This is a genomic window from Aequorivita sp. KMM 9714 (assembly GCF_011065475.1).
Classification (GTDB): domain Bacteria; phylum Bacteroidota; class Bacteroidia; order Flavobacteriales; family Flavobacteriaceae; genus Aequorivita; species Aequorivita sinensis.
Genome location: NZ_JAAGRO010000002.1, coordinates 57672 through 115342, shown reverse-complemented (window position 1 = coordinate 115342; position 57671 = coordinate 57672). Strand labels below are relative to the sequence as shown.

The 57671-nt window shown below is 33.8% G+C and carries 45 protein-coding genes and 3 tRNA genes (2 of these 48 cut by a window edge); 31 read left to right on the top strand and 17 right to left on the bottom strand.

Annotated elements, in window-relative coordinates; all coding sequences use genetic code 11:
- The 15 genes from ilvD to G3A46_RS06645 all read left to right on the top strand — a co-directional run.
- Positions 1-1343, top strand: partial view of a dihydroxy-acid dehydratase gene (gene ilvD, locus G3A46_RS06715; RefSeq protein WP_165147902.1) — the 3' portion only. The gene continues 334 nt to the left of window position 1, outside the view; the window shows 1343 of its 1677 coding nt (coding positions 335-1677); the start codon falls outside the window, past its left edge; it ends in the stop codon at positions 1341-1343.
- Positions 1344-1360: 17 nt separating this feature from the next.
- Positions 1361-3055 carry a biosynthetic-type acetolactate synthase large subunit gene (gene ilvB / locus G3A46_RS06710; RefSeq protein ID WP_165147900.1) on the top strand — a complete coding sequence of 565 codons (1695 nt, stop codon included), beginning with the start codon at positions 1361-1363 and terminating at the stop codon, positions 3053-3055.
- A gap of 6 nt (positions 3056-3061) precedes the next feature.
- Positions 3062-3595: an acetolactate synthase small subunit gene (ilvN, locus tag G3A46_RS06705; RefSeq protein ID WP_165147897.1), complete on the top strand. Its 534-nt coding sequence runs from the start codon at positions 3062-3064 to the stop codon at positions 3593-3595.
- Positions 3596-3680: 85 nt separating this feature from the next.
- Positions 3681-4724: a ketol-acid reductoisomerase gene (ilvC, locus tag G3A46_RS06700; protein ID WP_165147894.1), complete on the top strand. Its 1044-nt coding sequence runs from the start codon at positions 3681-3683 to the stop codon at positions 4722-4724.
- Entirely contained in the window at positions 4724-5968 is a 1245-nt protein-coding gene (ilvA, locus tag G3A46_RS06695) for a threonine ammonia-lyase IlvA (protein WP_165147891.1), read from the top strand. The genes ilvC and ilvA overlap by 1 nt, the downstream gene beginning before the upstream one ends.
- A 142-nt stretch (positions 5969-6110) precedes the next feature.
- The gene (locus G3A46_RS06690) at positions 6111-7028 is read left to right on the top strand and encodes a T9SS type A sorting domain-containing protein (protein WP_165147889.1); all 918 of its coding nucleotides are present in this window, start codon (positions 6111-6113) and stop codon (positions 7026-7028) included.
- 256 nt (positions 7029-7284) lie between these two features.
- The gene (locus G3A46_RS06685; protein ID WP_241836874.1) at positions 7285-7956 is read left to right on the top strand and encodes a class I SAM-dependent methyltransferase; all 672 of its coding nucleotides are present in this window, start codon (positions 7285-7287) and stop codon (positions 7954-7956) included.
- A 136-nt stretch (positions 7957-8092) separates the two neighbouring features.
- Positions 8093-8389, top strand: coding sequence for a cupin domain-containing protein (locus tag G3A46_RS06680; RefSeq protein WP_165147887.1), 297 nt, complete (start codon positions 8093-8095; stop codon positions 8387-8389).
- Positions 8390-8500: 111 nt separating this feature from the next.
- Positions 8501-8971 (top strand): tRNA (cytidine(34)-2'-O)-methyltransferase, encoded by a 471-nt coding sequence (locus G3A46_RS06675; RefSeq protein WP_165147885.1) that lies wholly within the window; start codon positions 8501-8503, stop codon positions 8969-8971.
- 190 nt (positions 8972-9161) lie between these two features.
- Entirely contained in the window at positions 9162-9791 is a 630-nt protein-coding gene (locus G3A46_RS06670) for a protein-tyrosine-phosphatase (protein WP_165147882.1), read from the top strand.
- 4 nt (positions 9792-9795) lie between these two features.
- Positions 9796-10836: an ACR3 family arsenite efflux transporter gene (gene arsB, locus G3A46_RS06665; protein WP_165147879.1), complete on the top strand. Its 1041-nt coding sequence runs from the start codon at positions 9796-9798 to the stop codon at positions 10834-10836.
- A gap of 80 nt (positions 10837-10916) precedes the next feature.
- Positions 10917-11372: a GNAT family N-acetyltransferase gene (locus G3A46_RS06660; RefSeq protein WP_165147876.1), complete on the top strand. Its 456-nt coding sequence runs from the start codon at positions 10917-10919 to the stop codon at positions 11370-11372.
- A gap of 85 nt (positions 11373-11457) precedes the next feature.
- Positions 11458-12804: a DEAD/DEAH box helicase gene (locus tag G3A46_RS06655; RefSeq protein WP_165147873.1), complete on the top strand. Its 1347-nt coding sequence runs from the start codon at positions 11458-11460 to the stop codon at positions 12802-12804.
- Positions 12804-14117 (top strand): DEAD/DEAH box helicase, encoded by a 1314-nt coding sequence (locus tag G3A46_RS06650; protein ID WP_165147871.1) that lies wholly within the window; start codon positions 12804-12806, stop codon positions 14115-14117. The genes G3A46_RS06655 and G3A46_RS06650 overlap by 1 nt, the downstream gene beginning before the upstream one ends.
- A 119-nt stretch (positions 14118-14236) precedes the next feature.
- On the top strand, positions 14237-14686 hold the full coding sequence (locus G3A46_RS06645; RefSeq protein WP_165147869.1) for a KTSC domain-containing protein: 450 nt from the start codon (positions 14237-14239) through the stop codon (positions 14684-14686).
- An 88-nt stretch (positions 14687-14774) separates the two neighbouring features.
- Here G3A46_RS06645 and G3A46_RS06640 read toward each other — a convergent pair whose 3' ends face one another.
- On the bottom strand, positions 14775-15179 hold the full coding sequence (locus G3A46_RS06640; RefSeq protein WP_165147867.1) for a glyoxalase: 405 nt from the start codon (positions 15177-15179) through the stop codon (positions 14775-14777).
- Positions 15180-15368: 189 nt separating this feature from the next.
- On the opposite strand from G3A46_RS06640, the gene G3A46_RS06635 reads away from it, so the two are divergent.
- The gene (locus tag G3A46_RS06635) at positions 15369-16904 is read left to right on the top strand and encodes an NAD(P)H-hydrate dehydratase (RefSeq protein WP_165147865.1); all 1536 of its coding nucleotides are present in this window, start codon (positions 15369-15371) and stop codon (positions 16902-16904) included.
- A 79-nt stretch (positions 16905-16983) separates the two neighbouring features.
- On the opposite strand, the gene G3A46_RS06630 is transcribed toward G3A46_RS06635, so the two are convergent.
- Complete coding sequence (locus G3A46_RS06630; protein WP_165147863.1) at positions 16984-18351, bottom strand: TlpA disulfide reductase family protein; 1368 nt, start codon at positions 18349-18351, stop codon at positions 16984-16986.
- 106 nt (positions 18352-18457) lie between these two features.
- Here G3A46_RS06630 and hutH point away from each other — a divergent pair, with 106 nt between their 5' ends.
- Positions 18458-19969 (top strand): histidine ammonia-lyase, encoded by a 1512-nt coding sequence (gene hutH / locus G3A46_RS06625; protein WP_165148898.1) that lies wholly within the window; start codon positions 18458-18460, stop codon positions 19967-19969.
- Positions 19970-20001: 32 nt separating this feature from the next.
- Positions 20002-20886, top strand: coding sequence for a T9SS type A sorting domain-containing protein (locus G3A46_RS06620; protein WP_165147861.1), 885 nt, complete (start codon positions 20002-20004; stop codon positions 20884-20886).
- Positions 20887-20968: 82 nt separating this feature from the next.
- Here the strand turns inward: G3A46_RS06620 and G3A46_RS06615 are convergent, their stop codons facing one another.
- On the bottom strand, positions 20969-23521 hold the full coding sequence (locus G3A46_RS06615) for an ATP-dependent Clp protease ATP-binding subunit (RefSeq protein WP_165147859.1): 2553 nt from the start codon (positions 23519-23521) through the stop codon (positions 20969-20971).
- A 255-nt stretch (positions 23522-23776) separates the two neighbouring features.
- Here G3A46_RS06615 and gyrA point away from each other — a divergent pair, with 255 nt between their 5' ends.
- Positions 23777-26302, top strand: a complete 2526-nt coding sequence (gyrA, locus tag G3A46_RS06610) for a DNA gyrase subunit A (protein WP_165147857.1) — start codon at positions 23777-23779, stop codon at positions 26300-26302.
- Positions 26303-26312: 10 nt separating this feature from the next.
- Complete coding sequence (locus G3A46_RS06605; RefSeq protein WP_165147855.1) at positions 26313-27569, top strand: tetratricopeptide repeat protein; 1257 nt, start codon at positions 26313-26315, stop codon at positions 27567-27569.
- Between the two features lie 129 nt (positions 27570-27698).
- Here the strand turns inward: G3A46_RS06605 and G3A46_RS06600 are convergent, their stop codons facing one another.
- Positions 27699-28448, bottom strand: a complete 750-nt coding sequence (locus tag G3A46_RS06600; RefSeq protein WP_165147853.1) for a C40 family peptidase — start codon at positions 28446-28448, stop codon at positions 27699-27701.
- 24 nt (positions 28449-28472) lie between these two features.
- Entirely contained in the window at positions 28473-29651 is a 1179-nt protein-coding gene (locus tag G3A46_RS06595) for an acetyl-CoA C-acyltransferase (protein ID WP_165147850.1), read from the bottom strand.
- Between the two features lie 130 nt (positions 29652-29781).
- Here G3A46_RS06595 and G3A46_RS06590 point away from each other — a divergent pair, with 130 nt between their 5' ends.
- A complete protein-coding gene (locus G3A46_RS06590; protein ID WP_165147847.1) occupies positions 29782-31827 on the top strand; it encodes an HDIG domain-containing metalloprotein in 2046 nt (681 codons plus the stop codon).
- 195 nt (positions 31828-32022) lie between these two features.
- Here the strand turns inward: G3A46_RS06590 and G3A46_RS06585 are convergent.
- From G3A46_RS06585 to tsaD, 8 genes are all read right to left on the bottom strand, one after another.
- Positions 32023-32096, bottom strand: a tRNA-Arg gene (locus G3A46_RS06585).
- Between the two features lie 46 nt (positions 32097-32142).
- Positions 32143-32217, bottom strand: a tRNA-Pro gene (locus G3A46_RS06580).
- 84 nt (positions 32218-32301) lie between these two features.
- A tRNA-Ser gene (locus tag G3A46_RS06575) sits at positions 32302-32385 on the bottom strand.
- 138 nt (positions 32386-32523) lie between these two features.
- A complete protein-coding gene (locus G3A46_RS06570; RefSeq protein ID WP_165147844.1) occupies positions 32524-33705 on the bottom strand; it encodes a class I SAM-dependent methyltransferase in 1182 nt (393 codons plus the stop codon).
- Positions 33706-34803, bottom strand: coding sequence for an AI-2E family transporter (locus G3A46_RS06565; RefSeq protein WP_241836866.1), 1098 nt, complete (start codon positions 34801-34803; stop codon positions 33706-33708).
- A 125-nt stretch (positions 34804-34928) separates the two neighbouring features.
- Positions 34929-35573, bottom strand: coding sequence for a DUF4159 domain-containing protein (locus tag G3A46_RS06560; protein WP_165148892.1), 645 nt, complete (start codon positions 35571-35573; stop codon positions 34929-34931).
- Between the two features lie 297 nt (positions 35574-35870).
- Positions 35871-36587 (bottom strand): 16S rRNA (uracil(1498)-N(3))-methyltransferase, encoded by a 717-nt coding sequence (locus G3A46_RS06555; RefSeq protein WP_165147841.1) that lies wholly within the window; start codon positions 36585-36587, stop codon positions 35871-35873.
- Between the two features lie 69 nt (positions 36588-36656).
- A complete protein-coding gene (gene tsaD, locus G3A46_RS06550; protein ID WP_139854688.1) occupies positions 36657-37679 on the bottom strand; it encodes a tRNA (adenosine(37)-N6)-threonylcarbamoyltransferase complex transferase subunit TsaD in 1023 nt (340 codons plus the stop codon).
- A 105-nt stretch (positions 37680-37784) separates the two neighbouring features.
- Here tsaD and G3A46_RS14595 point away from each other — a divergent pair, with 105 nt between their 5' ends.
- Positions 37785-42170: a translocation/assembly module TamB domain-containing protein gene (locus G3A46_RS14595; protein WP_241836865.1), complete on the top strand. Its 4386-nt coding sequence runs from the start codon at positions 37785-37787 to the stop codon at positions 42168-42170.
- 63 nt (positions 42171-42233) lie between these two features.
- Here G3A46_RS14595 and G3A46_RS06540 read toward each other — a convergent pair whose 3' ends face one another.
- Together G3A46_RS06540 and G3A46_RS06535 are read right to left on the bottom strand one after the other, a co-directional pair.
- On the bottom strand, positions 42234-42614 hold the full coding sequence (locus G3A46_RS06540) for a RidA family protein (RefSeq protein WP_165147838.1): 381 nt from the start codon (positions 42612-42614) through the stop codon (positions 42234-42236).
- A 100-nt stretch (positions 42615-42714) separates the two neighbouring features.
- The gene (locus G3A46_RS06535) at positions 42715-45477 is read right to left on the bottom strand and encodes a putative LPS assembly protein LptD (protein WP_165147836.1); all 2763 of its coding nucleotides are present in this window, start codon (positions 45475-45477) and stop codon (positions 42715-42717) included.
- Between the two features lie 206 nt (positions 45478-45683).
- Here G3A46_RS06535 and G3A46_RS06530 point away from each other — a divergent pair, with 206 nt between their 5' ends.
- From G3A46_RS06530 to bshA, 8 genes are all read left to right on the top strand, one after another.
- Positions 45684-46814 carry an N-acetylmuramoyl-L-alanine amidase gene (locus G3A46_RS06530; protein ID WP_165147834.1) on the top strand — a complete coding sequence of 377 codons (1131 nt, stop codon included), beginning with the start codon at positions 45684-45686 and terminating at the stop codon, positions 46812-46814.
- Positions 46815-46868: 54 nt separating this feature from the next.
- A complete protein-coding gene (locus tag G3A46_RS06525; protein WP_165147799.1) occupies positions 46869-47816 on the top strand; it encodes an MlaD family protein in 948 nt (315 codons plus the stop codon).
- A gap of 2 nt (positions 47817-47818) precedes the next feature.
- Positions 47819-49123, top strand: coding sequence for a (Fe-S)-binding protein (locus G3A46_RS06520; protein ID WP_165147796.1), 1305 nt, complete (start codon positions 47819-47821; stop codon positions 49121-49123).
- A 12-nt stretch (positions 49124-49135) separates the two neighbouring features.
- Positions 49136-49570, top strand: a complete 435-nt coding sequence (locus G3A46_RS06515; RefSeq protein WP_139854681.1) for a phosphoheptose isomerase — start codon at positions 49136-49138, stop codon at positions 49568-49570.
- Between the two features lie 77 nt (positions 49571-49647).
- Entirely contained in the window at positions 49648-50439 is a 792-nt protein-coding gene (locus G3A46_RS06510; protein ID WP_165147793.1) for a (Fe-S)-binding protein, read from the top strand.
- A 116-nt stretch (positions 50440-50555) separates the two neighbouring features.
- The gene (locus G3A46_RS06505; RefSeq protein WP_165147790.1) at positions 50556-51041 is read left to right on the top strand and encodes an ABC transporter ATPase; all 486 of its coding nucleotides are present in this window, start codon (positions 50556-50558) and stop codon (positions 51039-51041) included.
- Between the two features lie 15 nt (positions 51042-51056).
- Entirely contained in the window at positions 51057-53975 is a 2919-nt protein-coding gene (locus G3A46_RS06500) for a glycoside hydrolase family 3 N-terminal domain-containing protein (RefSeq protein WP_165147787.1), read from the top strand.
- 53 nt (positions 53976-54028) lie between these two features.
- Positions 54029-55165 (top strand): N-acetyl-alpha-D-glucosaminyl L-malate synthase BshA, encoded by a 1137-nt coding sequence (gene bshA, locus G3A46_RS06495; protein ID WP_165147784.1) that lies wholly within the window; start codon positions 54029-54031, stop codon positions 55163-55165.
- A 3-nt stretch (positions 55166-55168) separates the two neighbouring features.
- Here bshA and G3A46_RS06490 read toward each other — a convergent pair whose 3' ends face one another.
- Together G3A46_RS06490 and G3A46_RS06485 are read right to left on the bottom strand one after the other, a co-directional pair.
- A complete protein-coding gene (locus G3A46_RS06490) occupies positions 55169-56623 on the bottom strand; it encodes a membrane dipeptidase (protein ID WP_165147781.1) in 1455 nt (484 codons plus the stop codon).
- A 129-nt stretch (positions 56624-56752) separates the two neighbouring features.
- The gene (locus G3A46_RS06485) at positions 56753-57247 is read right to left on the bottom strand and encodes a hypothetical protein (protein ID WP_165147778.1); all 495 of its coding nucleotides are present in this window, start codon (positions 57245-57247) and stop codon (positions 56753-56755) included.
- A gap of 130 nt (positions 57248-57377) precedes the next feature.
- On the opposite strand from G3A46_RS06485, the gene G3A46_RS06480 reads away from it, so the two are divergent.
- On the top strand, positions 57378-57671 hold the 5' end (the start) of the coding sequence (locus tag G3A46_RS06480; protein ID WP_165147775.1) for an FAD-binding and (Fe-S)-binding domain-containing protein. The gene runs 2625 nt beyond the window's last position; 294 of the gene's 2919 nt are visible here — the first part of the coding sequence; the start codon lies at positions 57378-57380; its stop codon lies off the right edge, out of view.

The window sequence follows — 57671 nt, the reverse complement described above, 5'->3', positions numbered from 1 at the left end:
CACAATGGTACGACGCAGTCTTAGCTGTTGTAGGTTGTGATAAAAATATGCCAGGTTCTGTTATGGCAATGGGAAGGTTGAATCGTCCATCTATAATGATTTATGGCGGAAGTATTCATTCAGGGAAATGGAAGGGCGAAACTTTAAATATAGTTTCAGCATTTGAAGCATTAGGAAAGAAATTCAATAATACCATAACTCCAGAAGACTTTAAAGGTGTAATACAAAATGCATGTCCAGGAGCTGGTGCATGTGGCGGGATGTACACTGCCAATACTATGGCGTCGGCTATCGAAGCTTTGGGAATGAGTTTGCCCTATAGTTCATCAAACCCTGCTTTAAGTGAAGAAAAAAACCAAGAGTGCTTAGATGCGGGAAAAGCAATTAGAATTTTACTAGAAAAGGACATAAAACCAAAGGACATAATGACCAAAAAAGCATTCGAAAATGCAATAACAATGGTTACTGTGCTCGGCGGATCTACCAATGCAGTTCTTCATTTGATAGCTATGGCACATTCAGTAGATATCGAACTAACCTTAAATGATTTTCAGAGAATAAGTGATAAAGTTCCAGTTTTAGCTGATTTAAAACCAAGTGGGAAATATTTAATGGAGGATTTACACGCTGTAGGTGGTGTACCAGCAGTAATGAAGTACTTACTCAACAATAATTTACTACACGGCGATTGCTTGACGGTTACAGGAAAAACAGTTGCTGAAAACCTAGCAGATATTTCAGATTTAACTTCAGGTCAGGATGTTTTTCATTCTTTAACTAATCCATTAAAACCTACGGGACACTTACAAATTCTTTTTGGAAATCTCGCTTCAAAAGGATCAGTGGCAAAAATCAGTGGGAATGAAGGGGATTATTTTGAAGGTACAGCCAAAGTTTATGACGATGAATATGCAGCTATTACAGGTATAAAAACGGGAGAAGTAAAAACTGGCAATGTAGTAGTAATCCGTTTTTGCGGACCAAAAGGTGGTCCTGGTATGCCCGAGATGTTAAAACCAACTTCCGCTATTATGGGTGCAGGATTAGGAAAAGATGTGGCATTAATTACCGATGGAAGATTTTCAGGGGGCACACATGGATTTGTAGTTGGCCATATAACCCCTGAAGCCTATGACGGAGGAACTATTGCTTTGGTTAAGAATGGAGACACTATCACTATTGATACAAAAAATAATACCCTTCATTTAAAAGTAAGTGAAGAGGAGTTATCCAAACGAAAGGAAGAATGGAAACGTCCAAACCTCAAAGCAACTAAAGGAGTTTTATACAAATATGCCAAATGTGTTTCATGTGCTTCAACAGGATGTGTAACGGATAAATAATTACTAAAAAAAGGAAAATGAACTTAACAAAATTAACAGGTGCGCAGGCTGTAGTAGAATCGTTATTAGCCGAGCAAGTTGATACAATTTTCGGTTATCCAGGAGGAGCCATAATGCCGATATATGATGCTTTGTATGATTATGAAAGTACAGTGAATCATATTTTGGTGCGTCACGAACAAGGCGCGATTCATGCAGCACAAGGATACGCGAGAACCTCAGGGAAAACAGGTGTGGTTTTCGCAACTTCTGGACCTGGAGCGACCAATTTAATCACAGGTTTAGCCGATGCAATGATAGACTCAACTCCTTTGGTTTGTATTACAGGACAAGTGGCTTCACATCTTTTGGGAACGGATGCTTTTCAAGAAACTGATGTAGTGGGTATTTCTATGCCAATAACCAAATGGAATTGCCAAGTAAATAAAGCCGAAGACATTCCTGCGGCAATTGCCAAAGCATTTTATATCGCTCAATCTGGCCGTCCTGGTCCTGTATTAATAGATATAACCAAGGATGCGCAGTTTAGCGAAACAGACTTCGATTATAAAAAATGCACAAATATCCGTAGTTATTATCCAAGACCTAAGTTAAATAAGTCGGTTGTTGAAGAAGCCGCAAAACTAATAAATGAAGCCAAAAAACCTTATTTACTTATTGGTCAAGGGATAATGCTTTCTAATGCAGAAGAAGAGTTGCTGGAGTTTGCTGAAAAGTCTGGAATCCCAGTGGCATCCACACTTTTGGGGCTAGGAGCATTTCCTAATAACCACCCCCAATACGTTGGATTTTTAGGAATGCACGGAGATTACGCTCCTAATATTAAAACAAATGAATGCGATGTGCTAGTTGCTATCGGAATGCGTTTCGACGACAGAGTTACTGGTGATGTTTCAAGGTATGCCAAGCAAGCAAAAGTAGTTCATGTAGACATCGATGCTGCCGAATTAAACAAAATAATTAAAGCGGATGTGGCTGTACATTCCGATGCAAAAGAAGCCTTAAGAATTTTAACTGATTTAGTTGACGCAAAGCAACATACCTTTTGGTTACAAGAGTTTAGAGATGCTAAAAAAATAGAAGTTGAAACTCTTCAGGAAAGTGCTAAAGAACTTCATTCAGAAGAATTGAAAATGGATGAAGTGGTTAAAATGCTTTCTGAACTAACCAACGGAGAAGCAGTAGTAGTTACCGATGTCGGGCAACATCAAATGATGACGGCTAGGTATTACCAATACAACAAAACTAAAAGCAACGTAACATCTGGTGGATTAGGGACTATGGGCTTTGCACTTCCCGCGGCTATAGGAGCAAAATTCGGCGCGCCGGATAAACCTGTGGTAGCGATTATCGGGGATGGTGGCTTTCAAATGACGTTGCAAGAATTAGGTACCATTATGCAAAGTGATGTCAATCTAAAAGTCATCATTTTAAACAATCGTTTCTTAGGAATGGTGCGTCAATGGCAACAGATGTTTTTTGAAAAACGCTATTCATTCACAAATATGGTAAGTCCGGACTTTGTAGCACTTTCTCAGGCTTATAGTATTGCAGCGAGTAAAGTTGAAGCCAGAGAGGATTTAAAAAATGGATTATTAAAAATGCTGAATCACAACGGATCTTACTTATTGGAAGTAATGGTCGCAAAGGAAGAAAATGTCTTCCCAATGATGACCACTGGTGCCTCAGTTTCAGAAGTGCGATTAAACTAAAAAGAAATGGAAAAAACATATACAGTATCAGTATTTACAGAGAATAGTATCGGGATGATGAATCGCGTCACGATAATCTTTACGCGTAGACATTTAAACATCGATAGTATAACAGCTTCAGAATCGGAGGTGAAAGGAGTGTTTAGATATACCATAGTTTTAAGAACAACTAGAGAGCAGGTAGATAAAGTTATCGGGCAGCTGGAAAAATTAATCGATGTGTTTAAAGCCTTTGTACACGAAGATTCGGAAGTAGTACATCAAGAAATTGCCTTGTACAAAATTAAAACAGCAAGCTTAACCAATGGTGATGTTGAAAAAGTAATCCGAGAACATCATGCTAGAATACTAACCGTTGATCCACAATTTATGGTTATCGAAAAAACTGGGCACGTAGCAGAAACTCAATTGCTATTCGAAAACCTGAAACCTTATGGAGTACTTGAGTTTGCACGCTCTGGAAGAGTGGCGGTTACTAAACCGATGAAAGAGTTTAGTACATATCTAAAAGAATTAGAAGAATCAAATCACAAATTATAAACAGATTAATAGATGTCTGGTCGAGCCTTTAAACCGCGCTCGAGGAGACACAAATAACAAATAACGAATAACAAATACAGAAAAAATGGCAACAATAAATTTTGGAGGAGTACAAGAAAACGTAGTAAAAAGGGATGAGTTTCCACTTAATAAAGCACAAGAAATATTAAAAAACGAAACGGTAGCGGTAATTGGTTATGGGGTACAAGGTCCAGGACAAGCACTAAATTTAAAAGACAATGGCGTAAATGTAATTGTAGGTCAACGTAAAGGTACTGGAAGTTGGAAAAAAGCATTAGCAGATGGCTGGGAAGAAGGAAAAACATTATTTGAAGTAGAAGAAGCTTGTGAAAAGGCAACTGTTGTAATGAATTTACTTTCTGATGCTGGACAAATTCAAGCTTGGGAAGGGATGAAAAAACACTTAACTAAAGGGAAAGCGTTATATTTTTCTCACGGATTTGGTGTAACATTTCACGAGAAAACGGGCATAGTATCACCGAAAGATGTGGATGTAGTTTTAGTCGCACCAAAAGGTTCTGGAACCTCACTTAGAAGTTTGTTTTTAAACGGGCAGGGCTTAAACTCTAGTTATGCGGTATTTCAAGATGCAACAGGAAACGCGAAGGAGCGAGCTTTAGCTTTAGGAATTGCAATTGGTTCTGGGTATTTATTTGAAACAACTTTTCAGAAAGAAGTTTATAGCGACCTAACTGGAGAGCGCGGAGTTCTTATGGGAGCTGTTGCTGGAATTTTTGAAGCACAATATAATGTTCTTCGCCAGCGCGGACATTCCCCTAGTGAAGCTTTTAATGAAACAGTAGAAGAATTCACTCAAAGTTTAATGCCCCTAATCGCTGATAACGGAATGGATTGGATGTTCGCAAATTGCTCAACTACCGCGCAACGCGGGGCTTTAGATTGGAAAGGAAAATTCCGTGATGCTACAGAACCAGTTTTAAATGAATTATATGATAGTGTTGTTTCAGGTAAAGAAGCTGAGATAGTTATTGAAGCCAATAGCAAACCTGATTATCGTACAAAATTGGAAGAAGAATTAAACGTGATGAAAAACAGCGAGTTGTGGCAAACCGGATTAGAAGTAAGAAAATTAAGACCAAAACAATAATGGAACTATTAGAAAAAATATACGAAGCTAGAGAACGTATAAAAAACGTTGCGGTTCACACCCCATTAATGAAAAATGAAAACTTGAGCGAGGAATTTTCCGCTCAGGTTTTCTTAAAACGAGAAGATTTGCAACCCGTGCGCTCGTATAAATTGAGAGGTGCATACAACAAAATAGTTTCGTTAGCAGAAAATGAAAAGTCAAAAGGAGTAGTTTGTGCAAGTGCTGGAAACCATGCACAGGGAGTTGCTTATGCTTGTAATAAATTAAATATAAGCGCGACGATTTTTATGCCCGTAACAACGCCACTTCAAAAAACTAAACAAGTAAAACTCTTTGGAAAAGATAAAGTTACCATAGTATTAAAAGGCGACACTTTTGATGAATCATTTGAGGAAGCTAGTCGTTTTTGTGATAAAAATGGTGCGATTTTTATTCATCCATTCGATGATGAAAAAGTAATGGCAGGGCAGGGGACTATTGGTTTAGAATTATTAGATGACTCAGAAAATGCTATAGATTATTTATTTCTACCAATTGGTGGAGGAGGACTAGCTGCTGGTGTAAGCACAGTTTTTAAAAAGTTGAGTCCGCAAACAAAAATTATAGGAGTAGAACCTGCTGGAGCTCCTTCTATGAAAAATTCTATTGAAAAAAACACGAATACAACCCTAGAAGAAATAGATAAATTTGTTGATGGGGCTTCGGTTAAACGTGTAGGCGATAAAACTTTTGAAATTTGCAAAGACACTTTAAACGATATTATCCTTGTTCCTGAAGGGAAAATTTGCACAACTATATTACGACTGTACAATGAAGAGGCTATAATCGTAGAACCTGCTGGTGCATTAACTATTTCTGCTCTTGATTTTTATAAAGATAAAATTAAAGGGAAAAATGTAGTTTGTGTGATAAGCGGTAGCAATAACGACATTACAAGAACCGAAGAAATAAAGGAGCGTTCACTATTATATGAAGGCTTAAAGCATTATTTCCTATTACAATTTCCACAACGCCCAGGAGCTTTAAGAGAATTTATGAATCATATTTTAGGCCCTAATGATGATATAGCCTATTTTCAATATTCGAAAAAAAACAATAAGGAAACTGGACCAGTGGTAGTAGGAATTGAATTGCAAAATAAGAAAGATTTATTACGCATTGAAGAAAAACTAAATTCTAAAAAATATACCTATCAATATCTAAATGGAAATAAAGACTTATTTACACATCTTATTATCTAAATCAAACTTTTAATCTAGTAACATAAAACTTTAATAATACGAACTTATTTGAATACTGTTAAATGGTAAAATAACCCTTCTAACAATTTTAAGAGCAAATTGAAAAATATTAAGTTTGTTACCTAAATCAAAAAAAAATATTATGAAAAAAATTTACACTTTATTAGTATTAGTATCTATTCTCAACGTCTCGTTAATTAACGCTCAGCAGTACATTTCTTTTGAAGCTGAAGAGGGTTATACTTTAGGTAATATTGACGGACAGCAAGGATGGACAACTACAGGACTTGGAAATGGTGAAAGAACCGAACTACAGGTAATTACAGATGAATTGGCGAAAATTGGAGAAAGATCTTTAAAGATTAATCACGATCCGCAAGCAGCAGCTCAACCTCTACCTATTATGGGAGCTTTTCGCACTTTAGATACACCTTTAGATAGAACAAATTTTTCTATGAGCTATAGCATAAATGTAGCAAATCCTCCGGGTGCAAACTCATCTGTTTTTGCATTAGAATGTGGTAGTATTGTTGACGAAAAATTAGTTTTAGAAATTTATTTCTTTTACGACGGAAGAATCCTAGTACTAGAGAATGCAGGAAATGAATTCATCGTTACAGAAATTGGAAACTGGCAAGAAGATACTTGGTATGATATTGCAATTTCTGGAGAGGGAGAAGTAGTATCTTACTACTTGAATGGAGAGCTTAAACACGAAGGTGCATTATTGTACAATATTGATGATTTAAGATTTGCACACGACAATTTTTCAGGTAGTGCATTTTTCGACGATATTTCAATAAACTATTCCCCTCTTGGTGTACAAGATGTGAGTGCTACTTCATGGAGCATTTATCCTAATCCAGTGGAAAGTGTTTTAAACTTGAGTGGATTAGAGGTAGCAAATAGCCTTACAATTTTTGATATTTCAGGAAAAAAACTAGAGCAATTCAATGAATTCACAAACCAAATTGATGTAAATCATTTACAAAATGGAATTTATTTATTGCAGTTAGACACTCAGAATGGTCCTGTAACAAAAAAGTTTATTAAAAAATAATTACTCTGATTAAATTTTAAATAGCGAGACTATATAAGTATCGACTTTAATTTCAGAATTAGGACCGCTATAAGCGCCATCAATAAAAATTAAATGCAATGTAAGTTAACATTGATAATTTTGTTGATGGCGTTTCTTTTTATCGTGTAGGCTAAACTTTTTTAAATTTTTATATAGAAACTACGAACTGCTTACAAATCAAATTTTATAGATTAAATTGGAGTTTGAAAAAGTAATATGTTGAATTAACTTATCTATTTTGAAGAAAGAAAATAAGAAAATAAAAAAGCCATGGCCCACCAAAGCAGCGATGACGCAGGTATATGAAAAGAAGCTTTGGGGAGATAATGACACTGATTTTTATTCAGGTGAAGGTTCACATCACCCAGATTTAGTAAATCCATATATTGATGTGGTAACTTCTTTTCTAAATACTTTTGAAGCACCTATCACAGTTTGTGATTTAGGTTGCGGTGATTTTAATATAGGGAAAGAATTATATAAACACACTGAAAAATATATAGGAGTAGATATTGTTGAAGCGTTAATTCAACGTAACAAATCACTTTTTAAAGCAGAAAACTTAGAATTTTATTGCTTAGATGTTGCCGTTGATAATTTACCTTTAGGTGATTGTGTGTTGCTTAGGCAAGTACTTCAGCATTTATCGAATTCCGAAGTACAACAAATAGTAAGTAAGCTAGGCGCTTATCAATATGTTATTTTAACAGAACATCTACCCGATGGAGAATTCATTCCTAACAAAGATATAATATCAGGACAGGGAATTAGGCTAAAAAAACAGAGTGGGATTAACTTATTACTGCCTCCATTTAACATGAAAGTAATGGATGAAAAGCAATTATTAGCTATTCAATTAAAGGACAGTCCAGGGGTTATTGTTACAACTCTTTATAAGTTATTTTAAGTTGTAATAATTGATACGTGCTTATACCATTTTATTTGATTGTTGTACAATACTTTTCAGATACAAGAAATTTTAGCTGAAGCAGTTTCAATTAATTATCTTTAAGGAATATTATTTCTTTAAAATTCAAGGCGTTATGTCGAATGTAAGTAATCCATTAGTAAAATTAGTTGAAGAAGGTGAAAAATTTATAATTAAGCAGATGTCTGCAAAGGGTGGGCAACTATTACCTAAACATCAAGCAACAGACGAATCGGTTGTGGTGGTAAGAAAAGGGGAGTGTATCATTAATTTTTCAGAAAAGGAACATTATTTAAAACAGGGTGATAGTTTAATCATACCGCAAAACGTTTGGCATCAAATTAAAGTTATTCAAGACTTTCAAGCACTTCATATTATGCCTAAAAATATTCAATTCGAATTCACAAAATAATCCTGATACAATAGAAATTTGTGTAGGTAGATAAAAATAGTTTCTTCAAATAATTATAAATCGTCTAGTAAACCTATTTTTACACTTTAATTATCTAAAGTAACTTAAAAAATGGGATTTAACATTGTTTTATTTGAACCTGAAATACCTACAAATACTGGTAATATTGGACGATTGAGCTTGGGTTCTGGGTCAAATTTACATTTAGTAAAACCATTTGGATTTGAAATAGACGATAAGCGTTTAAAAAGAGCTGGACTTGATTATTGGAAGCATATCACCGTTCATATTTATGAAAGTATCGATGACTTTTATTCAAAAAATAAGGGTAAAAACTTTGTTTATTTTTCTAGTCACGGAACAAAAGACTACTGCGAGATTGATTTTAAAGATGATATGTTCTTGATTTTTGGAAAAGAATCAACAGGTTTACCTGAAAGGGTTATTTCAGAAAATCAGGATTTACTTTATAATATACCAATTTACAGCCCACATATTCGAAGTTTAAATCTTGCTAATGCAGTGGGAATAGTCGTTTATGAGGGGATAAGAAATCTTAAAGCCAAAAACATAACGCTCTAAAACTTAAGAAGAAATCTTTCTTCAACCTCATTCAGGCTACATTACATTCAAATAAAATTCACTAAACTTTAAAAATTTCTTTTCTCACTTATTTATTAATCGTAATATTGCGATGTAAAAGTAAATAGAAAAACGAGCTACTACTTAGGTAAAGTAAATTCTGTTTTAAACTATTACCTTAATTCAAAAAATGATAAGCAAATCGGTGTTATTTTCAGAAATTGCAAAAACAATTAGCTCTTTAAATACAGCTAATATCAGTGAAGAGCGAAAAATAAGTTTACAACCTTTAGTTGATTATATTCAATTAAAAGTTTCAAATAATGAAAGTATCCGTCTTAATTTTATCTGCACCCATAATTCACGCAGAAGCCATTTTGCTCAAATTTGGGCGCAAGCAATTGCGTGTTATTTTAACGTAAATAAATTGTTCAGTTACTCAGCGGGAACTGAAGCCACAGCACTTTTCCCTAAGGTAGTAGAAACATTAAAAACTTCAGGTTTTCAAGTTCGTGTAATATCAGAAGGCGAGAATCCTATTTATGGTATTAAGTACGGAGATAATCATCATCCAATAATAGGTTTTTCGAAAACATTGGAAGATGATTTCAATCCGAAATCTAAATTTGCAGCAATTATGACTTGCGACTCTGCTAACGAAGCTTGTCCGTTTGTGTCAGGTGCAGAAACTCGAATCCCAGTTACTTTTGAGGACCCTAAAGCGTATGATAACACCCCACTAGCAACTGAGAAATACAGAGAAAGGAGTTTGCAAATTGCGACTGAATTATTCTACATTTTCACTCAAATAAAATTATAAAGGAATGGCATCAAAAAAAATGAGTTTTTTAGACAGAAACCTAACGCTGTGGATATTCGTAGCTATGGCATTTGGTGTTGGATTGGGTTACTTTTTCCCATCATTTCCAGATATTATTAATTCATTTAGTAGTGGAACCACTAATATTCCTATTGCCATAGGTTTAATATTGATGATGTATCCACCTTTAGCAAAAGTGAACTACGCATTGCTCCCGAAGGTATTTAAGGACACTAAAATTCTGTCTATATCTTTATTTCTGAATTGGATTATCGCTCCCGTTCTGATGTTCTTTCTTGCCATTACTTTTTTAAGAGATTATCCCGAATATATGGTAGGAGTTATTTTGATTGGTTTGGCTCGCTGTATTGCAATGGTTTTAGTTTGGAATGATCTTGCAGAAGGTAGTAGTGAATATGGAGCAGGATTAGTCGCTTTAAACAGTATTTTTCAAGTGTTTGCTTATAGTTTTTACGCTTGGATATTTATAACTATTCTACCTCCATATTTTGGATTTGAAGGCGCAATCGTAGATATTTCAATAGCAACAATAGCCGAAAGTGTAGCAATTTATCTTGGAATTCCATTTGTTTTAGGGATTTTAAGCCGACTTATCTTGGTAAAAGCAAAAGGTGAAGAATGGTATTCAAAAAAATATATACCCACAATTTCACCAATTACACTAATTGCTTTATTATTTACAATTGTAGTTATGTTCTCATTAAAAGGTGAATTAATTGTAGAAATACCGATGGATGTACTTATTATAGCTGTTCCCTTATTATTGTATTTTTCATTAATGTTTATCATTTCATTTTTCTTTGCTAGAGCATTAGGAGCAAGTTATGACAAGACTGCTTCAGTAGCTTTTACTGCAGCTGGAAATAATTTTGAATTGGCTATTGCAGTTGCCATAGCGGTTTTCGGTTTGAATTCAGGACAAGCTTTTGCAGGGGTTATTGGCCCCTTAGTAGAAGTACCTGTATTAATATTATTAGTTCGTGTCTCATTCTGGTTACGCGATAAGTATTTTAAAAAGGATTGAGAGTAGATTCTGAAGTCTCTTTTACAGTACGTTTCAAAAAATTGAAGCATTTAGATGTTAGAATTTAACTAACTTTATAAATGATAAAGAGATTAAATAACAATAATTTAGAGGTAGCTGGTCTAATTCAAAATATTTTTCACCACTCTTATGCCGTTGAGGCAGAACTTATAAAAGTAAATGATTTTCCTCCTTTAAAACGAACTTTAGGAAGTTATCAAAACAGTGAGAATTTATTTTTCGGGTACTTTAAAAATGAAAAGTTAGCTGGAGTTATTGAATTAGAACTTTTAGAAAACTTTATTGACATCAATAGCTTAGTGGTTCATCCAAATTTTTTTAGACTAGGGATTGCCGGAGCGTTATTGGATTTTGTACTTGATAATTATAAATTCTATTCATTTAAAGTAGAAACAGCTGCTAAAAACAAACCTGCAGTAGAACTCTATTATAAATTTGGGTTTAACCCAATTAACTATTTTGAGACTGACTGTGGAATAAAGAAAGTTGCGTTTGAAAGGTTCTCTGTAAAATAGAGTAATTCACTATTAAACTGTTAACTTACTGCAAGAATTACCTCTTACCAAGAAAACCCTAAGTATCTTTGCCGAAAATAATTATATGCCCAATACATTTTCCGATTTAGGAATAAATTCTACACTACAACAAAGTCTAGCCGAATTAAATATTACTGTACCAACAGATATTCAACAAAAAACAATCCCATTAATCTTGAGTCAAGATAAAGACGTTGTTGCACTAGCAAAAACGGGGACTGGAAAAACTGCTGCATTTGGTTTACCTCTTTTGCAACTTATAGATTTCAAAAAAAATAATATTCAAGTAGCCATTCTTGCACCTACACGAGAACTAGGTCAACAAATACACACTAATTTAGTTTCTTTTAGCCCGCATAGCCCTGAAATTAGTATTGCCTCAGTATGTGGTGGTATTCCTATAAAACCTCAGATAGAGCGTTTAAAAAACCCAACCCATATTGTAGTTGCCACTCCAGGACGTTTGGTAGACTTAATAAATAGAAAAGCCATTGATCTAAAAAATACTTCGTATTTAGTTTTAGATGAAGCGGATGAGATGGTAAGTGCACTTAAAACCGATTTGGATTTAATCATTCAGGAAATTCCAAAGAATAGAAGAACGTTATTGTTTACTGCTACTATGCCTGGAACTATAAAACAGTTAGTTCAAAACTATATGAACAAAAACGTAGTTCATATTGAGGCGGATATGGAAACCGTGGGACATCAAGGTATAGAGCATCAGTTTTTAGTAGTAGAACCTATAGAAAAGCTTGATATTCTGCTCCACTTTTTAAGCTCGAAAGAAGGAGAACGAGGAATTATATTTTGTAAAACTAAAGCTGCTGTAAATAAACTAGCAAAGAATTTAGCTATAAATAAATTTTCGTCAGGAGCTATACACGGAAGTCTTTCACAACCTATTCGCGATCGAGTAATGGGGCAGTTTAGAGAAGGTCATATCGATATACTTGTTGCAACAGATCTTGCGGCAAGAGGACTTGATGTAAAAGAAATTAGTTACGTTGTAAATTATCACTTACCCGATACTTATGAAACTTACGTTCACAGAAGTGGTAGAACAGCTAGAGCGGGAGCAAAGGGGCTTTCAGTTACTATTTTACAACAAGAAGAAGTGTTTGAAATTCCTGAGTTTGAAGAAGAATTAGGAATTGTTTTTAACGAAATGAAAAAGCCTGACGCCCAAAGCACTGAAGAAAACAACACTTTACTATGGGCTAAGAAAATTTTTAAAACAAAACCAAATCGAACAATATCACCTGAGTTTAGAGAGAAAATAGGCACTGTATTTCATCATTTGACCAAAGAGGAATTAATTGATAAAATTCTTGCTCATCAACTAGCTCAAACTACTATTACAGCTCCAAAGGAAGAAGCACCAACAAAGAAAAAGAAGAAAAAGAAATAATGGCAAACGAGATAAAAGACCAACAGGATATTCTGGCAAAGCTGAACATTTCAGCTTTAAATCCTATGCAGGAGAAAGCTATTGAAACAATAAATAACAATTCAAATACAATACTCTTATCCCCAACGGGTACAGGGAAAACATTGGCTTTCTTATTGCCTATTTTAGATAGTTTAAATGTAGATAATCCAGAAGTTCAAGCATTAATTGTGGTTCCTACAAGAGAATTGGCTATTCAAATTGAGCAGGTAGTCAGAAATATGGGTTCAGGCTTTAAAGTAAATGCAGTTTACGGAGGCAGGTCGAAGAGTAAAGATAAAATAGAACTCAAACATACCCCTGCAATATTAATTGGTACACCTGGTAGAATTTTAGATCATTTTGACGATGATCGCTTTTCTAAAGCAAGTATAAATACTTTAGTTTTAGATGAGTACGACAAGTCTCTTGAGATAGGATTTGAAAGTGAAATGAGTGAAATTTTAAGTGAATTAAACAATGTAAGTAAACGTATTCTAACATCTGCAACACAAGGAGTTGGAGTTCCAAAGTTTGTGAATTTAACCAATCCAATTGTTTTGGATTTTTTAACTGAAACTTCAGATCCAAAGCTGTCGATTAAAACAGTGGTTTCTGAGGAAAAAAATAAGCTTCAAACCTTATTGAATCTTGTAAAGTATTTGGGGAATCAGCCAGGAATTATCTTTTGCAACTTTCGCGAAAGTATCGATATGGTTAGTGATTTTCTTAATGATAATAGGGTAAGCCATACTTGTTTTTCAGGGGGAATGGAACAAAAGGATAGAGAAAGAGCACTTATAAAATTTAGAAATGGAACTAGTCAGATACTGGTATCTACCGATCTTGCTGCTAGAGGAATTGACATTCCAGAGTTAAAATACATTATACATTATGAGCTTCCGCATTCCGCTGTTGAGTTTACGCACAGAAACGGTAGAACGGCTAGAGTTAATGAGAAGGGAACAGCTTATGTGCTAAAATGGAAAAATCAGCTTTTACCTGATTTTATTGAAAAAACAGATCCAATAGAAATCCCTAGAGTTACCTCACAAGTTCAACAGCAACTGGAAACGCTTTTTATTTCAGGAGGAAGAAAAGACAAAATATCTAAAGGCGATATTGCGGGCCTATTTATAAAGCAAGGAAATATAAGTCAAGAACAGTTGGGGAATATTGAATTAAAACAAGACTGTGCCTTTGTAGCTGTGCCCTTAGAGCTAGCGGATGATTTAGTTAATAAATTAAACAACAGCCGACTTAAAAAGAAAAAAGTAAGAATTTATATCCTTTAGTTTATAGGTTTTAACCTTAGACTTTTCATCTCAATTATAGATTTATAAAATGAAGTTTTATAAAATGCTAATTATAAGATATTAAGACGTACTTTCGCGGCCGCAAAAATAGCGAGCATATGAAACGCATAAACGAATACAAAAAACTCTTTGGAGTTGAAAAAGAGATAGAATTAAAGGCTTTAAAAACTAGTTACCGCAATCTAGTAAAAGAGTGGCACCCAGATAAATTTCAAGAAGGTGATCCACTACGTGAAGAAGCAGAGTTAAATTCCCGTAAAATTATCGACGGGTATCATTTTTTAGTAAGTATAGCACCAGAAACTAAAGCTGCAAACCTAGAAGAATTTACCGAAACAGTTACAAATGCTGGAATCGCTGATTTTCAACACAAAGGAATGCTTTTAGAAATTACTTACTTAGATGGTAGTACTTATGAATTCTTTGGAGTTACTAGATCAATCTATATAAAAATGGTAAATAGCGACAAATTAAACCGTTTTGCTAAGCGAACAATTTATCCAAACTATTTATATAGAAAATCGAAACGAATGATGGAGCATGCTTAATTATTAGGCAGCACAAAGTTGTATAAAATATTATTCAAAGCGCTTCAAATCAAAATGAAGCGCTTTTTTATTATACTAGATTAATTATTTAAGCATATTCAAATTCTAATAATTGAATATTGCTTTTTATCCTTTCCTTCACAATATCCATCATTCGCTTATTCAAAGCGGATGAATTTTGAATATATTTTTGATATTCATCTAAGGTAAATTGTCCGATAATAATTCCTTTTAGAGAGTTTCGAAACTTAATATCCTTATTGATGGACTTATCAATGTATTCTAGTTTTTTTTCGACGTTGAGATCATAAAATACATTTTTATGCTTGGTAACATAATTGCGAAATACAGCTAGTAACAAATCGCCTTGTAGTTTGATAATTGGTCTAATTGTTTTGTTTTGAAAACATTCATCATCAGACATTTGAGAGTTGACTTTAGCTGAAGAAATTTCTGGACGCATTAAAAGCAGTAAACTATCACGAGTTTCCATAATGTGTTTTTCTTAAAGTTATAAAATAACAAGTCTATACTGATGCATTTCTCAATTAGTTATAAACGTTCTTTCAACAATAGAAATAATGATATTATATTTGAAGAAAACTTGACCTCCTCTGGTTTTGGGTATTATATTTAAGGCATAGAAGTACCTATAAACTAAAGATGAAAACTATAATATTATATGAAAATATTCTCCGCAGAACATTTATACGAAGCAGATAAAATTACTTTAGAACAACAACAAATTACCACCGAAGAATTAATGGAGCGCGCAGGCGCTCAAATTTTTAATTGGTTACACGAACGTTTAAATGGTGCTTCTGTACCAATACGTATTTTTTGTGGAATTGGTAACAATGGTGGGGATGGCTTGGTTTTAGGTAGATTATTGATTGAATCTGGCTATAATGTTATAGTGTATGTGGTTAATTGTAGCGATAAACGTTCTAAAAGCTTTCTTTACAATTATGATTTAATTAAAAATGTAACCAAGGATTGGCCAATTTTAATGAAGGGTGAAAATGATTTTCCAGAAATTGATCCTGAGGATATAATAGTAGATGCTATTTTCGGAATTGGTCTAAACCGTTGTCCAGATGGATGGGTAAAGAAATTAATTCAATATTTAAATTCTAGTCCTGCTTTTAAATTAGCTATTGATATCCCAAGTGGTCTTTTTCCTAATGCAGCTCTAAAGGATGAAGATGCTGTTTTAAGAGCAAACCATACGCTAACATTTCAAACTCCAAAGCTTGCTTTCTTTTTACCTGAAACAGCTCAATTTGCTCCTAGTTTTGACATATTAGATATTGGATTAGATAGAGAGTTTCTTGTAAATACGAAGCCATTAGCACAAATAATTTCTAAGCCTGAAGCACAAAACTTATACAAACATCGTGAACGATTTGCACATAAAGGAACTTATGGTCACGCGTTGATCGTTGCTGGAAGTTACGGCAAAATTGGAGCTGCTGCTATTTCAACAGCTGCAACATTTAGAATTGGAGCCGGTATGGTTACTACTTTTATTCCTAAATGTGGATATTCTATTCTACAAACTACAGTGCCTGAAGCAATGGTTGCTACAGATATAGAAGAAGAATTTATAAGTAAAATTAATGTTAACTTTAAACCTTCTGCGATTGGAGTTGGAATGGGAATCGGGAAAAATGATAAAACAGTTGAAGCATTAAAAAGCTTATTTAAAAATTATAAATCGCCAATGGTGATAGATGCTGATGCTATAAATTTAATTTCCGAAAATAAAGAGTTGCTTAAACTGCTTCCTAAAAATTCAATTTTAACGCCACACCCTGGTGAATTACAAAGGCTTGTTGGTAAGTGGAAAGATGATTACGATAAAATAGAGAAAGTAAAAAAGTTCTCAATTAAACACGAGGTTTTAGTTGTAATAAAAGGAGCTTATTCAATTACAATTTTTGGTGATACTCTTTATTTAAATAGCTCAGGGAATCCTGGTATGGCTACAGCAGGTAGTGGAGATGCGCTTAGCGGAGTTATTACAGGATTATTATCTCAGGGTTATGATCCATTAACATCATGTGTGTTTGGTGTGTATATGCACGGTTTTGCTGGAGATTTAGCTGTAAATCAAATGGGATATGAAGCTGTTATGGCAAATGATATAATTAATAATATAGGTGAAGCTTATATGATGCTATTTGCAAAAGACCAAACTGAAGGGGAAAACAACTAATAAAAAAAACCACGAATATAAGATTCAGATATAATTAGAATCTTGTATTCGTGGTCTAATAAAACTAGATAAATTCTTTTTAGATTAACTCATCAAACATTTTTCTTAATTCAGGGTCTGAAGGTCTAGGCGCATCAGCTGAAATAATATTTCCTTCGGTATCTATCAGAATAAATCTAGGAATTCCAAGAATAGCGTAATCCACAACAAATTTAGATTTCCAATTGTTATCTGCCATTAGTTGAATACCTACTAATTCTTTCTCAGTAACCATATTTTTCCACTTATCGTAGTCTTTTGGTTCATCAATAGAAATACTCACAAATTGAATGTTTTTACCTTTATAGTCATTCTCAACTTCTTTTAGAGAAGGGATTTCACGTAAACAAGGTCCGCACCAAGTTGCCCAAACATCCACATAAACATATTTACCTCTTAAATCTTCTAAAGATGTAGTGCCTCCTTTATGGTTTTCATAGTTGAAAGTAGGAGAGGGGTTACCCTTAGTAATTACTTTTAATTTGTTGTATTGCTCAGTAAGCTTAGTTAAATTTTCAGGATTTGGATTACTGTTCTTGTAAATATTATAAGCTTCTTCTAGGCTTTCATCAGCTTTAAGACCAAACTGTAAATAAGAACTCATCATTCTGTCCTTAGCATATCCGTTTGGAAGAGCTTCGTTTATTTTGTTTAAGAAAAGAATAGTTTCGTTCGCATCTGTATTTTGTGAAGCTTCTTCTGAAACTAATCTGTTGTAATGTACTTGTAGCAAGTTTTGATAAGCTGCAGAATTTCTAAAAGCTAATGTGTCTTTAAAGTTTATGTCTTTAAGTTCATTGTAGAATTCTTTTGAAACTTCAAATTCTTTATTTCCAGAGAAATGACGATGCCCACTTTTATAATTTTCTATCATAATAGCTCGCGCATATTTGTCTTCTTCAGCTAAGCTTTTCTTAAAGTTATCATTAGCAATTTTACTCTCGTTGAAAAGAGAATCTAAACTTTTCTGGTTTTCATCTATTTGTTTTAAAAATTCATTTTCATCCTTAGAGAATAACTCTTTTAAATCTACATTTTGCTCATTCCAAAGATATTTTGCAGCCAAGAAATTATTAATATCAGCTAAATCTCCAGTGTATTTTAAGCTTTCATCAAATTCTTCTGCATTTAAAGTTACCGATAGGTTTTTGCCTTTTTCTAAATATATTTCAGTGCGTTCGCGACCAACATAAAGTTCATAAAACCCATCTTTTTTGATGTTTAAAGTATCTACAAAACTCCCTGTTTCAGAGATTGGCACTCTTGATTCAAATCCATTACCACGAACAAATGCTGTTTCACCAGTGTTATTTGTAACGGTACCATTAATAACGGTATAAGTAGGTTTTTCTTCAGTATTACAAGAAATGATGAAAAGCGCTATAACAATCCAACTTAATTTTTTCATTTTTAATATTTTAAATTTAGGACTTACAAAATTAGGGTTTTTGAAAGATAGAAAAGGTGGTAAGGCGAGCAAAAATCAGTATTTTTGTGAAAACAAAACAATTATAATGCAAGACACACATTACATCAGCTCTGAAATCCTTGACTTAGAATTAATTAAGGATATAATAGATAATCATAAAAAGCTTGACCTTTCTGAAGAAGCCCAACTTAATATTAATAAATCCCGTGAATATTTAGTAAATAAAATAAAGGATAACGAGACTCCTGTTTACGGTATAAATACTGGTTTTGGATCATTGTGTAATGTGAAAATTACCTCTGATAACCTTTCAAAATTACAAGAAAACCTTGTAATGAGTCACGCATGTGGTACAGGGGAATTTGTTCCAAAACCTATAATTAAACTTATGCTTTTGTTGAAAATACAATCCTTAAGTTATGGTTATAGTGGGGTTCAGTTAGAAACCGTTAAGAGATTAATCGACTTTTATAATAACGATATTTTACCTGTAATTTATAATCAAGGAAGTTTAGGAGCTTCAGGAGATTTAGCGCCATTAGCACATCTATCTCTTCCTTTATTAGGGAAAGGAGAAGTTTATTATGGAGGAGAGCGTTTGGCTTCTGAAAAGATTTTGAAAAAATTTAATTGGGAACCTATAAAGTTACAAGCTAAAGAAGGTTTAGCATTATTAAATGGAACTCAATTTATGAGTGCTTATGGGGTGTATTGTTTACTTAAAAGTTACAAATTATCCTATTTAGCCGATTTAATTAGTGCTATTTCTATAGATGCGTTTGATTGTAATATGAGTCCATATAATGCTCTTGTGCATTTGGTAAGGCCACATAGAGGGCAAGTAAAAACTGCGGAACAAATTTTAGACTTTTTAGAAGGTAGTGAAATAGGAGTATCTGAAAAGAAAAACGTTCAAGATCCATATTCTTTCCGTTGTATCCCTCAAGTACACGGAGCGACTAAAGACACAATTCATTTCGTAAACAAAACTTTTAAAACTGAAATAAACTCAGTTACCGACAATCCAAACATTTTTGTAAAAGACGATTTAATTATTTCTGGCGGTAACTTTCACGGTCAGCCATTAGCATTAGCACTAGATTATTTAGCAATTGCAATGTCTGAACTAGGGAATATTTCTGAAAGAAGAACCTATCAATTGGTTTCGGGACTAAGAGATTTACCAGCTTTCTTAGTTAATAACCCAGGATTAAACAGTGGGTTTATGATTCCTCAATATACTGCTGCAAGTATAGTAAGCCAAAATAAACAATTGGCAACTCCAGCTTCAGTAGATTCTATTGTTTCATCTAATGGTCAAGAAGATCACGTAAGTATGGGGGCTAATGGAGCAACTAAATGTTTACGTGTAATTGAAAACATAGAAACCATTTTAGCCATTGAATTGATGAACGCTTCTCAAGCTTTGAAGTTTAGAGAACCAAAATCTTCATCACCATTTATTGAATCATTCTTAAAGCCATACCGTTCTATTGTACCTTTTATTGAGAACGATAGAATTATGGCAGACGATATTCATGCAACGATTGCATTCATTCAATCTTTAGATGTAGATTCTGAAATAATATTTGATTAATATAACGTAAGCATATAACCAAATACTGAATTATGAAAAGTAAATTATCAATTCTTGTTTTTTTAATTTTAAATACTTCTGTATTTGCCCAGAGTTATAAGCCTTTGTTAGATAATATTAATGAATGGCATTTTACAACTTGCTTTTCTGGATGCTTAACAGATGCTTATTATACTGATGGTGATACTATTGTGAATGGTAAGAATTATAAGATTTTGGATGGCTACCATTATATATCTCGTACATTCTTACTTCGTGAAGATGTAGCAACTCAAAAAGTATATTTAAAGTTTGCAACCCCTGAACCTAGTGATGAGTATTTGTTATATGATTTTTCATTGAATGAAGGAGATGTTTTTGATATGAAAAACCCTGTCACTCCTTTTCCACGAGATGGAGGTCTTTTTGTAGTAGATTCTATTATAGCTAGACCTTTACAAGATGGAAATAATTATAAACATTATTATTTTTCACCTGCGCCGGGGAATACTACTAGCACCAATAATGCTGTATGGGTTGAAGGTGTAGGGTCTTTATCATTAATAAATGCTCCCGGAGGTAAACCAAATATCAATGAAGTAGGGGAGCTTAGTTGTTTTTTTAAAGATACAGAAGTTTTTTATGCTAATTTAGACTCTATTCAAGACTGTATTCCAATTCATCTAGGTGTGACAAAAAACTATTTGGAAGAAGTAATTGTTACAAAACAATTAAACAGTAATACTTGCATCTTAAGTAACACACAGAATGTGAAAAGTGTAAAGGTTTTTGATTTATCAGGCAAGCTATTGAGTAAAATCAATAATAACGGAAATGGCTCAATTACTGTAGATTTATCAGCTTACCAAAACGGTTTATATGTTCTTCTAGCGAATGGATTAGGAGATACTAAGAAGTCTTTCAAAGTACTAAAGTAAGTAGTAAAAATTGAATTTATTGCATAAAAAAACTCTTCGTTGATTCATCAGCGAAGAGTTTTTAATTTAAAGCTATCTTATTTTACGACTCGGTCGTATTCTTTTGCTTATTAATTTTAATGGTAAGCTCATCTTTACTTTCGTCAAGATCCATAATTATAGAATCGCCTTCATCTAAATTGCTGTTGATGATTTCTTCAGCAAGGGCATCTTCTATATACTTTTGAATCGCTCTGTTTAAAGGACGTGCTCCATATTGTTTGTCAAAACCTTTGTCAGCAATATAATCCTTGGCTTTTTCAGTTAATTTCAGGTCGTAACCTAAATCTGAAATACGTAGGAATAATTTATTCAATTCAATATCAATAATTTTATGAATATCCTCTCTTTCAAGAGCGTTAAACACCATAACATCATCAATACGGTTTAAGAATTCTGGCGCAAAAGTTTTCTTTAAAGCGTTTTCAATAACACTCTTAGTATGTGCTTCTTCTTGACTCTTCTTTGCAGAAGTACCAAAACCAACACCTTGACCGAAATCTTTAATCTGACGGGCACCAATATTAGAAGTCATAATGATAATAGTGTTTCTAAAATCAATTTTTCTACCAAGGCTGTCTGTCAAATATCCATCATCTAAAACTTGTAGAAGCATATTGAATACATCTGGATGCGCTTTTTCAATTTCATCTAAAAGCACAACAGCATAAGGTTTTCTTCTAATCTTCTCAGTAAGCTGACCACCTTCTTCGTAACCAACGTATCCTGGAGGTGCTCCAACTAAACGAGAAATAGCGAATTTCTCCATATACTCACTCATATCAATACGAATCAAAGCATTATCTGAATCGAATAACTCTCGTGCTAATACTTTTGCAAGTTGTGTTTTACCAACTCCCGTTTGACCTAAGAAAATAAATGACCCAATAGGTTTGTTTGGATCTTTTAATCCTGCTCGGTTTCTTTGAATTGCTTTCACAACTTTAGAAACAGCTTCGTCTTGACCAATAACTTTACCCTTAATTCTATCAGGTAGAGCGGCTAATTTGGTTGTTTCAGTCTGTGCAATTCTATTTACTGGTACACCAGTCATCATAGAAACTACTTCAGCAACATTGTCTTCAGAAACAGTTTCTCTGTGAAGTTTTGAATCTTCTTCCCACTTTTCTTGTTCTGTAGCGAGTTCTTTTTCAAGATTTTTCTCGTCATCTCGAAGTTTCGCCGCTTCTTCGTATTTCTGTTTTTTAACTACAGTGTTTTTAAGTTCGCGAACTTCTTCTAGTTGCTTTTCAAGTTCTAAAATTCTATCTGGAACGTGAATATTAGTAATATGAACACGTGACCCAGCCTCATCTAAAGCATCAATAGCTTTGTCTGGAAGGAAACGCTCCGTCATATACCTATTAGTAAGCTTTACACACGCTTCAATAGCATCTTGAGTATAGGTTACATTGTGATGCGACTCGTATTTATCTTTAATATTTTCGAGAATTTCGATTGTTTCTTCAACAGTAGTTGGTTCAACCAATACTTTTTGAAAACGTCTTTCTAAAGCCCCATCTTTTTCGATATACTGTCTGTATTCATCTAATGTAGTAGCTCCAATGCATTGTATTTCTCCACGAGCTAATGCTGGTTTAAACATATTTGAAGCATCTAACGAACCTGTTGCTCCACCTGCACCCACAATAGTGTGAATCTCATCGATGAATAGAATAATGTCGTCATTCTTTTCAAGTTCGTTCATTACAGCTTTCATTCGCTCTTCAAACTGTCCGCGGTATTTGGTTCCAGCAACAAGACTAGCCAAATCTAAAGTAACAACTCTTTTATCGTAAAGAATTCTTGATACTTTTCTTTGTATAATTCTAAGTGCTAAACCTTCAGCAATAGCAGATTTACCAACACCTGGTTCACCAATAAGTAAAGGGTTGTTTTTCTTTCTTCTACTCAATATTTGTGAAACGCGTTGAATTTCATCCTCACGGCCTACAACAGGGTCGAGTTTTCCTTCTTCCGCCATTGCGGTTAGGTCTCTACCAAAGTTGTCTAATACTGGAGTTTTCGATTTTTTATTCGATTTAGCCGAAGAACCTGTAAATAAATTCTCCTTGCCACCATCCTGTGCTGAATCATTATCGTCATTTGGAAATGCATCGGCACTTGGTGTGTCTATATATTCGTCATCATTTGTAATCATAAGTTTAAATTGATTTTTTACCCCGTCATAATCAACTTTCATTTTGTTTAATAATTTGGTTGTAGGGTCGTTCTCATTCCTAAGAATACAAAGTAACAAATGTGCAGTATTTATAGAATTGCTTTGAAAAAGCTTAGCTTCTAAAAATGTTGTCTTCAATGCTCTTTCCGCTTGGCGGGTAAGATGAAGGTTCTTTTTGTCGTTAGTATTTGTAATTACGCCCGGGTTTGCTGGGCTTAATATCTCTACTTTTCTTCTTAAGTGGTTAAGATCTACGGTAAGTGCATTAAGTATAGTTACCGCCTTACCATTACCATCTCTTAAAAGGCCAAGCATTAAATGCTCTGTGCCAATAAAATCGTGGCCTAAACGTAAGGCTTCTTCCTTGCTGTATGCAATTACATCTTTAACTCTAGGTGAAAAATTATCATCCATATTTTAAATCCTCTCTTCTTTTAGGTACTAAATTAACCAAATTAAGGCAAATACCGTTCCTCTTTAATATCGTTTTAGTAAAAGGACAAAATATAAAGGGAATTTCAAAAGATAATTCACGATACTTATTAACGATTAATAGGCGTAAATTTGTTAATAAATTCGTGAATAAACCATATCAAAAACCCCTGTTAAACCTACGAAAATGCGTATCTTGCTCCATTAGTTTAATAACGATAATTAATTCTATTTTTTATGACGGAAGGTGAGAAAGTGATCCCTATAAACATTGAAGATGAAATGAAATCTGCCTACATCGATTATTCGATGTCGGTCATAGTGTCACGTGCACTGCCAGATGTTCGTGATGGAATGAAGCCTGTACACAGAAGGGTTTTATTTGGAATGCACGAATTAGGTATTAGAGCAACAGGGGCTCACAAAAAATCTGCGAGAATTGTAGGAGAGGTACTAGGTAAATATCACCCACACGGTGATACCTCTGTATATGATGCAATGGTGCGTATGGCTCAAGAATGGAGTTTACGCTATTTATTGGTAGACGGTCAAGGTAACTTCGGATCTGTAGATGGTGATAGTCCAGCTGCAATGCGTTATACAGAAGCAAGAATGCAGAAGATTTCTGAAGATATGCTTGCTGATATCGATAAAGAAACTGTTGATCATCAATTAAACTTTGACGATACATTAAAAGAACCTACTGTTTTACCTACACGAGTTCCTGGTCTATTAATTAATGGTGCCTCTGGAATTGCTGTGGGTATGGCTACAAATATGCCTCCACATAACTTAACTGAAGTTGTAGATGGAACCATTGCCTATATAGACAATAACGATATAGACATCGATGGGTTAATGCAGCATATTAAAGCGCCAGACTTTCCTACAGGAGGAATAATTTACGGATACGAAGGTGTTCGTGAAGCTTTCCATACAGGTCGCGGACGTGTAGTTATGCGTGCAAAAGCAACTTTTGAAGAGGTTAATGGTAGAGAGTGTATAATTGTCACTGAAATTCCTTACCAGGTAAATAAAGCGGAAATGATTAAGAAAACCGCTGATATGGTAAACGAAAAGAAAATTGAGGGTATAGCCAATATCCGTGATGAGAGTGACAGAAAAGGAATGCGTATTGTTTATATATTGAAGCGTGATGCTATTCCAAACATCGTTCTTAATACATTATATAAGTATACAGCATTGCAGTCTAGCTTTAGTGTAAACAATATTGCACTAGTAAAAGGAAGACCTCAATTATTAAATTTAAAAGAATTAATTCATTATTTCGTTGAACACCGTCACGAAGTGGTGGTACGACGTACAGAATACTTACTTCGCAAAGCAGAGGAGCGCGCACATATTTTAGAAGGTTTAATTATTGCATCAGATAATATCGATGAAGTAATTAGATTAATCCGTGCGTCTTCTAATGCAGATGAAGCAAGAGAAAAACTTGTTGAAGCATTCAAGCTTTCTGAAATTCAAGCAAAAGCCATTGTTGAAATGCGTCTTCGTCAATTAACAGGACTGGAGCAAGACAAATTGCGCAGTGAGTACGAAGAATTGATGAAAACAATTGAAGATTATAAAGACATTCTTGCTCGTAAAGAACGTAGAATGGAAATTATAAAAGAAGAGCTTGAGGAAATTAAAGCTAAATATGGTGATGAACGTCGTTCAGTAATTGAATATGCAGGAGGAGATGTAAGTATTACAGATCTAATCGCAGACGAGCAGGTGGTAATTACAATTTCTCACGCTGGCTATATTAAGCGAACTTCACTTTCAGAATACAAAACTCAAAATAGAGGAGGGGTAGGCCAAAAAGCTTCATCTACTCGAAATGAAGATTTCTTAGAATATTTATTTGTTGGTACAAACCACCAATATATGTTGTTCTTTACACAAACCGGAAAATGTTTCTGGATGCGTGTATTTGAAATCCCTGAGGGAACTAGAACATCTAAGGGTAGAGCAATTCAGAATCTAATAAATATTGGTCCAGATGATAAAGTAAAAGCTTTTATCTGTACTCAAGATTTAAAAGATGAAGAATACATCAATAGCCATTATGTAATTATGGCTACTAAAAAAGGACAAGTTAAGAAAACTCCATTAGAGCAATATTCAAGACCTAGAGCAAATGGTATTAACGCCATTACAATTCGTGAAGACGATGAGCTTTTAGAAGCAAAACTTACAACTGGTGATAGCCAAGTAATGTTAGCAGTTCGTTCAGGAAAAGCAATTCGTTTTGAAGAAGAGAAAACCCGTCCTATGGGAAGAAATGCTTCTGGTGTTCGCGGAATTACTCTAGGAGATGAAAATGATGAAGTAGTTGGTATGATTGCCGTTAATGATAACGACTCTAACATACTTGTAGTTTCTGAAAATGGTTATGGTAAAAGGTCATTAATAGATGACTATAGAGTTACAAACCGTGGTGGAAAAGGTGTAAAAACTATTAATATTACTGAAAAAACCGGTAAATTAGTAGCAATTAAGAATGTGACAGATGATGATGATTTAATGATTATCAATAAATCTGGTATCGCAATTCGTATGGCAGTTTCCGACCTAAGAGTTATGGGACGTGCTACGCAAGGTGTTCGTTTAATTAAAGTTAGAGAAGATGACGCCATTGCTGCAGTTGCAAAAGCAATGAAAGATGAAGACGAAGAAGAGCTAGAAAATGTTGACGAAAACAATGATGGCACTACTCTTGATAATAACGACACTCAAACCGAAAATAACGAATAAAAATTAACACATGAAAAAACGAATTTTAATAACAGGACTTGCTTTTGTATCTGCTATTTCATTTGGACAAAAAAAAGAAATAAAGAAGGCTGAAAAAGCATTAAAGTCTAATGATTTCAAAGAAGCTTTAGCTTATTTAAACGAAGCTGAACCTCTTTTAGGAACTGTAGATAATGATATGAAAGCTCAGTTCTATGCTACACGTGGTAATGCCTTATTAGGTAATGGTGTAGCTGCAGATCATTCTAAATTAATGGGTGCTGCACAAGCATTTGCTCAAGCATTAGAGTTAGACCCTAAATTAGAATCTCAATTAGCAGCCTCACTTCAGAATCTTCGTGCAGGATTAATTAATGGTGCCATTAAAGACCAAAATGCTGGTAATTTCGAGTTGGCGACAGAGAAATTGTATACAAGTTATACAGTAAGTAAAGATATGGACGATCTTTATTTTGCCGCAAGTAACTCAGTTAATGCCAAAGATTATAAGTCGGCATTAAAGTACTATCAAATGCTATTAGATGCTGGTTATACAGGTGAAACAAAAGAGTTTGTTGCTACCGATAAAGATTCTGGCGAAGTAATTCCATTTGAAACTGAGCAATCAAGAAGCTTAGCGCTTAAAAGTGGTCAATATATCAAGCCTGAAATTAGAGTTACTGCATCTAGAAAAGGTGAAATTCTTCGTAATATGACGCTAATTTATTTAGAGCAAGGGGATAATGACAAAGCTATTTCAGTAATGAAAGCTGCTAGAGAAGAAAATCCAGATGATATCTATCTAATGAGAGCGGAAGCGGACATGAGTTATAAAATGGGTGATATTACTCGATATAACAAAATCATGAACCAAATTGCTGCAACTGATCCTGACAATCCAGAGATTTACTTCAATATGGGTGTTGCTAGTGCAGAATTAGGAGATACTGATAAAGCGTTAGAGCACTACAACAGAGCTTTAGAGTTGAAACCTGATTACGAGGCTGCTCTTATTAATATTGCTGTATTGAAATTATCTACCGAAGATGCTTTAGTTGAAGAAATGAACAGTTTAGGAAATTCAAGAGCTGATAACATTCGTTATGATGAGCTTAAAGAACAACGTGCTGATATTTATAGAGCAACTGTTCCATACCTTACTAAAGCAATGGAGTTAAACCCTAATAATCCAGATGTTGTTAGAACATTGATGAATATTTACGGACAACTAGCGGATGATGCAAATTATCAAAAAATGAAAGCTAAGCTTGCTACTTTAGAAAAGTAAGATAAGTTAGTTCCATATATAAAAGCAAAACCCTCTGAAATTTCAGAGGGTTTTTTTATTTTCAAATTTATTTTAATAGAAGGAAGGTGCTATACAAATAGGATTTCACTCCCCTCCTTAAAACACAAGTTATATTATACGTTTTATAACTCTTAGTTTGTGAGTATGATTACGAACGTCGTAATTAAATATTCCGCTATGATCAATTCTATCAATGCGCACTTTTCCGTGAGCGTGAATAATATAATTGTCTTTCATAATAATACCCACGTGAGTAATTTTTCCTTCGTCGTTATCAAAAAAAGCTAAGTCTCCTGGTTCACTTTCCTCTATAAAGCTTAAAGCTTCTCCTTGCGTGGCTTGTTGACTAGCATCTCTTAATAATTTTTGACCGTTTAGTTTGTAAACCATTTGAGTAAAACCGCTACAATCAATTCCAAAAGGTGTTTTACCTCCCCATAAATACGGACTATTTAAATAGAGTAGGGCGGTTTCAACTAAATGTTCTTTTGGAAGAGATTTTGTAATTGCTTTTCCTTCAAAATGATGATTTAAATATTCAGCTGCAGAAACATTGCTTCCTAAGCAAATTGAAAATAATTGATTTTCAGAAGTAGTCACAAAATCAACTAAATCTGAAGAAAGCTTCAAGTTGGTTTTATCAAAATTTAAATAATCTTCTTCTGAAATATTTACAAACTGCTTATTGTCTATCCAACCTTCATATTTATCAAAAGCTAAACGGATTCGGCTCCATTTCTTGCGAGATTCTAAAACTTTAAAATGTTCGCCATAGAGCACCTGCGTAACCATTTCACTAGCATCACTAGCTTCGGCCCGAAGAGGAACTATGCTTAAATTACAGATCCCGTAATCCATTCAGAATATATTGAAGTATACGGTTTAGATTCTTTCAATTACCATTGCAGAAGCACCACCACCACCATTACAGATAGCTGCAGCACCAATTTTTGCATCGTTTTGTTTTAAAACATTAAGAAGCGTAATTAAAATTCTTACACCGCTACATCCAAGTGGGTGACCTAAAGAAACAGCACCTCCGTTAACGTTTACATTACTATCGTTAAGACCTAATATTTTCATATTTGCAAGTCCAACAACCGCGAATGCTTCATTAAATTCGAAGAAATCTACATCTTTAATATCTATCCCTGCTTTTGCAATTGCTTTTGGAAGCGCTTTTGCAGGAGCGGTTGTAAACCATTTTGGTTCGTGAGCAGCATCTGCATAACCTTTAATGTAAGCTAAAGGAGTAAGACCTAATTCTTTTGCTTTAGCTTCACTCATTAAAATCATTGCTCCAGCACCATCATTAATTGTAGAAGCATTGGCTGCAGTAACAGTTCCATCTTTAGTAAATGCAGGACGTAACGATGCAATTCTATCCATCTTTACGTTCTTATACTCCTCATCTTCCGAAACTACAACTGGTTCGCCACGACGTTGTGGAACTTCAACTGGAACAACCTCTTCTTTAAATTTACCTTCAGACCAAGCTTTTGCAGAACGCTCGTACGATTGTACAGCAAATGCATCTTGATCTTCACGCGAAAAATTATATTCTGTAGCACATAAATCTGCGCAAGTTCCCATTGCGTTGTGATCGTAAGCATCTACAAGACCATCTTTTTGCATACCATCTGTTAAAGTAGCTGGTCCAAATTTTGTAGCGTTACGCATATGTACATAATGAGGAATATTACTCATACTTTCCATTCCACCTGCTACAACTATTTCTGCATCACCTAAAGCGATTGCTTGGGCAGCTTGCATCACAGCTTTCATACCTGAAGCACATACTTTGTTTACTGTAGTACTTGGTACGCTATCAGGAAGACCTGCACCTAAAGCAGCTTGTCTAGCAGGAGCTTGGCCAACACCAGCTTGTACCACGTTACCCATATATACTTCTTGAACTAAAGAAGGATCAAGGTTAATTTTATCTAAGGCTCCTTTTATTGCTGCAGATCCCAATTGAGTTGCAGTTAGAGATGAAAGGCTACCCATAAAACTTCCAATTGGGGTTCTTGCTGCCGATACTATTACTACTTTATTGCTCATATTACTGTTTTTAATATTAAAAATAAGGACTGCGAAATTACGGATTTCAATCTTAAAAATCAATCTTTGCAGGTATAGGTTTTGGGATAACTCATTCCTTATTTATACCTTTACTATAAGTAATCAATATATGAAGAACTATTTTTCTTTGTTCGCGAAAAACCAATCTCTTATTTATAAGGTTTTTCTATTCCTTTTTGCCACACTCTTAGTAATTTACTTTCTTCCTAAGGGTGGACAGTTTAAATACAATTTCCAAAAAGGAAAACCATGGCAATATGAAAACTTATACGCTCCATTTAGTTTTACAATTAAAAAAGCTGAGGATAGTCTAAAAAAAGAAAAAGAAGAAATTAGAGCTAATGCTATTCCTTATTTCGAATACAATAGCAAGGTAGAACCAAATGTAATTGAAGGCTTTAAAGAAGAACTCGCGTTAAGATATGTAGATAGTCTGCATAAAACCCCACAATATAAAATTGAACAAATAGGGGTAAGGTTTATTTCTCAAATATATAAGAATGGTGTTACCGATGAAATATTCAATTACGAAGATAATCGTCTTATTTATTTGAAAAATGGAAATGAAATTGAAGAGCACAACTATTCTCAATTATTTAAGAAAGAAAAATTAAACAATAGCGTAAGACAATTAGTTGAAAAGAATAACACTGAAGACTCTCAAGCTTTACTTTATAATATATTAAACGATGTATTAGAGTCTAATGTAAAATTGAATTCCAAATTAACCGAAGCTGCAATTGAATCTGAAATAAAAGCCTTAAACCCTAATAGAGGGATTATTGAAAAGGGAGGAAGAGTGATTGCTAAAGGGGAAGTTGTTGAAGGGGAAAAATTTCAAATTTTGAATTCTCTAAAAGCTGAATTTGAAAGTCAGATTTGGAGTAAGAATAACTACCTCTGGCTTTTGGTGGGATATACCATATTGGTGTCATTGGTATTTTTAATGCTTTTCCTATTTCTAAAAAAGTATAGACCTTATATATATAACAATAACACCAAAGTTACATTTATATTTTTCAATATCTTTTTAATGGTTTTCTTAACCACTTTAGTATTGAAAGTGCATTCCGATTATGTTTACATAGTACCAATCTGTATTTTACCATTAATTCTGAAAGCTTTTTTCGATCCACGTGTTGGATTGTTTGTACATGTGTTAACCATATTATTATTAGGCTTTATTGTTCCAAATAGTTTTGAATATATGTTTTTACAATTCATTGCGGGGATTGTGACAATTCTTACTGTTTCTGAACTTTATAAGCGAGTTAATCTATTTATTTCAGTAGGTCAAATAACCTTGATTTACATAATTGGTTATTTTGCTTTTTTTGTAATTCAAGAAGGAAACGTTCAAGCTCTGGAGTGGCAAAGTTTTCAGTATTTTATACTATGTGGCTTAGCGACACTATTTGCTCATCCATTAATTTACTTTTACGAGAAAATATTTGGACTAGTTTCAGATGTTTCACTTTTAGAACTCAGTGATACAAACTCTAAACTTTTAAAAGAGTTATCGAATAAGGCACCAGGAACATTTCACCATTCATTGAATGTCGCAAATCTTGCCGAAGCGTCTGCAAACGAAATTGGAGCTAATAGTATGTTGGTAAGGGTAGGGGCATTATATCACGATATAGGTAAGATGTTAAATCCTACAATGTTTACCGAAAATCAGGCCAATTCAATAAACTCTCATAACGAATTGGATCCTCAAGAGAGCGCCAAAATAATTATTGACCATGTAATTAAAGGTATTGAAATAGCACGAAAAAATAATTTACCAGACAGAGTAATTGATTTTATTAGAACCCATCACGGTACTAGCTTGGTGTATTATTTCTATAAGAAGGAAAAAGAGTTACAGGGAGAAGCTAATATAGAAGACTTCACGTATCCAGGCCCTATACCTTTTTCAAAAGAAACTGCAATATTAATGATGGCAGATAGTGTAGAAGCTGCTAGTAAGAGTTTAAAAGAGCCTTCTTCAACGATTATTGATGAATTCGTAGAAAAGATTATTAATAATCAAATGGCGCAGGGACAATTTCTAAATGCCGATATTACTTTTAAGGAAATTGAAACAATCAAAAAGGTTTTAAAGAAAAAGCTCAACAATATTTATCATCTGCGTGTTGAGTATCCTGAATAGAACTTAATAGAAATTATAAGAAACAAAATTCCCTTAGTTCGGGAATGAGTGTGATTGCGCCAGTTCCGAAACTTGGGAGAAACCTTGGACCGTTATATTGCATCTATAATTCTCCTAAGTCGTATAAATATAATCCTATGTTAACTTAATAGAAGTTATTACAAACAAAAAATCCCCTTAGTAGGGGATTGAGTGTGATCGCGCCAGGATTCGAACCTGGGACCGTCTGCTTAGAAGGCAGATGCTCTATCCAGCTGAGCTACGCGACCAATAAAAAATAAAAAAGCCGAACAATATTACTTGTCCGGCTTTTTGTCGGGGTGGCAGGATTCGAACCTGCGACCTCCTGCTCCCAAAGCAGGCGCGATAACCGGGCTACGCTACACCCCGAAAAAGTTCTCGCGAACTTTAACATTTCTAACTTTAAAAACTAATATCAGTATAAATAAAGAACTTTAGTTTTTCGAGTCAATGCGGAGAGACAGGGACTCGAACCCTGGCGACGGTTACCCGTCGACAGATTAGCAATCTGCTCCGTTACCACTCCGGCACCTCTCCAATTTTTTTATGAACTTGCATCCTGAAATGCGAGTGCAAATATATGTCTTCTTATTAATTCCCACAAACAAAAATGAGCTTTTTTTTTAGATATTTTTTAATTGATTTGAAATCAAGCAGATGCCAATGAAAAAAAAATTAAAAAATCTTGTCCCACACCTTAGAGCATACAATCATTACTCTTTTACCTTCCATATTGGTTGTGAAAAATAGATAAATATTGCCTCCATCAGAGAGTTTCCATTTCTTACGAAGATTTGCAACTGATTCTGGGAAGTTTCTTGTGGTGATATTTGCTTTCTTGAACGCTAATGCCGATTTAATTTCCTTTTTATTATAAGGAACTACCTTTTCAATTTTAAACCTTCTTCCAGGAAAATCTATTAAATGATCATTGGTATATAAATGGGTGTTGACTTCAATTTTATTTAAGTTGAGCTTTTCTGAAATCAAATCAAATGCACCACTTTTTAAAATTGCTGCATTAGGTTCGTATAAATATTCCTGAGGCAAACTGTAATCTGCATTGGCAGTTTCATTCCAATTAAAGCTAAATTCTTCAAGCTCGGTTTTTGTGAAATTTATAGTTTTAATTTTTAACTCAGAATCATTTCCTTTTTTTAGAAGCCATAAAAGCTCTTTTACTTCATTTTCAACTGCAACTATATGTATTTCTGAAACGTCTTTTAATTCGTTTAAACCAACTGTAATATCAAGCATAGGGGAGGTCTTTAGAAGAAACACTTCACAGTTGCTTAAAATTTCATCAATATTGTCTGGAATGTTAGGTTGGCAATCTTTTAAAAAGAAAACTTTTCCTTTACTATCGTGACGACGTGAAGGATCGGCATAAATTACCGGGTACTTCTTATTTAAAACTGCTTTTAATCCATCTTCGTTGAAGCACTTTATATTTCTACCTAATACTTGAAAATTATGACGCACTATTTCTGAAAGAGATTCATTTAACTCAAAGTGATGAACTTCAGGAAACTTTTCAGAAAAATAATAACTATCCACACCAAATCCTCCCGTAATGTCCGCGATTAATTCTCCTTTCACTAAAGAAGCTTTATATTCTGAAGTAATTTCAGATGACGTTTGCTCCAAATTCAATTTTGGAGGATACAAAATATCTCGGGTAGAAAACCAAGTAGGTAATTTCTTTTCTATTCTTCTTCGACTTTCAATTTGCTGAAGCAACTCTTGAATACTAACTGTTTCAAATGGACTTCCGCTGAAAGCAAGTTTAGAAATCTCCCCTTCAAAATTTCTTATGAAATCTTGAACTTCGGTATTTAAAATTGACTTATTAAACAATTAGTATAGATTTCTTGTTAGGCGTTTTACAACTTTATACTCAGAAAGAAATTCTTTCGCTATAACTTTTATTGCAGTGTAAGTAGGTACTGCAAGTATCATTCCTGGTATACCAAAAATAAATCCAGCCATAATTATAGAAATAAAAATTTCTAAAGGATGCGATCGTACGCTATGACCGAAAATTACAGGTTGTGATATAAAATTGTCAAATATTTGCGCAATGGCATACCCAACCGTAATAATGATTAATAAGGGTAATAATTCTGATGAAAAATCTGCTGCTAAATTATTGGAAACTACCACAAGTAACATTAAGCCCCAACCAATTAATGGACCTAAATATGGAATAATGTTCAAAAAAGCACAAATTAGAGCAACCGCTATAGCATCGTTTATATCTATGTATAATAAAAGTACGGAGTAGAATAAAGCAAGGATTAAAATTTGAAATACAATTCCAATAAAATACCTTGATAACAGCTCTTTAATTTTAATCAATATCCTCTTGAATCTTGCTTCATTCTTATTTTTTGCAAAAGACAATACAGATCGTGCAATCAATCCCTCGTCCTTAAGTAGAAAAAATAGAATAAATAATACTGAAAATAATCCTATTACAGTGGAACCAATATTTCCAAAGAGTATATCTACGAAGCTTGGTATAATTTCTACATCCATATTTTTTGCATACGATGTTCTTTTAACAGCTTCAACTAATTGAAAGTGATCTACGCCTAAGTAGTCACTTGCCTGAATATTAAGTTCGTTTAAATCGCGCTTAACTTCCTCAAAATTTATTTGTGAGATATGCTTTCCTTGCTCAACTATAATAGGGATAAATATACTTAGTACAAGGCTGAATGCTCCAATAATCAGTAATAGGGTAGTTATTGAAGCTAATGTATTAGTGAATTTTAGTTTGTCTTTTAAGAATATTACAACCGGTCGGCCAATTAGTGAAAGCACTATTGCTAACCCGATATATAGTATAAGCGCCTGAATTTTGTATATTATCCAAAACAAAATACAGATACCAACCAATACGGCTAGTGCTCTTAAAATACCTAGTGTTATTGCTCTTGCGGTGACTTTCACACGGTAAATATACTATAAAACAAATTGTGAAAAATTAAATGTTTTGTTAAGTATTTAAGATGAAAATTGATAGATTGATTGTAGGATTAATTTATAAGTAGAGGTCTATTATTAAATACAATATATTAATTTTCAAAAACGTATTTAATAATGTTTGCACCCATTTGCAGTGCTTTCAACCTTATTTCTTGAGGATCATTATGCACTTCAGGATTTTCCCAACCATTCCCTAAATCTGTTTCATAAGTGTAGAGTAGTAATAGTCTGTCTCCTTCAAATATTCCGAATGCTTGAGGTCTTAAACCATCGTGTTCGTGAATTTTAGGCACTCCATTTGGGAATTTAAAATGGTAATTAAATAATGGATGATTAGCAGGCAACTCTTTTAATTTTTTGTTAGGAAATAACTTAACAATCTCTTTTCGTAAATAAATATCCATTCCATAATTATCGTCTATATGCAAGAAACCACCACTTAACAAGTAATTTCTTAAATTCTCAGCTTCCTCTGCAGAGAAGAAAACATTACCATGGCCTGTCATATGCACGAAAGGATAATCAAAAATATCAATGCTAGCTGGAGTTACTGTTTTAGGTTTTTCGTTAATAGTTGTATTGATATTTTCATTACAAAACTTTATCAAATTAGGTAATGATGTAGGATTTGCATACCAATCGCCACCACCTCCATATTGCAAGACTGCAATTTCTTGAGCTTGAATAGTCGTTGTGCAAATGAAAAGTAAAAATGATAAAACTATTAATCGCATAGCCGTCAAAAATACAAATAAGTAAACAATACCATCACGCAATTAAATTATGTTGCATTATAATGTAAGTTATAGTTACCAAAATTGACAAAACAATAAAAAAAGTTGTAAAGTATTTTATGTGTAACTATATTTAACGTTCTAATTCCCACCGTTTTAAAACAAGTCTAACTTTTACCTAACAGGTTTACTCCCTCAGTTTTATAAAGCGCTTTTCACTTTATGATAGGCGGTTCTGCGACTATATATTAAAGTAAAAAATAAGAGTTTATTAGACTGTAGATCTGTTAGGTTTTTTTATTCATTTATAAAGGCGACACTATGACAAGCCACTATAGCCGCAGTTTCTGTCCGTAGTCTGCTTTCGCCTAATGCAACGGGAATATATCCTGCATTTTTGGCCATTTCTATTTCCTCAGGAGAAAAATCACCTTCGGGACCAATTAATATAGAAGTATTTTTATTGGGTATTAATACAGATTTTAATGATTTCTTATTTGTGGGATCATCTTCACAATGTGCTATACACTTTAATTCATCTGAAGTGGTTTGAGAATCTATAAAATCCTTAAATGAAATAGCTTCATTCAAAGTAGGTAAATAAGCTTTTAAAGATTGCTTCATTGCACTTTGTAATATTTTCTCATAGCGTTCTGGTTTAATAACCTTACGTTCACTGTGATGACAAATAACTGGTGTAATTTCAGTTACTCCAATTTCTGTTGCCTTTTCTAAAAACCATTCGTAACGATCGTTAAGCTTGGTAGGTGCTACAATTAAATGAAGTTGGTAGGGTAGTGGTGGTTGCTTTTCTTCAAAAAGTATTTTAACTAAACAACCTTTAGGATTTGCGTTAATAATTTCAGCATCAAAGAAAACACCTTTTCCATTGGTTATTTTAAAAACATCACCTTCTTTCAGGCGTAAAACCTTTACGATATGACGACTTTCCTCTTTATCGAAAGATATTTCTTTGTCAGAACTAGAGATGGTTGGATTGTAGAATAATTGCATTTAAAAGGTATTTAATTCTGCTTATACTTTTTACTGAAAACTTAAAACAATATCTTTTTGGAGATAATTTTAAAATTTCATTCTTGCTGAAGCTATCACATTGTTTTCAGCAAAATTTTGATTTTTGTATTTTAATTCTCCAACTATAGCAATCATTGCAGCATTATCAGTACAGAATTCAAATTTTGGAATGTGCGTTTTCCAACCGTATTTAGATTCGGCTTCTTTTAAAGCAGTTCTAATCCCGCTATTTGCAGAAACACCCCCACCAATTGCAATTTCCTTAATCCCCGTCTTCTTAACGGCGTTCTTAAGTTTATCCATTAAATAATCCACTATAGTGAATTGTAAACTAGCACAGATATCTTCTATGTTTTCAGAAATAAAATCAGGGTTTTTAGCAACTTCCTTTTCCACAAAATAAAGTACCGATGTTTTTAATCCACTAAAGCTAAAGTCCATTAATCCAACTTTTGGCTTAGGAAACTTAAAGGCTTTAGGGTTTCCGGCCTGTGCATACTTGTCTACTAAAGGTCCACCAGGATAGGGTAGTCCAAGTATTTTGGCACTTTTATCGAAAGCTTCACCAACAGCGTCATCTATAGTTTGGCCAATTACTTCCATTTCAAAATAATTGGTAACTTTTACTATTTGGGTATGCCCACCACTAATAGTCATTGCTAGAAAAGGAAAGTTTGGCGCCGATTGTCCTTCAGCTTTAATAAAATGAGCCAATATATGTGCTTGCATATGGTTCACATCTATCAAAGGAACACCTAATCCTAATGCCAAAGATTTTGAAAATGAGGTACCTACAAGTAATGACCCCATAAGTCCTGGTCCACGTGTAAAAGCAATGGCAGATAACTGATTTTTGTCGATATTTGCTTTGCGTAAAGCTTCGTGAACTACGGGAACAATATTTTGCTGATGTGCACGCGAAGCAAGTTCAGGAACAACACCACCGTATTGTTCGTGAATAGCTTGTGTAGCAACAACATTACTGAGTATTTTTCCGTTGTTGATTACCGCAGCAGCAGTATCATCACAAGAGGATTCGATTCCTAAGATGTAACATTCTTTTTCTGTCAAAGCAAAAGGGTATATTTATTGGTTGTAAAATTAAAACTTTAAAAGCGTATCAAAAAACTTAGGAAAATAATAGTTCGTGCCTTTGTAATCATTGCATTACTAATTGTGCTTGTTATTATTATTTTTTCAATTCCTTCTGTTCAAACTTATGCTGCTAAAAAAGTTACTACTTCACTAAACGAAACTTACGGTACAGATATTACTATTAATCGACTCGGACTTAACTGGAAAGGAGAAGTAGATATTAGAGATGTATATATAGCTGATCACCATAAAGATACATTAATTTACAGCAAGGAGCTTCAAACAAATGTTATTAGTTTCAGCAACTTGATCAAGGGAAGACTTGGTTTTGGTGATATTGTATTAGACCGTGCAAAGCTATATGTTAAAACATACAAAGGAGAGGATAATGATAACCTTTCAATTTTTTCAAAAAAATTTAATACAGGAAAAGAATCGGAATCACCTTTTGAACTATTCAGTAATGATATAAGGCTGAAAAACAGTAGAATTAAAATCACCGACGAAAACCTCGGAAATCCTGAAGTATTTGTTCTTAATGGCGTAAATCTTCTCGCCAATAACTTTAATATCCACGATGTTGATGTTACAGCAAACATAAAAGAGCTTTCGCTAGTTGCCGAAAGGGGGATTACAATTGTGGATATGCAAGCAGATTTTTCATATACTGAAACTAATATCACCTTAAAAAACCTCACGTTAGAAACTTCAGAATCACTTCTAATTGGTGATGTCGATTTGGATTACTCTAAAAACGGAATGGCAGACTTTGTAAATGATGTTGTAATTACTGCCAATCTTAAAGATTCAAAATTATCTACCAATGACCTAAATGGTTTCTATAATGAATTTGGCCCTGATCAAATGATTCTGCTTGACGTTGATTTAACCGGAACCATAAACGACTTTAGTGCGGATAACCTTAAATTTCAAACAAGCGACACTGATATACGCGGAGATTATAAGTTTAAAAATATTTTAGATCCGGAAGGGAATTACGTGATAATAGCTGACAATCATAATATTTCAACAAACTATTATGATTTAAGACGGTTTATGCCAAATGTATTAGGAAATGTAATTCCTGTTGAGTTAAAGCCTGCAGGTAATTTTATTTTAATTGGAAATACTTCAATAGTTGGAGATGAACTCAATACTATCAGTAATCTACAAAGTGCTATAGGTAGTGCTAAGCTTAATTTAAAAATTGGAAATATCACTTATATAGAGAATGCTTACTACAAAGGAAATGTTGTTTTTAAAGAGTTTAACCTAGGTAAGATTGCAAAAACTACTTCCTTAGGAAAAATGACAGGAAACCTAAATTTTGATGGGCGAGGGTTTAATGAAAAAACTGTAAATACCGAGATATCAGGTAAAATATCATCATTTTCTTTTGAAGATTATAACTATCAGAATATTGATGTTTCAGGAAATTTTAAAAATCCGCTATTTAATGGTGAATTAACCATAGACGACCCAAACCTTAAATTGGACTTTAAAGGATTGATAGACGCATCTAAAGAAACAAATCATCTTGACTTTGAGGCTAATATTGAATATGCAGAATTAAATAAACTTAATTTAATTAAGCGAGATAGTATTTCTGTATTTACTGGTAATGTAGTTGTAGATATGGATGGTAGAACGATAGATGATGTTGTGGGTACCATCAATTTCAGTCAAACATTTTACCAAAATGAACGTGACTATTTTTATTTTGATGATTTTACTATTGCATCAACCTTTAATGGTCCTGTTAGAACTATTGAAATTAATTCACCAGATATATTAAACGGAGAAATTTCAGGGGAATTTTTAATAGCAGATATTCCTAATCTTTTTCAAAATGGTATCGCTAGTATATACGCCAATTACATACCGCAAGAGGTTACAACCAATCAGTACATTGACTATGAATTTGTAGTCCACAATAAGATTGTAGATATTTTTGTTCCTCAGTTAAAATTGGGTGATAATACACGAATGAAAGGTTCAGTTTACTCAGATGAATCAAAATTTAAACTCGATTTTCGTTCTCCCGAACTTATATTATTCAATAATTACATAAGTAAACTAAACATTCAAATAGACAACGATAACCCTCTATATAACACGTATATAGAAGCTGACTCTATTTATACAGGTTTTTATAATATTAAGCCATTCAATGTAATTAATAAAACAATGAACGACACTATGTATGTGCGTTCAGAATTTAAAGGTGGACCAAAGAAAGAAGACCTTTTTAACCTGTCATTATATCACACAATTAATCCTGCAGGAAAATCGGTTATAGGAGTTAAAAAATCTGACATTACCTATAAAAACAACGTTTGGTATATCAACGAAAACAACAATAGATTAAACAAAGTTGTATTTGATGATAATTTTAATGAAATGCGAATTGACTCCTTAGTATTAAACCATAATAATGAGGTGATCCAATTAGCGGGTGTACTACGAGATTCGACCTATAAAGACATTAAAGTTCGTTTCAATGATGTAAATATTGGTAATATCACACCAGAAATTGACAGTTTACGACTTCAAGGAAATATGAATGGACGTTTCGACTTCCTTCAAAAAGATGGTGCTTATTACCCTAATAGCTCAGTAACTATTGATAATGTTATTGTAAATGAAATTCCTTTTGGAGATTTAAATCTGAATATTGACGGAAATAAAGATTTAACTAAATACAACATAAACACTTCGCTTACAAATGATAATATAAAATCTATTAGCGCTATAGGTGAAATTGACGTTGCAACTAAGTATCCACAAATTCGAATGGATGTGGATTTAAATCAGTTTAATATGCAGGCGTTTAGCCCATTTGGTGGGGATGTACTAACCGATATTAGAGGTTTTATTACAGGTAGTGCAAAAGTTTCAGGAAACTACAAATCTCCAGATATTAATGGCCGCTTTATTTTAGAAAAAAGTGGCTTAAAAGTTCCTGAACTAAATACTGATTTCGACATAGAAGACGATGCTGAAATATTAGTCACAAAAGGAAAACTAGAAATGTCCCGCTCTCAATTTAAAGACACAAAATATGGAACTGAGGGGATAATGTATGGTAATGCAAAACACAACAATTTTGGAGATTGGGAACTAGATTTACATTTTGAAGCGCCAGATAGGTTGTTAGTATTAGATACCCCACCTGATGAAGATGCTCTTTACTATGGTACTGCATTTATACGAGGTAGAGCAGATATTACAGGTCCTATAGACGAATTAGTTATTGATGTTGCAGCTACTACTGAAAAAGGTACTACTTTCAAAATACCTATTAGTGAAACAGAATCTATAAGTGACGACTCGTTTGTATATTTCCTTTCACCTAAAGAAAAACAAGCAAGAATTGAAGGTGAAACCGTCGTTACCGAATCTATTAAAGGGCTTTCTTTAAATTTCGATCTCGATATTAACAACAATGCAGAAGTTGAAGTTGTGGTTGATAAAGTGAACAACTCTACTTTAAAAGGTCGTGGTGCAGGAATTCTACTTATTGAAATAAATACAAATGGGAAATTCCAAATGTATGGAGATTTCCAAGTATATAAAGGAGAATACGATTTTAGGTACGGTGGAATTATACAAAGAAACATTAGTGTTGTTCCTGGTGGTAATATTACTTGGAATGGAGCTCCTGAAAAAGCAAACCTGAATTTAAGTGCTGTATATAAAACAGAAGCAAATCCATCTGTATTGCTTGATAACCCAGCTATAAACACTAAAATTCCTGTAGAAGTTTATGTTGATTTATTAGGTCAACTAGCACATCCTGAACTTAAGTTTAACATCGACTTCCCAAGAGTAAGTTCTACGCTTAAAAGTGAGTTGCAATACAAACTTCAAAATGAGGAGCAGAAACAACAACAGGCATTATTCTTACTCGCTTCGGGTTCATTTGTAAGTGATAATTATGCAGGAACTAATGCTTTTGCTGGAACAGTGGCAGATAGAGTTTCTGGCTTAGTAAACAACCTCTTTGCAGATGAGGACGGCAAGTTTCGTGTAGGTTTAGATTATTCTGTGGGAACAAGAACTCCTGATCAAGAAACAGCCGACCGTATTGGTCTTACACTTTCTACAGAAATTAGCGAACGCGTCTTAATTAACGGAAAAGTAGGGGTGCCAGTAGGTGGTGCTAATGAAAGTGCAGTAGCAGGAGATATTGAAGTTCAATGGTTGATAAATGAAGATGGAAGTTTGAGAATGAAATTCTTTAACCGTCAAGCAGATCTTCAATTTATTGGTGAAGATCAAATATTCGAGCAGGGTACTGGTATCTCTTACTCAGTAGATTTCAATACCTTCAGAGAGCTTTATCAGAAGCTATTTAATAAGAAAATGCAATTAGAGTCTGAGGTTAAAAAAGAAGAAGATGAAGAGGAAAATAATAACTCAGAAACTATAAAACCTCAAGCTACAAAAGTTGAGGAGGAAGATTAGAGTAACCAATTATTAAAATTAGCTACTCTAATATTATTAAATTGATTTAACTTCTATCATTGCTTATTTCGAAGCAATTACAGAAATTTCAACATTTACGAATTTGGGTAAGTTTGCTACCTCTACTGTTTCGCGAGCTGGTGCTGTTTCCTCATTAAAATAAGTGCCATATACTTCGTTTATAGCTGCAAAGTTGTGCATATCACTTATAAAAATTGAAGACTTAATAACATTTTCAAAAGTCATTCCTGCTTCCGTTAGAATAGCTTTCAAATTTTCCATTACTAGTTTAGTTTCAGACTTTATATCTTCTGTCTCTAACTCTCCTGTTTTAGGGTTAATTGCTATCTGTCCCGAAGTATAAAGCATACTTCCAATAAGAACGGCTTGATTATATGGGCCAATAGGAGCAGGTGCATTTGAAGTGTTTATTATTTTTTTCATAACTAAAATTTTAAGGCGACTTAAGCTTTATATCACAAAAAGACGCTTGTACATATTTAATTTATAATAGTGTAAGAGCATTTAAAACCCAAATAAGGGGCTATAATCGCTTATCGCTTTCTCTACGCTTGTCGTATTTAATATCGCTAAGCATTGACGATTTAATTCCTATAAAGAAATACCAAGCAGTGTTGATACTTCCAATTGGTGTCCAATTAAAACTCATTTGCCAACTTTCCAAATCACGTTGGAAACGGAACTGGGTTAAGGTTACACCTTTATTTTTAAAATCGTAACCAGAAGAAACTCCAACTGTCCAACGCGGGGCAAGTTCTAAATTGGTACTGATCATAAACGACTGACTTGAAATTTCATTTTGTCTACGTGCATTGCCATAGGTAATTGTATAAGCAAAACGCATATCCCAAGGAATCTTATAGTTATACCAATCTACATTTGTTTTATCGGTGTCATCATCATCATTGTCGTATATTCTTCCATCATAGATATTTGCCGCATCCCCAAAAAGATCATCAGGACGCCCACCATTTCTAAAGGTTTCGTTATCCATTTTATCTGAGTCTTTAGTTTTCGACTGAAAATCTCTACTAGAAAACGAATAATTAATACTGATATTAGCATTGGTAAGCCTAAATAAGCTTCCGCCATTTTCAATGTTAAAGACATCTATTTTGTTGTTGTTATTGTCTAAAGCGTATGGATCTAAGGTTCCGCTGAAGTTTAAATCTAACTTAGGAATAATTGGAATGTTTCCGGAAAACTGCACCGGACTCCATTGAAGTGAATCTCCTGCTAGGTTGTAAGCTGTTGAAAAATTCAGGTTGTTTAGTAATATCACTTTTTTAGGCTCAATAGAAGTAGTATCACGGTTTCGCACTTTAGCTTCAAAAGTATTGCTTAATGACATTCCTATACTGCTAGAATACACTTTGCTAGGAGGACCATATAACGTGTTTTCAAATCGTGAATACTGATGAATTTGTCCTGCAGCTTCTTCTGCTGTTTCAGGTATAATAAACTCATCGTAATACCTGTCGAAAGCAGGGTTTATATTGTAACTTAAAGATGGACGAACAACGTGGCGTACAGCTTGAATTTTCTTGTCGTTTCCAAAATTGAAAAGTCCGTATAAGGTAGTACCTAAACTTGTCGAGAAGTTGTATGTTCTGTAGCTTTCAAAGCCAGAAACAGTATCTTTTACAATTCCTCCACGACCATCAAATGCATTTTGATCATAGCGTTGGCGAGTACTCTTCATAACCCAAGTTTCACGGAAATTTGTACCAGCAGATGCACTTAAATATTTAAAGATTTTAAAGTTAGTGGTAATAGGAATACTGTGTTGTGCTCCAATCTGTGCACTATTAAACATTTCAGGTTTAAAGAAAAGTGAATCTACAGTTTGAATTCTATTTTCGGCAGTAAGATCGTATTGAAAATTTATATTCTGAATAATTCCATTTTTAGTTCCGTTTTTAGAAGCAAAAGGATAAATTCTAGAAACACTTGCGTTCAAATTAGGCAACGACATTGAAATCTGATTGGTATTGGTGTTTTGAGAGTGTGTAGCTGCTAATGTCACGTTTACCTGTGGATCTCCCTCAAATGTTTTTGCATACGAAATAGAAGAGCTTAATGTGTTTACTAACGCACTCGCATTGTTAGTCTGGTTGATAGACTGAGTAAAATATTTGCTACTTCCTAAGTTTACGGAAGCTGAAAATCGCGAACTAGGATTGCTTTTAGGATCCTGAGTATGTGTCCATCGAATGTTGTATATACTGCTTTGTTGAAAATTTGGAAAGCCGCGTTCTTCTTGTACCAGGTTTTCGTAACGCGCACTTAAATTACCGCGGTACTTATATTTAACAACGTACGAAGACTCTCCACGCAAGGCATAACTTCCGTTAGTATAATAATCCCCAGTAACTGTGAAATCTAAATAATCGTTGATTGCAAAATAATACCCTCCGTTTTGTAAGAAGAATCCACGACTGTTGTTTTCTCCGAAAGACGGAAGTATAAATCCAGAAGTACGATCTTCAGATAGCGGGAAATAGGCAAATGGAAGACCAACGGGAGTAGGTACATCGGCAATGTACATATTGGTTAATCCTGTTACAATCTTTTTCTTAGGCACAAACTTAGCTTTTCGAGTATAAAAGTAGTATTCGGGATCTTCGATGTTTTTTGATGTAGTAAACTTTACATTTCGAAGATAAACTACTGAATCGTTTACTTTCTTAGTCACTTCTGCGATTACTCTGAAGCCACTTTGTTCTGTACGGCTATTATAAACTAGAGCTTTTTCAGAATTAAAATTATATCTAATGCTATCCGGTTCTACTTTATTCGCTCCTTGAACAAATACTGGTCGCTGACTATAAACGCCAGCGCTATCTATTCCTTTAGCATAAACTTCATTTTTATTGTAATCTAGAATAATTAAACCAGCATCTATACGCATATCTTCATATTTGATATAAGCGTTGTTATACATATAGATTTTATTCTCTTTTCTATTTAGAAACACATAATCTTCCCCGAAATAATCAACTATATCTGTCAACGTCTCTTTGGGCGGTTTTATAGTATCGGTTTTTACAGTGTCCTGAGCTTGTTCATTTATCTCTTCAACTATAGGTTTTAAGTTTACTGAGAGCGTATCTTGAATATTAGAATTAGGAAGTTTAGCACTTTTATTAGACGGTATGTCTTGTGCATGCAAAATAGAACTGCTAAAAAGCAGAAATGTTAAGAAAATTGTTAAGTATTGACTATTGGTCTGCAATGCGCTGATGCTATTATTTTGTAATTTTGGCTCAGTATTTGAAACGGTCAAAAATAAACATATTTTTTGGGGTAGGTTTTTTTAAATGAAAATTTTAGGAAAAAGAACTTACAACCAAAAATTAATAGGGTTTAATATAATGATTCATAATATTATCGTTATAATGTAAACGATAAATTTTAATGTGAAAAATTTGAAAATCTATCGTAAAACAAACCGTTTTAGACGTAATTAACAATAACAATCTTTATAAAAATATGATAACGAAACTAATTTCTTCTTTCGTATTAATAATTAGCTTTTCATTTTTCAATTTTACAGCTTCTGCTGCAGAAAACCCTATCAAACCTTTTGTAGTAGTATTGGATGCTGGTCACGGAGGTCACGACCACGGAAACAAAGGAAAACCGGGTAGTGGGTATAAAGAATCTGATATTTCCCTGAATATAGTATTAAAGGTAGGTTCTGAATTGGAAAAACTACCTAATGTACGAGTAATTTACACTCGTAAAACAGATGTTTTTGTAGAATTACGTGAACGTGCTGCAATTGCCAACCGAGCAGATGCCGATCTTTTTGTTTCGGTACATTGTAATGCACACCATTCTGATGCATACGGAGCAGAAACTTTCGTTTTAGGTTTACATAAGAGTCAAGCAAACTTTGAGGTTGCTAAAAAGGAAAACGAAGTAATTTATCTTGAGGAAAACTATGAAGAGAAGTATGGTGGATTCGACCCTAATGCACCTGAATCACTTATAGGAATGGTTTTAATGCAAGAGGAATATTTAGATCAAAGTATTCTATTAGCCAGTTTGGTGCAAAATAATATCATTAACAATCTAAAGCGTAAAGATAGAAGTGTAAAACAGGCTGGATTCTGGGTGCTTCACAATACTTATATGCCTAGTGTGCTTATTGAAACTGGATTTTTAACTAATAAGGTTGAAGGAGCATATTTAAATTCAGCTAAGGGTCAAACTGAAATGGCGAGAGAAATTGGTAATGCTATTAAAAGCTACATCAGCAGCCTCTCGATTTCTGACGTAAAAATAAAACACCCAGAAGTAAAAGAGTTGGAAGTTGAAAAAGCCATAGAAACTACTAAAGAAGATATTTTTGAAGGAGTAACTTTTAAAGTACAACTGGCGGCTACTAGTAAAAAATTAGACCCAAGGCCTAATAATTTCAAAGGTTTAAAAGATGTTGAACGCGATAAAGAAGGTGGATTATTCAAATATTATTACGGAAATACTTCAGACTACAACAAGATTCAAGTAATGAAAACCTTTGCTCAACAAAAAGGATTTCCCTCTGCATATATCGTAGCTTTTAAAAAAGGGAAAAAGGTTAATGTTTCAGAAGTGTTAAAATCCAAAGCAAATTAGTGTGCTTTCTTTATATTTATCGCTTAAATTTGTTGCTAACAAAAAACATCACACTTGAAACTATCCAAAGAAGTAAAAACCGGAATTCTTGCCATAGGCGCCATATTGCTATTGATATTTGGATATAGCTTTTTAAAAGGCACCAACTTACTTGAAAAACATCGTGAATTCTATGTGAAATACGATAACGTTGAAGGTCTTGCTCAGTCAGCTCCAGTTACCATTAATGGACTTACTGTAGGTAAAGTTCAGAATATTACTTTCGCTAACTCCAAAGGTGGCTTAGTAGTGAAATTTACAGTTGAAAAAGACTTCGACTTTTCAAAAAATAGTATTGTTAGAATTTACAGCTCAGGATTAATAGGAGGTAAAAACCTAGGTATTTTTCCGAAGTATGATGAGTATGTAGCCAAAAGTGGTGATACATTAAAAGGTGACGTGGAAGATGGAATGCTTACCGCTGTTACCAAAGCCTTAGGCCCATTAGAAAGAAAAGTTAACAATACACTAGCCACTGTAGATACATTATTGTTAAATGTTAATGCAATTGTTGACGAGAACACACGTAATAATCTACAAGAAGCAATTGTAAATCTTAATACAACCCTAAACTCTTTTGCGGGTGTTTCAGAAAAACTAAATAGAGTTCTTGGAAACAATACTGGGAAACTAGATAATACTTTCACCAATCTTGATAGAACTGCAAACAACCTTTCACAACTAACAGACTCACTATCTCAATTAGAAACAGGTAAGTTAGTGAGAGATTTGCAAGATATGGTTGATAGAATGGATAAAATTGTTGCTGGAATTGACAATGGAGAAGGATCTGTAGGAAAATTATTAAATGACGATAAGTTATACGAGAATTTAGAAGGTGCTTCAAGACAGCTTGAGCAACTTCTTCAAGATGTAAAATTAAATCCAAAACGTTACGTACATATTTCTGTTTTCGGAAGAAAAAATAAAGAATACGAGCAACCAGACAACCCAGACAAATAATCATGCAATACATTCCAAACATTCTCTTTATCATTGCCCTAGTGGCGGGTATAGGTTATTTTACCCTTAACATTCGAAAAGTAATTCGCAATATTAAGTTAGGTCAGAAAGTAGACGCTTCTGATCATACAAGTGAAAGATGGGCAAATGTATTTCGCATTGCACTTGGACAGTCTAAAATGACAGTTAGACCAATTTCTGGTTTCCTTCATATTATAGTTTATATTGGATTCATAATTATCAATATTGAAGTTCTTGAAATTATTATCGATGGAATTTTTGGTACACATCGAATTTTCTCTTCTTTAGGAAGTTTTTACGGATTTTTAATCGGCTCTTTTGAAATATTAGCGCTTTTAGTTTTAGTTTCTGTTATAGTATTCTGGATACGAAGAAACATTATTAAAATCCGCAGATTTTGGAAATCTGAAATGAAAGGATGGCCTAAGAGTGATGGAAATATTATTCTTTACTTTGAAATGGTATTGATGATTTTATTTCTTGTAATGAATGCAACAGATGTTTCGTTTCAAGAAATGAATAACGGAAATGTGGTTTCTAAATACGTAGCTTCTATGTTTAGTGGCACTCCAGAGGGAACGCTGCATATTATAGAGCGCGCCGCTTGGTGGTTACACATATTAGGAATATTAGCTTTTTTAAATTACTTATACTTTTCTAAGCACCTTCATATTATGCTTGCCTTTCCTAATGTTTATTTCGGAAAAGTGGTTCCAAAAGGTAAATTTAAAAACCTAGAATCTGTTACCAATGAAGTGAAAATGATGATGGATCCTAATATCGATCCATTTGCAGCACCAGCTGATGGCGCTACAGAAGCACCATCAAAATTTGGAGCTAGTGATGTAATGGATTTAAGTAGAATCCAACTCCTTAACGCATATACGTGTACCGAATGTGGTAGATGTACAGATGAATGTCCTGCAAATAATACCGGTAAAAAATTATCACCTCGTAAAATTATGATGGATACCCGCGACCGATTAGAGGAAGTAGGTAAAAACATAGATAAGAATGGTGAGTTTAAAGATGACGGTAAACAATTATTAGACGATTATATAACTCGTGAAGAGTTATGGGCTTGTACAACATGTAACGCTTGTGTTGAAGCTTGCCCAGTAAGTATCGATCCATTAAGTATCATTATGGAAATGCGTCAATATTTAGTAATGGAGCAGTCGGCTGCACCAGCTGAATTGAATGTGGCAATGACAAACATCGAAAACAATGGAGCGCCTTGGCCTTACAACCAAATGGACAGACTTAATTGGAAAGATGAGAAGTAAATAAAAGTTAGGATGAAGAAAGGAGAAGTAGATAAAATGTTGAGTGAGAAGATTGAAAAAGGTGAACACGTGAGCCCAATTCTTCCAGAAGGTGTAAAAAACTACTTAATTGACATTGATGGAACCATTACAGACGATATTCCAAACGAGGAACCTGAACGAATGGCGACCTGTAAACCTTTTCCCGACGCTTTAAAAACCTTAAATAAATGGTATGATGAAGGTCATATTATTTGCTTTTTCACATCCCGTACAGAAGCACATCGTGAAATAACTGAAACCTGGCTTAAAAAACATGGTTTTAAATATCACAGTATGTTAATGGGAAAACCACGTGGTGGCAATTACCATTGGGTGGATAACCATCTAGTAAAAGCCACCCGTTACAAAGGAAAATTTACAGACTTAGTTGAAAAAGAAGTAACGATTGAAGTTTTTGAAGACTAAAAAATAGTTAGAGAAATAATTAAATGCAGTTGTAAACGCTAATTGGCATTTAATAATTAACAGATAAGACCAATATAATGAGTGAACAAATAAAAGTGCCTACAATGGCGGAATATGCGGCTCAAGGAAAACAACCAGAAGTTCTTTTTTTCGTAGGTTGTGCTGGAAGCTTTGATGACCGTGCAAAGAAAATTACTAAAGCCTTTGTAAAACTTCTTAACAAAGCTAATATAGATTTTGCTGTTTTAGGAACTGAAGAAGGCTGTAATGGCGACCCTGCAAAAAGAGCAGGAAACGAATTTTTGTTCCAAATGCAGGCTATGACCAATATTGAAGTTTTAAATGGTTATGGTATAAAGAAGATCGTTACTACTTGTCCGCATTGTTTTAATACCCTAAAAAATGAATATCCAGAATTAGGTGGTAATTACGAAGTAATGCACCATACTCAATTCTTAAAATCATTACTAAATGAAGGAAGGTTAAAAGTAGAAGGCGGGAAGTTTAAAGGTAAAAAAATCACTTTCCATGATCCATGTTATTTAGGACGTGCTAATAATGAGTACGAAGCGCCTAGAGAACTTCTAGAAAAATTGGAGATGGAATTGGTGGAAATGAAACGAAATAAAAAACGAGGCATGTGTTGTGGTGCTGGTGGAGCTCAAATGTTTAAAGAACCTGAAGCTGGCGACAAAGATGTAAACGTTTTCCGAACAGAACAGGCTTTAGAAACTTCTTCTGAAATAATTGCTACTGGATGTCCGTTCTGTATGGTAATGATGACCGATGGTGTAAAAGCAAAGAATGCTGAAGACAGCGTACAGGTAATGGACGTTGCAGAAATGATTGCAAGTGCGGAAGACCTATAAGTTTTCCGAATAAACAATCATGATTAAAAATAGTTGAATTACAACATTATCTTCTCCAAGAATACTTGGTGAATGATTTGTTTGTAATTCTAATTAATCACTTTAATTTTCCAATAATGTTAACAGATTTTACAAATCTGCCAGATGATTCCAGAGTTTGGATTTATCAGGCGAATAGAAAATTGAGCGACGACGAAGTTGCTCAAATAACGGAACTTACAAACGATTTCCTTACAAAATGGACTGCTCACGGTGCCGAACTTGAAGCAGGACTTGAAATTAAATACAACCGATTTATTGTGTTAGGGCTTAACCAAGCAAATGCTTCAGCATCTGGTTGTAGTATTGATGCTTCTGTTCATTTTATACAATCCTTAGAGAAAAAGTTTGATGTAGATCTTCTTGATAAAATGAATGTTACATTCTACACTGGCGAGTATATTGCTCATAAACCGCTTACAGATTTTAGAAAAATGGCTAAAGATAAATCTGTTTCAAAAAACACGGTAGTTTTCAATAATCTTGTAAATACTAAAGCAGAATACCTTGAGAATTGGGAAGTTCCCGCATCTGAAAGTTGGCATGCACGATTTTTATCTTAAACCTTTTTTGTAGCTATGAATAAGTTTTTTCTTGCCTGCATTTTTTTATGCTTTTGTTTACCGACAATAGCACAAGAAATCAATCCATTAATTGTTAAAAATGATTTTCAAAATCAAAAAAAATGGGTTGATAGCATCTATGATAATATGTCTTTAGAAGAAAAAATTGGTCAGCTTTTTATGGCTGATATATTCTCTAGCGATCCAAAATCAAAAACAGATAAAATAAAAAACCTCATAACTGAGTATCATCTAGGTGGCGTAATTTTCTCTAAAGGAGGACCAATGCGTCAAGCAAAGTTGAATAATGAATTTCAAGCACTTGCCAAAGTACCACTTATGATTGGTATGGATGCAGAATGGGGGTTATCAATGCGTTTAGATTCTACCTATGCTTTTCCTTGGAATATGACATTAGGAGCGATTACGGACAATAAAATTGTTGAAAAAGTAGGGAAACGAATCGGTGAACATTCCAAACGACTTGGAGTGCATATAAACTTTGCTCCAGTAGTTGATATTAATACAAACCCTGAAAACCCTATAATTGGTAATCGTTCATTTGGAGAAGACCGCGACAATGTTACCGATAAAGCTCTTGCTTTTATGAAAGGAATGCAGAGTGCAGGTGTTATGGGTAGCGCAAAGCATTTTCCAGGTCACGGCGATACCGATATGGATAGCCATAAAACTTTACCTACTATTGACTTTTCAAGAGAAAGATTAGACACTTTAGAGTTATACCCTTATAGAAAATTAATTAATGAAGGACTAAACAGTGTAATGATTGCACACCTAAATGTACCTTCATTAGAGCCACAAATGAATTATCCATCATCGCTCTCTACGAAGGTGGTTACAGATCTTCTAAAACACGAAATGGGCTTCAACGGCCTTATTTTTACAGATGCACTAAATATGAAAGGTGCTTCAAACTTTAAGAAGCCCGGTGAAATTGAATTAGCAGCATTTTTAGCTGGAAATGATATTCTTCTTATTTCCGAAGATATCCCAAAGGCAGTAAGTTTTCTAATAAATTCATATAATGATGAAACCATAACCGAAAAGCGTTTAGCTTATTCAGTTAAGAAAATTCTATATGCCAAATATAAAGTTGGGCTAAATAACTATAAACCTGTAAAAACAGCATATTTATTAGAAGATTTGAATTCTATAAACGATGATGTTCTTTACGAAGAAGCAATGAGTAATGCACTTACGGTTATTAAGAATGATCGCGCAATTCTTCCTATTAAAGATTTACAGAAGAAAAAAATAGCTTATGTAAATTTTGGTGATGATTCAGGAGAAGATTTCTTGAATGAACTTAAAAAATATGGAAACGTACATTGGGTAAAGGCTAATAGTTTAGATGATTATATTCAGAAGCTAAAGGACTATAATTATGTTATAATCGGATTCCACAAGAGCAATGAAAACCCTTGGAAAAGCTATAAGTTTTCTCAAAAGGAATTAGTTTGGATGTATGAAATTGCTCGTACAAACACAGTAATTCTCGATGTATTTGCTCGACCTTACGCTATGCTGGATGTTAAAACCACAGCTAATTTTGAAGGAGTCATTATGTCTTATCAAAATAGTAAGATATCTCAGCAATTGTCTGCTCAATTAATTTTTGGAGCTATAGATGGGAAAGGTAAACTTCCAGTATCATTAGGAGAAGATTTTCCATTAAATACCTTTATGCAAACTAAATCATTGCGAAGATTACAATACGGAACTCCTGAAAGTGTTGGTGTAAATAGCTATAAACTTAAAAAAATTGATTCCCTTGCCAATGTTGGACTTAAACAAGGTATGTATCCTGGAGCTCAAATATTGGTAGCGCGTAAGGGAAAAGTAATCTATCAAAAAAGCTTTGGTTATCACGATTACGACAAAAAAATTGAAGTAAAAGACACTGATATCTACGACCTTGCATCTCTTACCAAAATATTAGCTACGCTTCCGATAGTGATGGAGTTAGTTGACAGTAAAGAGCTAACATTAAACACCAAACTTTCTGAAATCCTTCCAGAATACAAACAAACTAACAAATCTAATGTTAGTTTAAAGCAAATGCTTTCACATTACGCTCGTTTGAAACCTTGGATTCCATTTTATAGAAACACGCTTAATGATGAAAAAACAGGAGTATCATCAAAATATTACGCTAGTAGCCCGGATAAAGACTACAATGTTGAAGTTGCAGAAAATCTATACTTAAGACGTGATTACATTGATACCATTTACAAAACTATTCGTGAAAGTGATTTAAACTCAAGTAAATCATATAAATACAGTGATTTACCATATTATATTCTAAAGGAATATTTAGAGAGAAAATATAACAAACCACTTGAAAACATTGTGCAGGAAAACCTTTACGAGTCGTTAGGCGCTAATTATACCTTATTCCACCCGCTGAAAAAGTTTTCTAAGAATGAGATTCCTCCAACAGAGCAAGACAACATTTTTAGAAAACAAAAAGTTCAAGGCTATGTACATGATCAAGGAGCAGCGATGCTTGGAGGAGTAGGAGGTCACGCGGGATTATTTTCAAATAGTAATGATGTGGCTAAAATCATGCAAATGTTTTTATGGAAAGGATTTTATGGCGGAACTAGATTCTTCAATCCTGATGTTTTAGATAAATTCAACACCTGTTATTATTGTGAAGATAATGTAAGAAGAGGGGTTGGATTTGACAAACCTCAATTAGGAACTGTTGGTCCAACGTGTGGGTGTGTTTCCATGACAAGTTTTGGCCACAGCGGATTTACTGGAACTTTCGCTTGGGCAGATCCAGAACAAGAGATAGTATATGTGTTCTTATCAAACAGAACCTTTCCAGATTCAGAAAACAGAAAACTAATTAGAAGTGACTTAAGAAGTTTAATTCAAGAAGCAATTTACGACGCTATTGATTATTAAAAATAAACTTTAATAATTCTATTATGTCTAATTTAGTTTCAAAATAGAAAATTATGAAAATAGCAATAGTATGTTATCCTACTTTCGGAGGAAGTGGTGTTGTAGCTACAGAATTAGGTTTAGCTCTTGCTGAACACGGCCACGAAATACATTTTATAACTTACAAACAACCTGTAAGATTAGAGTTGCTATCAAAAAACATACATTTTCACGAAGTTTCTGTTCCAGAGTATCCTTTATTTCATTTTCAACCGTATGAACTTGCACTTTCAAGCAAATTAGTAGATATGGTAAAACTTCATAAAATTGAAGTTTTGCACGTACATTATGCCATTCCACACGCTTACGCGGGGTATATGGCCAAAAAAATGTTAGCCGAGGAGAATATTCATATTCCGATGGTAACAACGCTACACGGCACGGATATTACTTTGGTGGGGAGCCATCCCTTTTATAAACCAGCAGTTACTTTTAGTATTAATAATAGCGATGTTGTTACTTCGGTTTCTCAAAGTTTAAAGGAAGATACGCTTCATCTTTTTGATATTAGAAAGGAGATTCACGTTGTTCCTAACTTTATAGAAATTCCTAAAAAACCTAAAACCTATACAGATTGTCAGCGCGAATTAATGGCGCTTCCAGAAGAACGTATTATATCGCATATTAGTAATCTTCGCAAAGTAAAACGCGTAACCGACGTAATTGAAATATTTGATAGAATTCAGAAAAAAATTCCTTCAAAATTAATAATGGTTGGTGAAGGTCCCGAACGTGAAGCCTGCGAACAATTATGTGTAGAAAAAGGCATAGAAGAAAAAGTTCTATTTGTAGGTAATAGTAATGAAGTGGATAAAATATTGTGTTTTACAGATTTATTTCTACTTCCATCAGAAAAAGAAAGCTTTGGACTTGCTGCTTTAGAAGCTATGGCTTGTGGAGTTCCTGTTGTATCTAGTAATACTGGAGGTTTGCCTGAAGTTAATATTGATGGAGTAAGCGGATTTTTAAGTGAAGTTGGTAATGTTGCTGAAATGGCTGAGAATGCTTTAAAGATTTTGTCATCGGATGAAACTTTAAATAAATTCAAGAAACAGGCTGTTGAAGCAGCAATGGTGTTCGATACAGAAAAAATTGTTCCCTTGTACGAAAATCTATATAAAGAAGCTATCCTTCAGAAACAAAACAAATAAGTTTTAGTAGTTTCTTTTTATAAAAAGCATTGCATTTTCGTTCATCACGCGTGCAACAATAGATTCTGCGGAAATCCTGTTAAACTCATTCAAGTTGTTTAAATTATTTGAAAGATAATCTTTAGCGTGATTAAGCATTTCTTCAGCTAAATCCTTCATATTTTCTGCAGTCCAAAGACCATTTATTGGATTTACAATTCCATCAAAATCGCTACCGATACTTTGTATTCCCCAGCAAAATAGATTTTGCTCATCAAGTACTTCTGCTATATGCACAACTTGCCTCCAAACTAATAGCGATTTTTTCTTGAGTTGTTTTCTCTTATTGGGAATATAGATTTTACTATTGTTTATTTCCTTTTTACTTCCTATTCGACGTTCGTCTAATTGAATTCCAAATATCCCGTTGCTTTTGGCAATACGTATTAATTCACTGTCGTAAAAATTAATATCAATATCTGCAAACCATTCTCGATGGTTTTTTATACCTACTTTATCCCATTGTACAATTGAATGCTTCCCATTACAAGCGGCGTGACTTGCAATTATAGGTATGTTCTCATCAGTGTATTTTGCGTCTAATAATTTGTAATAAGCTTTTCTAGAAGCTGTACTCATGTGTTTTATATCTATAGGAATTCTCTTTCCTTCCGAATTATCGAGTAATAGTTTAATTACCTCATAACCTAATTCTGTTATTCCAGAGTTTAATCCTCTATTTTGGTTCTTCTTTAATAGAGAAATAGAAATGCTGCGGGCGTGCCCGCATAGTTCGTTATAAAAATGATGAGCAAGCGTTAGAAACAATGGTCGGTGTTTCCAGTTTTTTACAGCCGAAACATTTCTTAGAACTTCATTTTTGTTGGCCGTATTTTTACTCAAAACTAGCCCTGTGTTGAAGCTATGTCCTCCTTCAATAGAAAGTATGATATTAATAATTTTCTTAGACTCATTTTCCTGCGTTAAATTGGCTTCTATGTCTTGGGAACTTGTAACAATGCGGTAAGTATATATTTTTCCATCTATTTTTTGAACTTGATTATGAAGTTGTAAATAGTAATTATACTCATCAACTAAGTCTTCAAAATAGTTTTCATTACTTCGAATATTATCCATCCGCGCCTGACTAATACTTGCTGCAAGATTTACTAAAACATCGGTTACCCCTTTAATTCCTATAACTTCTTTTCCAAAAAAATGTTTCTCAAAAGGGTAGAGCGCAACTATTACAATTTTAGTTTTAGTTTTAGCAAGGGCAGTAAGGTCCGTTTGAGTGAATTTGGTTAACGTAACCAAACGATTGACAAATTTCTCTAAAAAATTAGGAGGACTATAGTGCCATATAGAGTTTTTGCGATTTGGATCAAGCGCATTTTGCTTTGTGGGATTATATTTAAAACTTTTACTATAAGGCTTTAGAGAAGGATGACAATGTAAATCTATATAACTTGTATCCATAATGCTCATTTTGTACAAGTTATAAAAATGTAAAGACCTATGAAACTAATATATATATAATTTTACTTACTACATGAAAATAAAAATGCCCCATTTAATGGGGCATTTTATATAAATATTTTACAATTCTTAGAATTGATAACGAGCACTAATACCTACGTCGAAGCTCACGTCATCTCTATATCCCAAGTTAATTTGAGGGCGGAAATCGAAAGAAACTAGCAATGGAAAATCAAAGCTATATTCTATACCAACATCTCCTGTTAAAAATGCAAAGGCTTCAGAATCATCGTATCTATGATCGTAGTCCCAATGTTTTTTATCGTAATTAACTACACCAGCACCTAAACCTGGTCCGGCATACCAATTAAAACCTCCATCAATATTCCAAACCCACTGATAAATTCCTGTAAGTTTTACAGCATCCCAATATTTCTTACTGTGAACTGCCAAACCTAATTCTAATCTGTTGTTTTCGCCAAGAGCTCTTTGGTAGTTTACTTCAGGACCAAAACCGTCACTTTCACTTAAACGAATACCAATAGCATTTTTTGCTATTTCTTGGGCATTGGCTTGCAAACCTAATGCAAACACTGTGAATACTAATAAAATTGTTTTTTTCATAATTTGCTTTTTAGTTATAAACAATACAAAAATAGATGTATTTCAAGATACTTTTAGTTAACAGTGTGCCAATCTACATCTCAAATTTTACAAACTTTTGTTAAGGAATTTTCTACATTTACATTAATATATGAAGAAGCACCTCCAAGATTTTAAAAAGATATTTAATGGTGAATTTAACATTGATTCACTTCATACTATGCTATATGCTACGGATGCTTCTGTTTATAGAAAAATCCCACTTGCAGTAGCATATCCTACTAGTGAACGCGGAATTAAACAATTAGTCAACTTCGCTAGTAATAATAATATTTCACTAATCCCTCGAACTGCCGGAACTTCACTTGCGGGGCAATGTGTAGGGGAGGGTATAATTGTAGATGTTTCAAAACATTTTACAAATATAATTTCAGTAAATACTGAA

What these genes read in the sequence shown, in the direction of transcription:
- ilvA (WP_165147891.1), top strand. Translation starts at nt 4,724, where the DNA reads ATGGAACTATTAGAAAAAATATACGAAGCTAGAGAACGTATAAAAAAC.
- arsB (WP_165147879.1), top strand. Translation starts at nt 9,796, where the DNA reads ATGGCATCAAAAAAAATGAGTTTTTTAGACAGAAACCTAACGCTGTGG.
- G3A46_RS06590 (WP_165147847.1), top strand. Translation starts at nt 29,782, where the DNA reads ATGAAGAACTATTTTTCTTTGTTCGCGAAAAACCAATCTCTTATTTAT.
- G3A46_RS06645 (WP_165147869.1), top strand. Translation starts at nt 14,237, where the DNA reads ATGAAACGCATAAACGAATACAAAAAACTCTTTGGAGTTGAAAAAGAG.
- G3A46_RS06675 (WP_165147885.1), top strand. Translation starts at nt 8,501, where the DNA reads ATGGGATTTAACATTGTTTTATTTGAACCTGAAATACCTACAAATACT.
- G3A46_RS06490 (WP_165147781.1), bottom strand. Translation starts at nt 56,623, where the DNA reads ATGGATACAAGTTATATAGATTTACATTGTCATCCTTCTCTAAAGCCT.
- G3A46_RS06505 (WP_165147790.1), top strand. Translation starts at nt 50,556, where the DNA reads ATGTTAACAGATTTTACAAATCTGCCAGATGATTCCAGAGTTTGGATT.
- G3A46_RS06520 (WP_165147796.1), top strand. Translation starts at nt 47,819, where the DNA reads ATGCAATACATTCCAAACATTCTCTTTATCATTGCCCTAGTGGCGGGT.
- G3A46_RS06510 (WP_165147793.1), top strand. Translation starts at nt 49,648, where the DNA reads ATGAGTGAACAAATAAAAGTGCCTACAATGGCGGAATATGCGGCTCAA.
- G3A46_RS06500 (WP_165147787.1), top strand. Translation starts at nt 51,057, where the DNA reads ATGAATAAGTTTTTTCTTGCCTGCATTTTTTTATGCTTTTGTTTACCG.
- G3A46_RS06620 (WP_165147861.1), top strand. Translation starts at nt 20,002, where the DNA reads ATGAAAAGTAAATTATCAATTCTTGTTTTTTTAATTTTAAATACTTCT.
- G3A46_RS06540 (WP_165147838.1), bottom strand. Translation starts at nt 42,614, where the DNA reads ATGAAAAAAATAATAAACACTTCAAATGCACCTGCTCCTATTGGCCCA.
- ilvB (WP_165147900.1), top strand. Translation starts at nt 1,361, where the DNA reads ATGAACTTAACAAAATTAACAGGTGCGCAGGCTGTAGTAGAATCGTTA.
- G3A46_RS06635 (WP_165147865.1), top strand. Translation starts at nt 15,369, where the DNA reads ATGAAAATATTCTCCGCAGAACATTTATACGAAGCAGATAAAATTACT.
- G3A46_RS06630 (WP_165147863.1), bottom strand. Translation starts at nt 18,351, where the DNA reads ATGAAAAAATTAAGTTGGATTGTTATAGCGCTTTTCATCATTTCTTGT.
- gyrA (WP_165147857.1), top strand. Translation starts at nt 23,777, where the DNA reads ATGACGGAAGGTGAGAAAGTGATCCCTATAAACATTGAAGATGAAATG.
- G3A46_RS06680 (WP_165147887.1), top strand. Translation starts at nt 8,093, where the DNA reads ATGTCGAATGTAAGTAATCCATTAGTAAAATTAGTTGAAGAAGGTGAA.
- ilvC (WP_165147894.1), top strand. Translation starts at nt 3,681, where the DNA reads ATGGCAACAATAAATTTTGGAGGAGTACAAGAAAACGTAGTAAAAAGG.
- hutH (WP_165148898.1), top strand. Translation starts at nt 18,458, where the DNA reads ATGCAAGACACACATTACATCAGCTCTGAAATCCTTGACTTAGAATTA.
- G3A46_RS06515 (WP_139854681.1), top strand. Translation starts at nt 49,136, where the DNA reads ATGAAGAAAGGAGAAGTAGATAAAATGTTGAGTGAGAAGATTGAAAAA.
- G3A46_RS06690 (WP_165147889.1), top strand. Translation starts at nt 6,111, where the DNA reads ATGAAAAAAATTTACACTTTATTAGTATTAGTATCTATTCTCAACGTC.
- G3A46_RS06615 (WP_165147859.1), bottom strand. Translation starts at nt 23,521, where the DNA reads ATGGATGATAATTTTTCACCTAGAGTTAAAGATGTAATTGCATACAGC.
- G3A46_RS06640 (WP_165147867.1), bottom strand. Translation starts at nt 15,179, where the DNA reads ATGGAAACTCGTGATAGTTTACTGCTTTTAATGCGTCCAGAAATTTCT.
- G3A46_RS06650 (WP_165147871.1), top strand. Translation starts at nt 12,804, where the DNA reads ATGGCAAACGAGATAAAAGACCAACAGGATATTCTGGCAAAGCTGAAC.
- G3A46_RS06600 (WP_165147853.1), bottom strand. Translation starts at nt 28,448, where the DNA reads ATGGATTACGGGATCTGTAATTTAAGCATAGTTCCTCTTCGGGCCGAA.
- G3A46_RS06670 (WP_165147882.1), top strand. Translation starts at nt 9,162, where the DNA reads ATGATAAGCAAATCGGTGTTATTTTCAGAAATTGCAAAAACAATTAGC.
- G3A46_RS06485 (WP_165147778.1), bottom strand. Translation starts at nt 57,247, where the DNA reads ATGAAAAAAACAATTTTATTAGTATTCACAGTGTTTGCATTAGGTTTG.
- G3A46_RS06560 (WP_165148892.1), bottom strand. Translation starts at nt 35,573, where the DNA reads ATGCGATTAATAGTTTTATCATTTTTACTTTTCATTTGCACAACGACT.
- bshA (WP_165147784.1), top strand. Translation starts at nt 54,029, where the DNA reads ATGAAAATAGCAATAGTATGTTATCCTACTTTCGGAGGAAGTGGTGTT.
- G3A46_RS06595 (WP_165147850.1), bottom strand. Translation starts at nt 29,651, where the DNA reads ATGAGCAATAAAGTAGTAATAGTATCGGCAGCAAGAACCCCAATTGGA.
- G3A46_RS06605 (WP_165147855.1), top strand. Translation starts at nt 26,313, where the DNA reads ATGAAAAAACGAATTTTAATAACAGGACTTGCTTTTGTATCTGCTATT.
- G3A46_RS06555 (WP_165147841.1), bottom strand. Translation starts at nt 36,587, where the DNA reads ATGCAATTATTCTACAATCCAACCATCTCTAGTTCTGACAAAGAAATA.
- G3A46_RS06530 (WP_165147834.1), top strand. Translation starts at nt 45,684, where the DNA reads ATGATAACGAAACTAATTTCTTCTTTCGTATTAATAATTAGCTTTTCA.
- ilvN (WP_165147897.1), top strand. Translation starts at nt 3,062, where the DNA reads ATGGAAAAAACATATACAGTATCAGTATTTACAGAGAATAGTATCGGG.
- G3A46_RS06655 (WP_165147873.1), top strand. Translation starts at nt 11,458, where the DNA reads ATGCCCAATACATTTTCCGATTTAGGAATAAATTCTACACTACAACAA.
- G3A46_RS06660 (WP_165147876.1), top strand. Translation starts at nt 10,917, where the DNA reads ATGATAAAGAGATTAAATAACAATAATTTAGAGGTAGCTGGTCTAATT.